Origin of the sequence: Solibacillus sp. (genome assembly GCF_040273735.1) — a bacterium.
Lineage (GTDB): Bacteria > Bacillota > Bacilli > Bacillales_A > Planococcaceae > Solibacillus.
Map to the genome: position 1 here is coordinate 57672 of NZ_JBELZM010000008.1, position 57671 is coordinate 115342.

The 57671-nt window shown below is 37.1% G+C and carries 55 protein-coding genes and 2 pseudogenes (2 of these 57 cut by a window edge); 28 read left to right on the top strand and 29 right to left on the bottom strand.

The features are described 5' to 3' along the window. The 5 genes from ABS917_RS09715 to ABS917_RS09735 form a co-directional block, all read right to left on the bottom strand. A protein-coding gene (locus tag ABS917_RS09715) for an ABC transporter ATP-binding protein (RefSeq protein ID WP_350478781.1) crosses the window boundary here: on the bottom strand, positions 1-178 show its beginning. It extends 905 nt beyond the left edge of the window; the window shows 178 of its 1083 coding nt (coding positions 1-178); the start codon lies at positions 176-178; its stop codon lies off the left edge, out of view. Positions 179-253: 75 nt separating this feature from the next. Then, the gene (locus tag ABS917_RS09720) at positions 254-1105 is read right to left on the bottom strand and encodes a PucR family transcriptional regulator (protein WP_350478782.1); all 852 of its coding nucleotides are present in this window, start codon (positions 1103-1105) and stop codon (positions 254-256) included. Between the two features lie 80 nt (positions 1106-1185). Continuing rightward, positions 1186-2670 carry a sodium/proline symporter PutP gene (gene putP, locus ABS917_RS09725; protein ID WP_350478783.1) on the bottom strand — a complete coding sequence of 495 codons (1485 nt, stop codon included), beginning with the start codon at positions 2668-2670 and terminating at the stop codon, positions 1186-1188. An 89-nt stretch (positions 2671-2759) separates the two neighbouring features. Continuing rightward, positions 2760-3734 (bottom strand): proline dehydrogenase family protein, encoded by a 975-nt coding sequence (locus ABS917_RS09730; RefSeq protein WP_350478784.1) that lies wholly within the window; start codon positions 3732-3734, stop codon positions 2760-2762. 301 nt (positions 3735-4035) lie between these two features. After that, a complete protein-coding gene (locus tag ABS917_RS09735) occupies positions 4036-5331 on the bottom strand; it encodes an AAA-type ATPase lid domain-containing protein (protein WP_350478785.1) in 1296 nt (431 codons plus the stop codon). Between the two features lie 168 nt (positions 5332-5499). Between ABS917_RS09735 and pruA the strand changes: the two genes are divergently transcribed. Further along, positions 5500-7044, top strand: coding sequence for an L-glutamate gamma-semialdehyde dehydrogenase (gene pruA / locus ABS917_RS09740; RefSeq protein ID WP_350478786.1), 1545 nt, complete (start codon positions 5500-5502; stop codon positions 7042-7044). An 88-nt stretch (positions 7045-7132) separates the two neighbouring features. On the opposite strand, the gene ABS917_RS09745 is transcribed toward pruA, so the two are convergent. The 5 genes from ABS917_RS09745 to ABS917_RS09765 form a co-directional block, all read right to left on the bottom strand. Next, positions 7133-8041: an ABC transporter ATP-binding protein gene (locus tag ABS917_RS09745; RefSeq protein WP_350478787.1), complete on the bottom strand. Its 909-nt coding sequence runs from the start codon at positions 8039-8041 to the stop codon at positions 7133-7135. A gap of 2 nt (positions 8042-8043) precedes the next feature. Continuing rightward, positions 8044-9090 carry an ABC transporter ATP-binding protein gene (locus tag ABS917_RS09750; RefSeq protein WP_350478788.1) on the bottom strand — a complete coding sequence of 349 codons (1047 nt, stop codon included), beginning with the start codon at positions 9088-9090 and terminating at the stop codon, positions 8044-8046. A gap of 14 nt (positions 9091-9104) precedes the next feature. Next, positions 9105-10037 (bottom strand): ABC transporter permease, encoded by a 933-nt coding sequence (locus ABS917_RS09755; RefSeq protein WP_350478789.1) that lies wholly within the window; start codon positions 10035-10037, stop codon positions 9105-9107. Further along, positions 10037-10966, bottom strand: a complete 930-nt coding sequence (locus ABS917_RS09760; RefSeq protein WP_350478790.1) for an ABC transporter permease — start codon at positions 10964-10966, stop codon at positions 10037-10039. Before ABS917_RS09760 ends, ABS917_RS09755 begins: the two co-directional genes overlap by 1 nt. A 147-nt stretch (positions 10967-11113) precedes the next feature. Further along, positions 11114-12730, bottom strand: a complete 1617-nt coding sequence (locus ABS917_RS09765; RefSeq protein WP_350478791.1) for a peptide ABC transporter substrate-binding protein — start codon at positions 12728-12730, stop codon at positions 11114-11116. Positions 12731-13084: 354 nt separating this feature from the next. Here ABS917_RS09765 and ABS917_RS09770 point away from each other — a divergent pair, with 354 nt between their 5' ends. After that, positions 13085-13642 carry a thioredoxin family protein gene (locus tag ABS917_RS09770; RefSeq protein ID WP_350478792.1) on the top strand — a complete coding sequence of 186 codons (558 nt, stop codon included), beginning with the start codon at positions 13085-13087 and terminating at the stop codon, positions 13640-13642. A 175-nt stretch (positions 13643-13817) separates the two neighbouring features. Beyond that, positions 13818-14744: a diacylglycerol kinase gene (locus ABS917_RS09775; protein ID WP_350478793.1), complete on the top strand. Its 927-nt coding sequence runs from the start codon at positions 13818-13820 to the stop codon at positions 14742-14744. Between the two features lie 440 nt (positions 14745-15184). Here ABS917_RS09775 and ABS917_RS09780 read toward each other — a convergent pair whose 3' ends face one another. Then, a complete protein-coding gene (locus ABS917_RS09780) occupies positions 15185-16870 on the bottom strand; it encodes a methyl-accepting chemotaxis protein (protein WP_350478794.1) in 1686 nt (561 codons plus the stop codon). Positions 16871-17059: 189 nt separating this feature from the next. On the opposite strand from ABS917_RS09780, the gene rlmD reads away from it, so the two are divergent. Then, complete coding sequence (gene rlmD, locus ABS917_RS09785; RefSeq protein WP_350478795.1) at positions 17060-18424, top strand: 23S rRNA (uracil(1939)-C(5))-methyltransferase RlmD; 1365 nt, start codon at positions 17060-17062, stop codon at positions 18422-18424. 149 nt (positions 18425-18573) lie between these two features. Here rlmD and ABS917_RS09790 read toward each other — a convergent pair whose 3' ends face one another. After that, the gene (locus ABS917_RS09790) at positions 18574-19176 is read right to left on the bottom strand and encodes a TetR/AcrR family transcriptional regulator (protein WP_350478796.1); all 603 of its coding nucleotides are present in this window, start codon (positions 19174-19176) and stop codon (positions 18574-18576) included. A 139-nt stretch (positions 19177-19315) separates the two neighbouring features. Here ABS917_RS09790 and ABS917_RS09795 point away from each other — a divergent pair, with 139 nt between their 5' ends. Next, the gene (locus ABS917_RS09795) at positions 19316-20086 is read left to right on the top strand and encodes an SDR family NAD(P)-dependent oxidoreductase (protein ID WP_350478797.1); all 771 of its coding nucleotides are present in this window, start codon (positions 19316-19318) and stop codon (positions 20084-20086) included. A gap of 60 nt (positions 20087-20146) precedes the next feature. Next, positions 20147-20929 carry a glucose 1-dehydrogenase gene (locus tag ABS917_RS09800; protein ID WP_350478798.1) on the top strand — a complete coding sequence of 261 codons (783 nt, stop codon included), beginning with the start codon at positions 20147-20149 and terminating at the stop codon, positions 20927-20929. A 266-nt stretch (positions 20930-21195) separates the two neighbouring features. Here ABS917_RS09800 and ABS917_RS09805 read toward each other — a convergent pair whose 3' ends face one another. The 4 genes from ABS917_RS09805 to ABS917_RS09820 form a co-directional block, all read right to left on the bottom strand. Then, positions 21196-21912, bottom strand: coding sequence for a dihydropteridine reductase (locus ABS917_RS09805; RefSeq protein ID WP_350478799.1), 717 nt, complete (start codon positions 21910-21912; stop codon positions 21196-21198). Between the two features lie 209 nt (positions 21913-22121). Continuing rightward, entirely contained in the window at positions 22122-22550 is a 429-nt protein-coding gene (locus ABS917_RS09810) for a MarR family winged helix-turn-helix transcriptional regulator (protein WP_350478800.1), read from the bottom strand. Between the two features lie 140 nt (positions 22551-22690). Then, on the bottom strand, positions 22691-23320 hold the full coding sequence (locus ABS917_RS09815; protein ID WP_350478801.1) for a nitroreductase family protein: 630 nt from the start codon (positions 23318-23320) through the stop codon (positions 22691-22693). An 816-nt stretch (positions 23321-24136) separates the two neighbouring features. After that, the gene (locus ABS917_RS09820) at positions 24137-24673 is read right to left on the bottom strand and encodes a hypothetical protein (protein WP_350478802.1); all 537 of its coding nucleotides are present in this window, start codon (positions 24671-24673) and stop codon (positions 24137-24139) included. Positions 24674-25110: 437 nt separating this feature from the next. Between ABS917_RS09820 and ABS917_RS09825 the strand changes: the two genes are divergently transcribed. Both ABS917_RS09825 and ABS917_RS09830 read left to right on the top strand, forming a co-directional pair. Further along, positions 25111-25419: an SRPBCC family protein gene (locus ABS917_RS09825; RefSeq protein WP_350478803.1), complete on the top strand. Its 309-nt coding sequence runs from the start codon at positions 25111-25113 to the stop codon at positions 25417-25419. 54 nt (positions 25420-25473) lie between these two features. After that, a complete protein-coding gene (locus ABS917_RS09830) occupies positions 25474-25659 on the top strand; it encodes a hypothetical protein (RefSeq protein WP_350478804.1) in 186 nt (61 codons plus the stop codon). 505 nt (positions 25660-26164) lie between these two features. Here the strand turns inward: ABS917_RS09830 and ABS917_RS09835 are convergent. Together ABS917_RS09835 and ABS917_RS09840 are read right to left on the bottom strand one after the other, a co-directional pair. Further along, a complete protein-coding gene (locus ABS917_RS09835; protein WP_350478805.1) occupies positions 26165-28210 on the bottom strand; it encodes a methyl-accepting chemotaxis protein in 2046 nt (681 codons plus the stop codon). 443 nt (positions 28211-28653) lie between these two features. Then, positions 28654-29661, bottom strand: coding sequence for a coiled-coil domain-containing protein (locus ABS917_RS09840; RefSeq protein ID WP_350478806.1), 1008 nt, complete (start codon positions 29659-29661; stop codon positions 28654-28656). A gap of 522 nt (positions 29662-30183) precedes the next feature. On the opposite strand from ABS917_RS09840, the gene ABS917_RS09845 reads away from it, so the two are divergent. The 3 genes from ABS917_RS09845 to ABS917_RS09855 all read left to right on the top strand — a co-directional run bounded on the left by ABS917_RS09845 (position 30184) and on the right by ABS917_RS09855 (position 32452). Next, positions 30184-31083 (top strand): NAD(P)/FAD-dependent oxidoreductase, encoded by a 900-nt coding sequence (locus tag ABS917_RS09845; RefSeq protein ID WP_350478807.1) that lies wholly within the window; start codon positions 30184-30186, stop codon positions 31081-31083. Positions 31084-31272: 189 nt separating this feature from the next. After that, positions 31273-32124 (top strand): DegV family protein, encoded by an 852-nt coding sequence (locus ABS917_RS09850; protein WP_350478808.1) that lies wholly within the window; start codon positions 31273-31275, stop codon positions 32122-32124. 46 nt (positions 32125-32170) lie between these two features. Continuing rightward, entirely contained in the window at positions 32171-32452 is a 282-nt protein-coding gene (locus ABS917_RS09855; RefSeq protein ID WP_350478809.1) for a potassium transporter Kef, read from the top strand. A gap of 63 nt (positions 32453-32515) precedes the next feature. On the opposite strand, the gene ABS917_RS09860 is transcribed toward ABS917_RS09855, so the two are convergent. After that, positions 32516-33250 (bottom strand): YqcI/YcgG family protein, encoded by a 735-nt coding sequence (locus ABS917_RS09860; RefSeq protein ID WP_350478810.1) that lies wholly within the window; start codon positions 33248-33250, stop codon positions 32516-32518. Between the two features lie 167 nt (positions 33251-33417). Here ABS917_RS09860 and ABS917_RS09865 point away from each other — a divergent pair, with 167 nt between their 5' ends. The 6 genes from ABS917_RS09865 (at position 33418) to ABS917_RS09890 (ending at position 37920) form a co-directional block, all read left to right on the top strand. Continuing rightward, the gene (locus tag ABS917_RS09865; RefSeq protein ID WP_350478811.1) at positions 33418-34272 is read left to right on the top strand and encodes a dimethylarginine dimethylaminohydrolase family protein; all 855 of its coding nucleotides are present in this window, start codon (positions 33418-33420) and stop codon (positions 34270-34272) included. 179 nt (positions 34273-34451) lie between these two features. Further along, positions 34452-35303 carry a DegV family protein gene (locus tag ABS917_RS09870; protein WP_350478812.1) on the top strand — a complete coding sequence of 284 codons (852 nt, stop codon included), beginning with the start codon at positions 34452-34454 and terminating at the stop codon, positions 35301-35303. A 712-nt stretch (positions 35304-36015) separates the two neighbouring features. Continuing rightward, positions 36016-36159: a hypothetical protein gene (locus ABS917_RS09875; RefSeq protein WP_014822645.1), complete on the top strand. Its 144-nt coding sequence runs from the start codon at positions 36016-36018 to the stop codon at positions 36157-36159. A 105-nt stretch (positions 36160-36264) separates the two neighbouring features. Beyond that, positions 36265-36486: a DUF2829 domain-containing protein gene (locus tag ABS917_RS09880; protein ID WP_350478813.1), complete on the top strand. Its 222-nt coding sequence runs from the start codon at positions 36265-36267 to the stop codon at positions 36484-36486. Between the two features lie 56 nt (positions 36487-36542). Further along, positions 36543-37265 carry a 3-oxoacyl-ACP reductase gene (locus ABS917_RS09885; protein WP_350478814.1) on the top strand — a complete coding sequence of 241 codons (723 nt, stop codon included), beginning with the start codon at positions 36543-36545 and terminating at the stop codon, positions 37263-37265. Between the two features lie 151 nt (positions 37266-37416). Further along, a complete protein-coding gene (locus tag ABS917_RS09890; RefSeq protein ID WP_350478815.1) occupies positions 37417-37920 on the top strand; it encodes a QueT transporter family protein in 504 nt (167 codons plus the stop codon). A 76-nt stretch (positions 37921-37996) separates the two neighbouring features. Here the strand turns inward: ABS917_RS09890 and splB are convergent, their stop codons facing one another. The 4 genes from splB to ABS917_RS09910 form a co-directional block, all read right to left on the bottom strand. After that, positions 37997-39025 carry a spore photoproduct lyase gene (gene splB / locus ABS917_RS09895; protein WP_350478816.1) on the bottom strand — a complete coding sequence of 343 codons (1029 nt, stop codon included), beginning with the start codon at positions 39023-39025 and terminating at the stop codon, positions 37997-37999. 218 nt (positions 39026-39243) lie between these two features. Further along, on the bottom strand, positions 39244-40308 hold the full coding sequence (locus ABS917_RS09900) for a polysaccharide pyruvyl transferase family protein (RefSeq protein WP_350478817.1): 1065 nt from the start codon (positions 40306-40308) through the stop codon (positions 39244-39246). Next, on the bottom strand, positions 40305-41447 hold the full coding sequence (locus tag ABS917_RS09905) for a glycosyltransferase (RefSeq protein ID WP_350478818.1): 1143 nt from the start codon (positions 41445-41447) through the stop codon (positions 40305-40307). Before ABS917_RS09905 ends, ABS917_RS09900 begins: the two co-directional genes overlap by 4 nt. Further along, complete coding sequence (locus ABS917_RS09910; protein ID WP_350478819.1) at positions 41440-42138, bottom strand: glycosyltransferase family 2 protein; 699 nt, start codon at positions 42136-42138, stop codon at positions 41440-41442. The genes ABS917_RS09905 and ABS917_RS09910 overlap by 8 nt, the downstream gene beginning before the upstream one ends. A 156-nt stretch (positions 42139-42294) precedes the next feature. Here ABS917_RS09910 and ABS917_RS09915 point away from each other — a divergent pair, with 156 nt between their 5' ends. After that, positions 42295-42471 carry a DUF2642 domain-containing protein gene (locus tag ABS917_RS09915; protein WP_350478820.1) on the top strand — a complete coding sequence of 59 codons (177 nt, stop codon included), beginning with the start codon at positions 42295-42297 and terminating at the stop codon, positions 42469-42471. A 17-nt stretch (positions 42472-42488) separates the two neighbouring features. Beyond that, positions 42489-42701 (top strand): hypothetical protein, encoded by a 213-nt coding sequence (locus ABS917_RS09920; RefSeq protein ID WP_350478821.1) that lies wholly within the window; start codon positions 42489-42491, stop codon positions 42699-42701. Between the two features lie 195 nt (positions 42702-42896). Here the strand turns inward: ABS917_RS09920 and ABS917_RS09925 are convergent, their stop codons facing one another. Continuing rightward, positions 42897-43034 (bottom strand): hypothetical protein, encoded by a 138-nt coding sequence (locus ABS917_RS09925; protein WP_350478822.1) that lies wholly within the window; start codon positions 43032-43034, stop codon positions 42897-42899. An 89-nt stretch (positions 43035-43123) separates the two neighbouring features. Continuing rightward, a complete protein-coding gene (hpaB, locus tag ABS917_RS09930; RefSeq protein ID WP_350478823.1) occupies positions 43124-44569 on the bottom strand; it encodes a 4-hydroxyphenylacetate 3-monooxygenase, oxygenase component in 1446 nt (481 codons plus the stop codon). 553 nt (positions 44570-45122) lie between these two features. Between hpaB and ABS917_RS09935 the strand changes: the two genes are divergently transcribed. Next, positions 45123-45977 carry a malate synthase gene (locus ABS917_RS09935; protein WP_350478824.1) on the top strand — a complete coding sequence of 285 codons (855 nt, stop codon included), beginning with the start codon at positions 45123-45125 and terminating at the stop codon, positions 45975-45977. A gap of 82 nt (positions 45978-46059) precedes the next feature. On the opposite strand, the gene ABS917_RS09940 is transcribed toward ABS917_RS09935, so the two are convergent. Next, positions 46060-46500 carry a YtoQ family protein gene (locus ABS917_RS09940; protein ID WP_350478825.1) on the bottom strand — a complete coding sequence of 147 codons (441 nt, stop codon included), beginning with the start codon at positions 46498-46500 and terminating at the stop codon, positions 46060-46062. Between the two features lie 164 nt (positions 46501-46664). On the opposite strand from ABS917_RS09940, the gene nadX reads away from it, so the two are divergent. Then, complete coding sequence (gene nadX / locus ABS917_RS09945) at positions 46665-47441, top strand: aspartate dehydrogenase (RefSeq protein ID WP_350478826.1); 777 nt, start codon at positions 46665-46667, stop codon at positions 47439-47441. A gap of 146 nt (positions 47442-47587) precedes the next feature. Then, positions 47588-48556 carry a tRNA dihydrouridine synthase gene (locus tag ABS917_RS09950; protein ID WP_350478827.1) on the top strand — a complete coding sequence of 323 codons (969 nt, stop codon included), beginning with the start codon at positions 47588-47590 and terminating at the stop codon, positions 48554-48556. Between the two features lie 110 nt (positions 48557-48666). Here the strand turns inward: ABS917_RS09950 and ABS917_RS09955 are convergent, their stop codons facing one another. Beyond that, complete coding sequence (locus ABS917_RS09955) at positions 48667-49425, bottom strand: SDR family oxidoreductase (protein ID WP_350478828.1); 759 nt, start codon at positions 49423-49425, stop codon at positions 48667-48669. Between the two features lie 85 nt (positions 49426-49510). Beyond that, positions 49511-50818, bottom strand: a complete 1308-nt coding sequence (locus tag ABS917_RS09960) for a GntP family permease (protein ID WP_350478829.1) — start codon at positions 50816-50818, stop codon at positions 49511-49513. 192 nt (positions 50819-51010) lie between these two features. Between ABS917_RS09960 and ABS917_RS09965 the strand changes: the two genes are divergently transcribed. The 3 genes and pseudogenes from ABS917_RS09965 to ABS917_RS09975 all read left to right on the top strand — a co-directional run bounded on the left by ABS917_RS09965 (position 51011) and on the right by ABS917_RS09975 (position 54024). Continuing rightward, the gene (locus ABS917_RS09965) at positions 51011-51925 is read left to right on the top strand and encodes a LysR family transcriptional regulator (RefSeq protein WP_350478830.1); all 915 of its coding nucleotides are present in this window, start codon (positions 51011-51013) and stop codon (positions 51923-51925) included. Positions 51926-52092: 167 nt separating this feature from the next. Next, positions 52093-52334, top strand: a pseudogene (locus ABS917_RS09970) (anion transporter); the annotation flags it as partial. A gap of 121 nt (positions 52335-52455) precedes the next feature. Beyond that, complete coding sequence (locus tag ABS917_RS09975) at positions 52456-54024, top strand: alkaline phosphatase family protein (RefSeq protein WP_350478831.1); 1569 nt, start codon at positions 52456-52458, stop codon at positions 54022-54024. Positions 54025-54056: 32 nt separating this feature from the next. Here ABS917_RS09975 and ABS917_RS09980 read toward each other — a convergent pair whose 3' ends face one another. Beyond that, on the bottom strand, positions 54057-54941 hold the full coding sequence (locus ABS917_RS09980) for a patatin-like phospholipase family protein (RefSeq protein ID WP_350478832.1): 885 nt from the start codon (positions 54939-54941) through the stop codon (positions 54057-54059). Positions 54942-55192: 251 nt separating this feature from the next. Between ABS917_RS09980 and ABS917_RS09985 the strand changes: the two are divergent. The 3 genes and pseudogenes from ABS917_RS09985 to ABS917_RS09995 all read left to right on the top strand — a co-directional run. Next, positions 55193-55507: pseudogene (locus ABS917_RS09985) on the top strand (SDR family NAD(P)-dependent oxidoreductase); the annotation flags it as partial. Continuing rightward, the gene (locus ABS917_RS09990) at positions 55467-56375 is read left to right on the top strand and encodes a GntT/GntP/DsdX family permease (RefSeq protein ID WP_350478833.1); all 909 of its coding nucleotides are present in this window, start codon (positions 55467-55469) and stop codon (positions 56373-56375) included. The pseudogene ABS917_RS09985 and the gene ABS917_RS09990, both read left to right, overlap by 41 nt. Positions 56376-56795: 420 nt before the next feature. Next, positions 56796-57671: the 5' portion of a hypothetical protein gene (locus ABS917_RS09995; RefSeq protein ID WP_350478834.1), read on the top strand. Its footprint extends 522 nt past the window's final position; 876 of the gene's 1398 nt are visible here — the first part of the coding sequence; the start codon lies at positions 56796-56798; the stop codon falls past the right edge of the window.

The following is a 57671-nucleotide window of genomic DNA, read 5'->3' on the forward strand; positions in this document are numbered from 1 at the left end:
GTAGTTCTCCTTCGGAAATCGATTCAAGTCCTGCCACCATACGCAATGTCGTAGATTTCCCGCATCCTGAAGGACCAACAAGTACAAGGAATTCACCAGGTTCAACCTTTAAATGGAAATTTTCAACAGCTACATAGCCATCGGGATAACGTTTTACAAGATGATCAAAATCTAACATAAAAAACCAGTCCCCCTTTTTTCATATTATAAAAGATTAAGAGGGAGATGCCTTTGTGCAATATGCTTAAAATTTTCAGGGATATTTTGTAAGTTTTTTCATTTGGGCTGCTAAATAGGCTAATAACAGGTTGTCACTGCGCTTTAAATCTAAAGAAGTCTCTTCAAAATACCGTTGTGTACGATACAACAACGTGTTGCGGTGAATATGTAATTCTTTTGCAGCTGAGGACATATTTCCATTATGGGAAAAAAGCGTTGTAATGGTAGTGATCATTTCATCATTTAAATTATAGAACAGTGTATGCTGCAAGTATTGTTGTAACGGCAGACTTAAATACAAAGGCAATAAAGTCAGGAAGCATTCAGAAAATGTATAAATCGTTTGATGTTGCCGTTCTAAAATGGCCTGAAACATTTTTTGCTCAGATGAGAAAGATTGGTGGAGCATTTCAGAAACCGGCAGTATTTGACCTATGAAAAGTTGTCCGTGCAAATAGAAGTCATTTTCCAGTATTGCAATAAAACCTTCCAGTTCTTCCCGTGAATAATTTTTAAACAAAATAATCCAGAAAGTAGTAGGAGAAATTTCAAGAAGATAAGCATCATGCATAAAGAAAAGTTCAATAGCATACTTTAATTGCTCGGAATCATTATTAATATGATATTGTAATATTCGAATAGAAGAATAAGTAGCCAGCTTTGGAACAACACCTTGTGTCAATAATAGTAACCAAGGATCCGTTTGCTCACTACATTCATGATAAAAATGCTTTAAAAGTAGAGCATCTCGTTCTGTTATTTCATTTTTGGCAATTTCATACCAGCATGCATTAGGTGAATCATAAAAGATCATAGTTGCAGAATTATGGGCTGTAGGGTATGTATTATGTTGCTTAAGGGAAGGGAATAGTTGTGCAAGTTGCATAAAATAACCTCCATCAAAAGTTTTTCTGGATATTGAAAAAACGGTATATCTTATAAAAGATCATACCGTTTTTATTGTTACTATTGCTCTTCTTTTAAAATACGCTGAGTTTCATTGAACTCTTCTTCGATTTCCGCATTTGGTTTATACGTCAACATACTTACTACGACTGCAACGACTAAACACGCGATGAAGCCAGGTACAATCTCATAAAGCATGCTTGTTAGACTTTCCGTACGTCCCCATACAAATGCAACTGCCGCACCGGCAACCATTCCGGCAAGTGCTCCGTAGTTAGTAAGCTTGCGCCAGAACAGGGAAAGTAAAATGATTGGACCGAATGCTGCACCGAAGCCGGCCCATGCGAATGCTACCAGTCCTAAAATTGTGCTTTCAGGATTCCATGCAACAATTGCCGCAATGATAGATACGAAAAGTACAGCGACACGACCTAAAAATACATAATGTTTATCTGTCGCAGTTTTATTGAATAAAGCTTTATAAATATCTTCAATAAGTGCTGAAGAAGTAACGATTAATTGTGATGAAATTGTACTCATAACTGCTGCCAAAATTGCTGCTAGTACAATTCCTGCGATGAACGGGTGGAATAAAATCTGTCCTAATACGATAAATACCGTTTCCGGATCTTTTAATTCCGTACCTTGCTGCTGGAAGTATGCAACACCGACCAACGCTGTTGCAAGGGCACCTAGTAAACTGAAAATCATCCAGCCAATACCGATACGGCGCGCACTTTTCGTTTCTTTTACAGATGAAATCGCCATAAAGCGCACGATTATATGTGGCTGACCAAAGTAGCCAAGCCCCCATGCAAGAGAAGAAATAATAGCCGCGGCTGTCACAGTAGACGGAAGAAGGCTGAACATTTCCGGATCTACCGCTTTAATAGAATCGACTGTTTCCCCAATACCGCCTGTTAGGAAAATTCCGAAAACAGGAACAGCAATTAATGTAATAAGCATAATAAGACCTTGAATTACATCCGTATAACTAACAGCCAGGAAACCGCCAAATAAAGTGTAGGCGACAACTACAGCAGATACGAATAAAAGACCTGTATGATAATCCATTCCAAATGAGCTTTCGAAAAACTTACCGCCGGATACCATTCCGGAAGATACATAGAATGTAAAGAATACTAAAATGATAATTCCTGATGCGATACGTAATAGTTTTGTGTTATCACGTAAACGGTTATCCAAATAACTGGGAATTGTAATTGAATCCTTTGTTACTTGTGTGTAAACACGTAAACGAGGTGCTACAAGTAACCAGTTTAAATAAGCACCGACTGTTAATCCAATTGCAATCCATGCTTCCACAAGTCCTGATAAATAGATAGCACCTGGAAGTCCCATTAACAGCCATCCCGACATATCCGCTGCACCGGCACTTAATGCTGTTACAGCTGCACCAAGACCGCGCCCGCCTAACATATAGTCTGTCAGGTTGCTAGTTTTTCGGAAGGCATACCAACCGATACCGAGCATCGCAATCATGTAAAGAATAATGGCCAACAACTGATAGCTATAATCCGACATAAAGACAACTCCTTTATTGATAATTTTTGACTAGTTTAACATGCTTCGATAGATGGTCGTCAACGCAATAAAATATGGCGCATCTGTACTTATCTATACTTTTTAGACATACGTCCAGCTAAAAATGCACCTGCTGCAACAGCTAAAATTGTATTTGTTTTTTTCGTAAATACTTGTTTTGTGACAAGAGTCAGGTTTTGCGGGCGTTCAGCTAAACGACGCATAAAGTAGCCATACCAATCATTACCAAACGGTACATAAGTACAGAAGTTAAATCCTTCTTTTGCAAGACTCAACTGCATTTCTTTACGGAAACCATAAAGCATTTGAAACTCAAATTTATCATTCGGAATATTATGCTTTTCGACAAATTGTTTTACATGATTAATTACATTGTGGTCATGTGTTGCAATCGAAGTGAATTTGCCATGTAGTAAATGATATTCAATTTGCTCGATAAACTTGCGGTCAATATCGGCTTTATTTTGATAAGCGACAGATTCTTCTTCTTTGTAAGCACCTTTTACAAGACGTAAACGGTAATCTTTAAAACGTTCGACATTTTCATCTGACTCGAAAAAGTATGCTTGAATTACTGTACCAACATTATCGTATTCAGCATGGATCTTTTCCAATAGCTCAAATGAAGGATGTAGACGAGCATAGTTTTCCATATCAAAATTAACAAAAATCTTATATTCATTTGCCAATGCAACGATCTCTTTCAAATTTTCATAGCTAAATTCGAAGTCAATATCCAATCCTAACTGAGAAGGTTTTAAAGAAATATGTGCATCAAGGTTTTCACTGTGAATACGTTCGATTACTGCCAAAATTTGCTCTTTTGCAGCAAGCGCAGCAGACTTCTCAAACACAAATTCCCCTAGATTATCGACAGTGCAAGAAATACCTTGTGCATTTAAATGCTTGATGCTTTCTATAACTTCATCGATATTTGTACCTGCAACGACACTTTGCGCCCCTAGCTTAAATCCGTATTTTTGGGCTGCAGAATTTAATGTTTGATTCTCTGAAAGTGCGATAAAAAAATCTTTTAATGACATTTTAATCAATCCCCCTGCGATTAAAAAAGTATTTTATTGTTATTGAGGTGAGTATAAAACAAAAAATTCAAAAAAGGAAACAAATTTTGAGAGGTTTAGTGTTTACTAGTAGGAAAAGCGAGAAATAGCAACGGTTTTTGCTGTAAAAAAATTTTGCTGAAATACTTTATTAAAACGTTTACATGCTCTAAAAAACATCATTTATAAAACATGCATTATAATAATGCACTTTGTAAAATGAAAAACAGACCCACATAGAGAGGGTCTGTTAAATGGTAATTAATAGAATATATTTCCAATTTCACTTGCGTTTTAACCGGTATTGTAAACCTTGACGGTGGATGCCTAGTGCTTTAGCTGTTTGTGAAATATTTCCGTCATTCAGCTGTAAGGCATGTGAAATATAATAATCTTCAACTTTACGCATATATTCATCAAGAGGCTGCAATGTTTGTCCGGAGAAGTCAAATAATTTTTGTTGCTCTGAAGTAGTTGGCTCGGCTTGCTGGAGCTTCCACTTGAAATATGCTGGAATATGTATAAGTTCCACATATTCTTCTGTTGTAAGTAGTGCACTAATATCATCGAGTAGTACTTCAAGTTCTTTTAAATTTCCTGGCCAGTCATAATTCAGAAATATTTCTTCGATTTCTGGTGCTAGACCTTTTACCGGGCTGCCATATGCAATACGTCGACGAGCAAAATAATCGTCCACGAAAGGTTTAATATCTTCTCGGCGCTCACGCAATGCCGGTACTTGAATTGTTAAGTTAGAAAATAAGTAATACAGATTTTTGGAAAGGTGACCTTTCTGGATTAAGTCAATCGGATCTTCACCAATACTTGCAATAAATACATGGTTACGTTCGGAATGTTTCTCCAGAAGCTCCACGATACGGTTCTGTGCTTCATCTGATAAAAATTCAATCCGCTCGGCAAAAAACGTATAGTTTTTTTCCTCGGCAATATATTTTTCAATCTGAGCGAGTAATGTTTCTTCATTGCGGCGGCAAATAAGTGTAATAAAGCGTTCGTTTTTTTCTGCCAGCTCATGGTGAATACCTTCCGCAATCATATCTTTCCCTGTCCCTGATTCACCGACTAGCATGACCGGAATACGACCTAGCGCTGCAATTTTGGCTTGCTGGATAACTTGCTTCATCAATTTTGAGACAGCGGTAATAATATCAAAAGTTAATGGAGCACCGTAACGACTTAAAGGACGGTCCATCAAAAACTCCTGCTGTGTAATATCGCGGGAAAATTGAATAGCGATTTTCGTACCGTCATTTAGGGTATATGGATAATAGTCATTCATCATTGTCACTTCTTCGCCACGGGCATTCCAGAACGTTTGCTTAATATGTTTGAAACTTTGACCCGAGGCTAAAACTTTTTGCAGCATATTTTGCTCCAAATTAAAGTCGAGTGACTGTGATAAAAAGCGCTGCGTAATTTGTTCAAGTGATTCACCAGTAAGTTCGCGCATTTTTTTGTTGTAAACGATGACTCGTCCATTTTCGTCAATAGCGCAAAGACCGGTTTCTATTTTTTCAATCATAAATTCAAAAACACTAGAGAGATCTAGTTGATTCATGCGGTGTAACCCCCTCCATTTTATTTTAGCATGGGAATGTCAAAATGAGATAATTTGCGTAATTTAGAAAAAATAATTGATTTAAGCATTATTATATTGCATAATTCAAATTAAGAAACATAATATGATGCAAAAAAATATTGCACTTAATATCGGAGGTAATGATAAATGATTAACTATAAACATGAACCATTTACAGATTTCTCGGTAGAAGAAAACAAGCAAGCTTATTTGGAAGCGCTTAAAAAAGTAGAATCACAGCTTGGTGCCGACTATCCTCTAATTATCGGTGGCGAACGTATTACGACAGAAGAAAAAATTGTATCATATAACCCGGCAAAGAAAACAGAAGTGATCGGGTCTGTATCAAAAGCTTCAAAAGACTTGGCTGAAAAAGCGATGCAAGAAGCAGATAAAGCATTCAAATCATGGAAAAAGGTTAAACCTGAAATCCGTGCAGACGTATTATTCAAAGCAGCGACAATTATCCGTCGCCGTAAGCATGAGTTTTCTGCATGGTTAACGAAAGAAGCAGGTAAGCCATGGAATGAGGCGGATGCCGATACTGCAGAAGCGATCGACTTTTTAGAATATTATGGCCGTCAAATGCTGGAAATGAAAGATGGACGTAAAGTAGAAAGCCGTCCAAATGAATACAACCGTTATGATTATATTCCACTAGGGATCGGGATTGTTATTTCACCTTGGAACTTCCCGTTCGCTATTATGGCAGGTACAACTGTAGCTGCTGTTGTTACTGGCAACACAGTTTTATTAAAACCAGCATCAACAACACCGGTTGTCGCTTATAAGTTTATTGAAGTACTTGAAGAAGCAGGTTTACCTAAAGGCGTAGTAAACTTCGTACCTGGTAGTGGGGCAGAAGTAGGGGACTACTTAGTAGACCACCCGAAAACACGCTTCATCAGTTTTACAGGTTCTCGTGATGTCGGCTTACGTATTAACGAACGTGCATCAAAATTAAGTCCAGGTCAAATTTGGATTAAACGTGTCATCGCTGAAATGGGCGGTAAAGATACAATCGTTGTTGATAAGGATGCAGATTTAGAGTTAGCTGCACAGTCCATTGTAAAATCAGCTTTCGGTTTCTCAGGACAAAAGTGTTCAGCATGTTCACGTGTAGTAATCGTAAAAGATGTATATGATCAAGTTGTAAACCGTGTGGAAGAGTTAACGAAATCATTAACAATCGGTGACCCTGCTGACAATAACAACTTTATGGCGACAGTAATCGATTCAGCAGCTTTCAAAAAAATCAGCGAATATATTGAAATCGGTAAAACAGAAGGCCGTCTAGTTGCTGGTGGTACTGCAGATGATTCTGTTGGTTACTTCGTACACCCGACAGTATTTGCCGATGTAGATCCGGAAGCGCGTATTATGAAAGAAGAAATCTTCGGTCCGGTTGTAGCGATTACAAAAGCAGATTCATTCGAAGACGCGATTGATATCGCAAACAATACTGAATACGGATTAACAGGTGCTGTTATTACAAACGACCGTATGAACATAGAGTATGCTCGCGAAGAGTTCCATGTCGGAAACCTTTATTTCAACCGCGGCTGTACAGGTGCAATCGTTGGTTACCAACCATTTGGCGGCTTCAATATGTCAGGTACTGACTCTAAAGCGGGCGGGCCAGATTATTTGACATTGCATATGCAAGCGAAAACAACATCAGAAGCATTTTAATCATAAAGTAAAAGTCATTGGAAATTCCTTATTATAATAGAAAGAACTCCTTCACATTGCCTCGTGAAGGAGTTTTTATTTTGTTCTTTTATTTAGCCCAGTCTTTTACTTGTGCATCTGTGCCAAAGACGAAATGGCCAGGGCGGGCTTCGATAACTTTAGCTGCCGGATCATGTTCAACATGTTTGTACGGGATACGTGTACGGTTTCGTTCGTAAGCCGGATCTGGCTGAGGAACTGCAGATAATAGAGACTTCGTATAAGGGTGGATTGGGTTGTTGTAAATCTCATCCGCACTTCCAAGTTCTAATATTTTACCGCGATACATAACCGCAATTCGGTCAGATATATACTTTACCATTGATAAATCATGGGCGATGAATAAATAAGTTAATCCGCGTTCTTTTTGAAGTTGCTTTAGTAAGTTTACTACCTGTGCCTGGATAGAAACATCAAGCGCAGAAATCGGCTCATCTGCAATAATAAAGCTTGGATCTAAACTAAGTGCACGGGCAATACCGATACGTTGACGCTGACCACCAGAAAACTCGTGGGCATAACGGTTAGCATGCTCGCTTGTCAGTCCAACAGCTTCCAGCAACTCTCCGATACGAGCTTGGCGTTCTTTTTTATTTTTATACAGGCCATGGATGTCAAAGCCTTCTGCAATTAATTCACCGGCCGTCATACGAGGATTTAAACTCGCATAAGGGTCCTGGAAAATCATTTGCATTTCACGGTTGAATTGCATCAATTCTTTTCTAGACTTCATCTCTGATATGTTTTTGCCTTTAAAGGTAATTTGACCTTCTGTAATATCGTAAAGGCGGATAATCGAGCGACCAGTTGTAGATTTACCGCAGCCTGACTCCCCGACTAAACCTAATGTTTCACCTTCATACACATCAAAGGAGATGCCATCAATCGCTTTAATCGGCTGTTTAGCAGTGCCAAAATACTGTTTTAAGCCTTGTACTTCTAATATTTTATTTGCCATAATTACATGCCCTCCTGTTGATAGCCTTTAATACGGCGTGCTACCGCATCAGGAACAGGCATTTTTGGTGCATCAGGATGCAGTAGCCAAGTTTTTGCGTAGTGTGTATCCGATACTTTAAACATTGGCGGTTCCATTTCAAAATCGATTTTCATTGCAAACTCATTACGAGGGGCAAATGCATCGCCTTTAGGTGGATCGATCAGGTTTGGCGGTGAACCCGGAATCGCCATTAACAGCTCATCTGTAGAGTTGTTTAAGTCCGGCATAGAGCCAAGCAGTCCCCAAGTATACGGGTGCTGCGGATTGTAGAAAATATCTTCCACAGTACCGTACTCAACGATTTGACCGGCGTACATTACCGCAACTCGGTCCGCAACATTTGCTACAACACCTAAATCATGTGTAATGAAAATAATTGACGTATTTGATTTTTTCTGAAGTTCTTTCATCAGCTCTAAAATTTGGGCCTGAATTGTTACATCAAGTGCTGTTGTTGGCTCATCGGCAATTAAAAGCTTCGGATCTGCTGCAAGTGCGATGGCGATAACAACACGTTGGCGCATCCCGCCTGATAGTTCATGAGGATAAGCTTTATAACGTTTTTCAGGGAAAGGGATACCTACTTGATCAAGCAACTCAATCGCACGTTTTTTTGCTTCATCCTTACTCGTTACTTTTTTATGCTTTAGAAGCACTTCGGTAATTTGCGTACCGATACGCATTGTTGGGTTTAATGCAGTCATTGGATCTTGGAAAATCATTGAAATATCATTTCCGCGAACTTGCATCATTTCTTTTTCAGACAAAGGAATAATATTGCGACCATTGAAGTTAATCTCACCACCGGCATAAATACCAGGGGGCTGTGGAATTAACTTCATCAGTGCGTTACTCGTTACTGATTTGCCGGAACCGGATTCACCAACGATTGCTAATGTTTCGCCTTCGTATAATTCAAAGCTTACTCCGCGTACGGCTTGTACGACACCAGCGTACGTTTTGAAATTAATACGTAAGTCGTTTACTTCTAATACTTTTTTCTTCATTGCGTACACTCTCCTTATTTACGTAATTTCGGATCAAGTGCGTCACGTAAGCCGTCTCCAACTGCGTTAAATGCGAAAATTGTAATCGAGATTAAAGCTGCAGGGAACAATAATCGCCATGGTGCAGATTGAAGTGCTTTGAAACCTTCAGAGGCCATCGTACCCCAGCTGGCTAAAGGAGCCTGAACCCCTAAACCTAAGTAGCTTAAGAAACTCTCTGTGAAAATTGCACTTGGAATAGTCATTGTCATTGTTACTAAAATAGCACCCATTGCATTTGGGATTAAGTGACGTTTAATGATGTGCCATTGATTTGCGCCTAATGTACGAGCAGCAAGTACGTATTCCTGATTTTTAATTTTCAGTACTTCACTTCGTACAATTCGCGCCATGTTTACCCAACCTGTAATGGAAAGGGCGATAATCATAGGAACTAAACCAGGCTCCATAATTACCAATAAAATAATTACTACTAATAAATAAGGGATTGCCGTTAATACGTCTGCGATACGCATCATAATGTTATCGACACGACCACCTGCCAAACCTGCAATACTTCCCCATAAAACACCGATAATTAAATCTATTACAGCGGCAGTGATACCGATGAATAATGAAATTCGAGCGCCTTCCCATGCACGGACGAAAATATCACGCGCAAGGTCATCCGTACCGAACCAATGTGTTGCAGAAGGAGCGGTATTGTAAAAACCAACATTCTGTTCATACGTATAAGAAGAGAACACCGGTGCGAAAATCGCAAATCCAGCAATTATAATAAGAAGGATTAACCCGACTACAGCTAACTTGTTATGAGAGAAGCGATAAAATACTTCTTTCCAATAAGATACTTGCTTTTTAGAAAGGGCATCTGTATTTTCTGAACGACCGACAACATCGAACATGTCAGCTGATACTTTTGGTATTTGCTGTTCGTTTTGAGTCATTATTTTTTCGCTCCTTTCAATTTAATACGTGGATCGATGACACTGTATAAAATGTCTACGATTAATACAGCAAGTAATAAAATTAATGAATAGAACACAGTCGTACCCATAATTACCGTATAGTCACGGTTTGTAATACTTGTTACGAAATGGCGGCCAAGTCCTGGTACAGCAAATATCTGTTCAATGACGAACGAACCAGTAATAACACCGGCAAATAATGGACCTAAATACGTTACAACCGGCAATAATGCATTACGTAAAGAGTGCTTGAACACAATTGTCCATTTTCCTAGACCTTTTGCACGAGCAAGCTTTACATACTCACTATTGTTTTGCTCCAACATACTAGAACGAGTAAGTTTAGCGATAAATCCGGCATGGGTAACGGCGATTGCCAGCGATGGTAAAAGCGTATAGGTGAATCCTTTCCAGCCACTTACCGGGAACCAGCCAGCTTCAAATGCCAGGTAATACTGCAAGAGTCCGGCTAAAATGAATGAAGGAACTGAAATCCCTAATATTGCAAAAATTGTTGCGGCATAATCTCCAAAGCGATTATGATACAGTGCAGAAACAACACCGAGTAAAACACCGAGGCCGATAGCTAAAACCATTGCCTGAAGACCTAAAGCAAGGGATACAGGGAAACTTTCTGCGATAATGTCATTCGTGGAGCGGCCTTTGTATTTCATCGACTCCCCAAAATCAAATGTCATCGTGTCTACTAAATAGTCTTTATATTGGATATACCAAGGATTATCCAACCCGTATTTCGCGTTTAACTGTTCTTCGATAGCAGGCGGCAATTCACGTTCGCTCGTAAAAGGGCTACCGGGAGCAAGCTGCATTAAGAAGAACGTCGCTGTAATAATTAAGTACATTGCAAGTACGATGTAGAGTAATCGTTTAATAATAAAGTTAAGCAATGTCCGTACCTCCTTTTTATACTATTTTGAAAATTCAATAAAACTATGAAAGGGAGTGCCCGAAACATAATTTCGAGGCACTCCCTATTTACGATGATTTTTGAAATTATATCGACCATCGTAGGAGTAAATACTAACTAGTTAAAATTACTTCACTTTAACGTATTTAAGGTTAATGTTACCTAAAGCATCTGGTACCATATTTTCTACTTCATCAGATACAACGTTTAAGTTAGTGTTGTAGTAAATAGGTGCTACTGGCATTTCTTCCATAATTACCGCTTCTGCAGCCAATAATTTTTCCGTACGTTTTGCCGGATCTGTTTCAGAGATTGACTCATTTAATAATGCAGTGTACTCATCGTTTGACCAACCGGTTTGGTTATTGCCGTTTTCGGCAGAGTTATACATTTCCAGGAATGTATACGCATCATTGTAGTCAGCGCCCCAACCTAGTCGCCCAATTTGGTAATCGCCATTTCCGATTTTATCTAAGTATACTTGCCACTCTGAGTTATCAAGTTTAACAGTGATACCTAAATTCGATGACCAGCCTTGTTGAATGAATTGTGCGATTGAAGAGTGTGCTTCAGAAGTGTTGTATGAAACTTTTACTTCTAAATCTTTAGCGTTAGCTAAGCCTAATTCTTTCAGACCAGCCTCTAAATATTTCTTCGCTTCTTCGAAATCAGCATCTTTGAAGTATCCTTCATCATCGCCGAAGCCTTCTACAGAGTTTGGCACAATACCTAAAGCAGGTTCTTGTTCACCTTTTACTACATTACTGATTAAGCCTTCACGATCGATTGCCAATGCTAATGCTTTACGAATGTTTTCGTTTTGCATTACTGGATCTTCTGTATTGAACTTATACCAGTAAATAGATGACATATCAGAAACGTTTAATTTATCTTCTGATTTTAAACGGTCGATTGCATCAAGAGAAATTGTCCCGTAAGGAGCTCCTAGGAAATCGACTTCACCAGCGTCGAACATAGTCATTTGAGTTGTTTCAGACTCAACCATTGCAATGTTTACAGTATCGATATCTACGTTTTCAGTATCCCAGTAAGTATCGCTTTTCTCTAAAACGATATCGCCTGAATGGTTCCAAGTAGTTAAGTTGAATGCACCGTTCGATACATATGTATCTGCTTCTGTGTACCATTTTGGATCCGCTTCAGCTGTTGCTTTATGAATTGGGTAGAACGTTTTGAATGCTGTTAATTCCAAGAAATATGGAGTTGGAGCGTTTAACGTAACTTCTAATGTTTTTTCATCAATTACGTTAATTCCCACATCTTCAACAGTACCTTCACCGTTATTGTATGCCTCTGCTCCTTTAATAGGGTAAAGGATTGTAGAATATTCAGACGCATTTTCCGGGTTTAATGCCCATTTCCAAGCGTATGCAAAGTCTTCAGCCGTTACCTTTTCACCATTTGACCATTGTGCGTCACGTAAAGTGAAAGTGTAAGTTAATAGATCATCTGATACTTTATAGTCTTCAGCGGCAGCTAAAACCGGTTCGCCTTCAACCATTGTTGTTAAACCTTCAAAAGTACTTTCCAAAATTGCACCAGAAGTTGTATCTGAAGCTAATTGTGGATGTAATGAAGGCGGCTCAGAAGTGATTAGTAAATCTAATTCTTTCTCACCGTCTCCAGATGATGTTGATTTTGTGTCTTCTGCCCCACATGCTGCAAGTAATGCGGATAATGAAAGTGCTGTAGCAGTCAATGCGACCTTTTTATTGCGTTTCATAAATAACCCCTCCTAGAAAATCATGTAAATTAAATTTTCTGATAATTTTTTGATGCGTTATTTTAATATATCAGAATATTTATGAGAAATATATACTACGTTTAAAATTTTTTGTAGATACTAATAAGTAAAACAATTAAGAAGATTTTTAATTATCGTACTATAAGATAATATTATTTGAATAAAATATTAATACGTTTTTATATTCTAGGAAATGATAACTATTTGCTGTTTTATGTAACTCGTTTTGAAAATTTGGAATTGTGTTATTGTGTAACAATTTTGACACATAAAACTTTCTTTTTTTCTTTAAAACGTGCAAAATAGAAGAGAGAAATGAAAGGTGGTATATATATGAAAACTGAACAACAATATTTTGAAGAGAGCACATCAATGAAGGCATATATGGACGCAATGTCTCAATTGAAAGAACAAAGCTTTGCGATTTATGAGCACTTTGAACTTCCTGAAGATTCGGCTTTTCTTGAAAAACTGAAAAATGCCAATATCCATATTTTAGCGATTACGGAAGACTGGTGCGGTGATGCGATGATTAACAACCCAATCATCCGTAAAGTAGCGGAAGCGGCAGATGTGGAAATTCGTACGGCTTTACGTGATGCGGATACAGAGTTGATCGACCGTTATTTAACAAATGGCGGACGAGCTATTCCAATGTATTTAATTTTAAATGAAGCAGGGGAAGTAATTACAACTTGGGGACCACGTGCACCGCAATTACAGCAGCTTGTAACTGATTTACGTGCAACATTACCGGATAAGGAAGATCCTTCTTTTGAAGAAGCACAAAAAGCTGTTTACGAAAATATGCGCGGACAATATGTAAACGATTCAAAGCTGTGGAGCTACGTATATGAAGATTTTAAAAATAAAGTAAGCGCAGCGATATAATTTTACTTTACCTGTTACTTTTATGAGTTCTTACTATATAATATAGTAGGAACTTTTTTCTATTTTAAACGTATTATTGAAGAGAATATTCTTGATACTATTGTTGCTTTTCTAAAACAGACAGCAGTATACTTTGGACAGGATGAAAAATATAATTAATCAGGATGAGATCAAAATGAAAAGAGCGAGAATTATATATAACCCAACTTCGGGTCGTGAAGCATTTAAGAGGCATCTTCCGGAAGTATTAGAGAAACTCGAAATAGCCGGATATGAAACTTCATGCCATGCAACGACAGGCGAAGGTGATGCAACAAAAGCTGCTATCGAAGCCGTGAGACGCGAATTTGATGTTGTAATTGCGGTAGGCGGTGACGGTACATTAAATGAGGTAGTCGCAGGTGTTAGTCAATGCGAAAAACGTCCAAAGCTTGGTTTGATTCCAATGGGGACGACAAATGACTTTGCACGGGCAGTTCGTATTCCACGAAATGTCGAGGAAGCGCTGAACATTATTCTTGCTGGGGACACAATACCTGTGGATGTCGGTATTTTGAATGAAGACCGCTACTTCATTAACATTGCTGCAGGCGGGCGAATCACCGAGCTGACATACGAAGTCCCGAGCAGAATGAAAACGGTACTTGGTCAAATGGCGTATTATTTGAAGGCGATTGAAATGATTCCTTCCATTAAAGCGACACATATGAGAATCCAAATGGATGACGAAGAGTTTGATGGTAAAGCGATGATGTTTTTATGTGGCTTAACAAATTCAGTAGGCGGTTTCGAAAAAATTGCACCCGATGCATCGATCAATGACGGGCTGTTTACCGTTATGATTTTAAAGGAATGCAATATTGCGGATTTCATACGTATTGCTTCACTTGCATTACGTGGTGAGCATTTATCCGACGAGCGTGTTATTTACCGAAAAGCAAGCCGTGTTGTCGTAACATCCGATCAGGAAGTTCATTTAAACCTGGATGGAGAGTATGGCGGCGATGCACCGGCAGTTTTCCAAAATTTAAAACGACATATTGAAATATTTGTGCCAATCGATAAAATTCGCGAAATTGAAACGGATGAAGAAGTAATTTAACTCAAACTTGCAAGGGTAGTGGAATGCCCTTGTGAGTTTTTTTGTTTTTGGGAGAGGAATCGGGGGTGGGGGAACGAGCTTAGCAGATTTCTAATATATCGCTTAATTGTTCTAATAAAATAAATTAAGTTCTAATAAAAGGCGGAAGTTCTAATATATCGGCTTGTTCTTCTAATATCGGGCCTAGATGTTCAAATAAACGGACCTAATTTTCTAATATCCTTTTAACATTTTCTAAAGCACCCAATTGTTCTAATATCCGTATACTCTCATTAGAAAGATCACCTTAAACAACCTGTAGAAAGCCTCTTTTATAATTTCTCCCTCAACTTTTCTAATAAACGGAAAATTGCTCTAATATCCCACAAGAAACGTCTAAAAAACCTCCACTTTAACAAGTAAAAACCGTTAAAGTGAAGGTGATTTAGAATCAATTCATTCTACAATGTAAATTTATCTATGCTTTGTTGGAGCTGTTTTGCCTGATTAGCTAAACGTTTAGATAGTTCTTCCATTTCAATGACAATTTCAGATTGAAGTTGAGTTGCATTGGCTACTTGATCTACATCCACCATCGTTTTTTCTGTACCGTGCGAAATTTCGATGACTGATGCGGCAACTTCTTCAGAGCTTGCTGAAATTTGCTGTGATGTAGCAGAAATATGTTCTACACGCTCCGTTATACTGTAAATATTGTCGGTAATCGTATGGAATGACTGACCGGCACGATCGATGACAACAACGCCATCATTTGCATACTTGAGACTGCTTTCCACCGCTTCGCCAACATTTTGGGAATTGTGCTGAATTGTTTCGGTTAAATGCACAATTTCATTTGCCGACTTTTTGGATTGCTCCGCGAGTTTGCGGACTTCATCTGCTACAACAGCAAAGCCTTTCCCATGTTCACCAGCTCTAGCTGCTTCAATGGCAGCATTCAAGGCAAGCAGATTAGTCTGATCCGCGATATCGGTAATAGCTTTCGTAATTGTACTGATTTGTCCAGACTGTTCGATTAAGACACTTGAAAGGTTGGAAATCGATTGAGTCGATGCATGTACTGTTTCCATTTGATGCATCGCTTCATCAATAATTTTTACCCCATCATTAGCAAACTGCGTTAACGTGAGAGCACCACTATGCAGGTCCTGTGTTGAACGTGCAATCGAATTAATCCCCTGTGCCGTCTCATCTACAGCAAGCGCGCTTTCATTTGCTCCAATTGTCATCGATGAGGCTGTCTGTGCAGTATGCTCGATCAGTTCTTTAATATGAGCTGTTTCCGAGGAAATCGTCCCACTATTTTTCATAAGAGCATCCGCCGAATTACTAAGCTGATTTGCATTTTGCTGAATACTTATTAATAAATCCTCAAAATTCCGCTGTAATGAAATGAATGCATTCGACAGCATACCGAATTCATCATTTGTGTGAACTGGTTTATGTAAAACTTTAATGTTTCCATCTGCGATTTGTTCCAGATCATTTGTAATGGATTGGAGTCGCAATGTAATGCCGTATTTCGTATAGATCATATAAAAGCCTATGAGAATAAGCGTAATAATAATGAATATAATCGACAAAATCGTAGAAAGTGAGATCATGTCTTTCGTATTGTTTACCACTTTATCAAGCTCTTTGTTTTCGATTTGTTCCACTTTTTCCGCGAGTTCGCTCGTGAATACGCTCGTATATGTATAATCGCCATTCACCATTGAAAGAGCGGATGAAATATCACGTGCCTGTACAGATGAGATGACCTTATCCATTTGCTCCGCGATTATTTCTGACTGATCCTTTAAATTAGTAATAACCGGTGTAGCTTCTGCTAAAATATTTTCAACTTGTACATCCTCAATTAATTGAACGAGGCTTGTTGTATGGCTGTTTAGTAAATCCAAGTTGTTTTGAGAAGGGTCTACCGCATAAGCACGTGCATAAATCCCTTGCGATAATATGTGCTGCTGAATATCATTAATACGCGTAACCTGTGCCATCTGTACATCAACGGCTTTGGAAACTTCATCGCCAATACGGAAAAACTGAACGGTTGCAAATCCGATTGAAAGTAGAAGAATCGTCCCGATTAAAATAAAGCCAATATTAAGTTTTTTGCGAACTGACATGTTTTTTCTTCTCCTTGAAATTAATAGAATTATTAGAGCTATAAGGTAAATTATATAGGCAATACTTACTGAATACTAGAACAAAAGTAATAATTGGAATTAATCAGAACATTGGTAGAAAGTATAATAAGTGCAAAATATATGGAGCGTGGTACAATAAAGTGATTGAAATGAGAGGAAGAAATGAACATGTCTGCACCAATTAAAAAAAATGATCGTCAAACAGTTTATATAGAAGATTTAACACATGATGGCAATGGCGTCGCGAAAATTGATGGCTATCCATTATTTATACAAGGGGCACTTCCTGGAGAAACTGCCGAGATTCATGTTATGAAAACATTAAAGAATTACGGCTTTGCAAAAGTAATAAATATACTGGAAAAGTCGCCTGATCGTGTAGAAGCGCCATGTGTCTATTTCGCGCAATGCGGCGGATGCCAATTACAGCATCTTTCGTATGAGGGACAATTAAAATGGAAGCAAAATATGGTTGCAAATGTGATGAAGCGTCTTGGTAAAATCGATGCACCTGTCCTTCCGGTAAAAGGGATGGAAGAGCCTTGGCATTATCGCAACAAATCACAAATACCTTTCGCGCAAAACGAGGCGGGGCAGATGGTGTCAGGCTTCTATAAAACGAAGTCACACTCAATCGTTGATATGGAACGTTGTTTGATTCAAACAGGGGAAGCCGATGTTGTCATGGCAGATTTGAAACGTGAATTAGAGATTTTAGGTGTGCGTCCATATGATGAAAAATCCCATCAAGGCATGCTGCGTCATGTTGTCGTTCGTAAAGGGCGTGCAACAGGCGAAGTGATGGTCGTGCTTGTAACAAAGTCTAAGAAATTCCCGCAGGCCAGTGCGGCAATCGAAAAAATCCGAGCGCTTATTCCTAATGTCACTTCCATTGTGCAAAATGTTAATGGCGAGAAAACAAATGTAATTTTCGGCAATGATACATTCACGCTTTGGGGCAAGGATACAATTGAAGATGCAATCGGCAATGTCCGCTTTGAAATTTCGGCACGCTCGTTTTATCAAGTCAACCCTGTTCAAACAGAAGTGCTTTATAAACAAGCACTCGATTATGCACAGCTGACAGGCAATGAGCGCGTAATCGACGCATACTGCGGCATCGGATCCATTTCACTGTTTTTAGCCCAAAAGGCTGGTCATGTAATGGGCGTTGAAATTGTCGAGCAGGCAATCGAAGACGCAAAACGCAATGCCGCACTAAATGGCTTTACAAACACATATTTCGAAGCAGGTCCGGCAGAGGAAGTCATTCCCCGCTGGTACAAAGAAGGTAAAGAAGCAGATGTATTAGTAGTCGATCCACCGCGTAAAGGCTGTGATGAAGCGTTACTGAATACGATTATCGAACAAAAACCGAAGCGTGTAGTATACGTATCATGCAACCCTGCAACACTTGCCCGTGATCTCCGCATTTTAGAAGATGGCGGCTATAAAACGCAGGAAGTACAGCCGGTCGATATGTTCCCGCACACGACACATTGTGAAGCGGTAGCCTGGCTTGAACTAACCTAATGTGTGTTATTTAAAATCTAAAAAGCAGAAAGTTTAAAAATGCGATAACGCGCTTTTAAACCTTCTGCTTTTACTTTTATCTGCACTAATAAAGTGTCACTAGTTGTTGCATTGGCTGTTAATGAAAAAATATTTATAGAAAGGATTACTTATAGTTTATCTCTTTCTACATCATTTATGATAAACCCCTTAGCCATCGTTTTTAAAATACTGATAAGACGTTGTGTCATTTCACCAGGAGTTGCGTCAAAATCTTGTGCAATCCAGTCTGTTATTAGGCCTGCTGTTCCGTAAGCCATATAGCGCTTTTGAGAATAATCATCTACAGATGGTATGCCGTACAGTATTTCAAATTTCGATGTTAGCAAACTAAATATCGCTTCTGGAAGTTGCTGATGCATATATGGTAGCGTGTCTTCTAAAAGTAGTAAAGTAAAGTAATTACGGTGATCATATATATAATAAAGTAGGTCAAAAGAGTTTGTCGTTAATGTTTTTACGTCTACATGGCTTTTACTTTCGTATTTTGACATACTGTAATGCTGTATGTCTTCAAATTTTTCTTCCAATAATTCTTCAACAAGTTCGTATATATTTTTATAGTATAAATAAAAGGTAGTTCTATTATATTGGGCATAATCAACAACGTCTGTTACTGTGACTGAACTAAAACCTTTTTTATGTACCATTTCGATAAACGCATTTTTTAAGAAGCTTTTTGTTCTTAAAGCTTGAGGTGAATTGGATTTCATATTAACTTTCTCCTACTCTTCAACAGATTGAATAAAAATGTTGATTTCTTCGACATTATAACAAATATTAAGGATGGAATACAAAACTGTAGCTTAGTACACTAAAACTGTTAGTAAACATAGTTTGGGAGGCAATCATATGAGATTTGAAAACAAAGCAATCATTATTACTGGTGCAGCAGGCGGCATCGGGAGAGAAATCGCACGTAAACTTGCAGGCGAGGGCGCAAAGTTAACTTTAGTTGATTTAAATGAAGCAGCTGTGAAAGCGGTTGCAGAAGAGTTAGTATTAGCTGAAGATCGCGTTCTAACGTTAAAAGCGGATGTATCTAAAGAAGCAGACGTAAAAAATTATGTGGATCAAACAGTAGAGAAATTCGGTCGTATTGATGGATTTGTGAATAATGCAGGTGTAGAAGGTCCAGCAAAAGCTATCGAAGATATCACAGAATTAGATTTTGATTTCGTATATGGCATTAACGTAAAAGGTGCATTTTATGGCTTAAAATACGTACTACCAGTTATGAAAAAGCAAGAAACAGGTTCGATTGTAAACATGGCTTCGGTAGCCGGTTTAATCGGTGCTCCACAAATGATGCTTTATAACTCATCAAAACATGCATTAATGGGGATCAATAAAGTAGCTGCTTTAGAAGCTGCACCATTTAATGTACGAGTAAATACAGTAAATCCAGGTGTAATCAATACTAAAATGATGCGCCAAATCGAGTCGAAAGTTGCTCCAGGTGCTGCAGATGCCGCTCAATCAGCATACGCAGAAGCAGTTCCAATGAAGCGCTACGGTGAGGCTCATGAGGTAGCAAACTTAACGGCATTCTTATTATCTGATGAAGCATCTTATATTAACTCTTCATCATACACAATTGATGGTGCATTATATAACGTATAATCAGAAGCATTATTCACGAATGAATGTGTAAAATAACAAGCACTCTTGGAGGAGAAAAGTATGAAACGTTTTGAAGATAAAGTAGTAATCATTACAGGTGCAGGTTCAGGTCTTGGACAATCGGCAACACTTCAATTGGCAGAAGAAGGAGCTAAGCTTGTATTAGTAGACCTTAATGGAGCAGGCTTAAAAGAAACTGAAGAAAAAGTTTTGGCAATTGCTCCTCAAGCGGAAACATTATTAATTACAGCTAACGTAGCAGACGAAAATGCTGTAAAAAGTTTTGTGGATGCAACGGTTAAGAAGTTTGGGAAAATCGATGGATTCTTCAACAATGCAGGAATCGAAGGAAAGCAAAACTTAACAGAAGACTTCGATATAGATGAATTCCAAAAGGTTGTTTCGATTAACTTAAATGGCGTATTTTATGGCATGAAATACGTATTAAAAGTGATGAAAGAGCAAGGCTATGGGTCAATCGTTAATACGGCTTCTGTTGGAGGAATTCGTGGTGTTGGTAATCAATCAGGTTATGCTGCATCGAAGCACGGCGTTGTCGGTTTAACACGCAACTCAGCAATTGAATATGGTCAATATGGCGTTTCTATTAAAGCAATTGCACCAGGTGCAATCATGACACCAATGGTTGAGGGCTCACTTCGTCAGATGGGTGGCGAAAATTGGGAAGAAGTAGGGAAAGAATTTGTTAAACCAAACCCAATGCGCCGCTTCGGTAAACCAGAAGAAGTTGGCTACTTAGTTGCATTCTTGCTTTCAAACCATGCAGACTTCATCAATGGTGTTATAGTACCGATTGATGGCGGTCAATCATATAAATATTAATTGTAAATTTACAGGTATCAAATATTCAATAAAAGGATGGAATTGAGTTTATTCAATTCCATCCTTTTTAGTTTGAAATGCGGTGGATTAGCGTGGTGGCTATTCACAGTACACAGGGTATTGGAGAAACACTTTAATACCTGATGGCGGTTTTCTTTGCGGAATATTTAAAGTAAACTATAAAAGATAAGGTCTATAGAATATTAAAAACGGGGCTATCCGAAAAGCATAATACTTTTTCGGATAGCCCCGTTCCATGTAATCATTTAAATTGTAGATTCAACCGGGAAGAAATTAGGTAATTGTCGTTCACGTTTATCAAGGACAATTTGTTCCGGTTTGATTCCTTGCTCACGCAACACGTCAATGTTTTGCATAATAAACTCGTCGCTGCCGACAACATAAAATAGTCCGTCCTGATCTGCAGCAAGTTTTTTCGCTTCTTCATAGTAATCTTTTCGATTATCAACATACTGTGATGTGAAATTTTTATCAGGTGCAGATTCAAAAACATCAGTAAATAAGAAGTTTTTTGTTGAATCAATATTAAGAGAATGAATGCGATTGATGTTATCAGGGCGTTCCAAATAAGTAAGTACAAGCGGTCTGAACGTTGCAAGACCTACACCGGAAGATAATAAATAAATATTTTTATCTTCTCTTTTCAGCGGCACATTTGAATGAATTTTAAATAGTGCAACTTTATCGCCGACTTTTAGATTTCTTAAAATCGATTTAAATTCAGAGCACAGTTCTCTTATGCGAGTTGTAATCCCGACAGTCTGCTCATTTGGTAATGTGGAGATGGACATATGGCGAACTAAGCTTTTATTAGGTTGATCACCAGCATTGAAACCTTCTAACGCAAGGTGTGTATGTGCACCTTCTTCCCATGTAAAGCCTTCAGGGAGATCCAGTAAAAACGTTTTAACTTCTGATGTTTCTTCAATAATTTTATTTATTTTCGTCCAGTATATTTGCATAATGCATTCTCCTTAAGTAATGATTATTTTCTTTATAGTTATAGTATATCACAGGTGATAAACATTCTCATTTAAAAGTGTCCGTAATAGATTAAACTGTTTAAGTGTTAGATGCTCTAAGATCGTTCTCATAGTGTAAAGCAATAAAAAAGAAGAACAATTTCCCGGATCGAGGAAATCGTTCTTCTTTCGTTCTTATTATGCAACGATTAAAGATTCTCTACATTATGATTTAAGCGTGTAAGAAATTGCTTAAGCTGCTGTAATTCACTATCCGAAAAATCCTGATAGAGATCATTCAGAAACTGATCTTTAAACATTGTGCAACCTTCAAGTAATGCTCGTCCTTGATCGGAAATGTTTACAAGTACTTCTCGGTTGTTCTTTTCATTGCGTTTACGTTCGACAAATTGCTGTTCTTCAAGCAGCTTTAAATGGCGTGTAATTGCCGCTTGGTCGATAGCTAAGGATTGTTGCAGGACCTTTTGTGTAACGTTTCCATTTTTAATTAAAGAAACTAAAATTTCGTATCTCGTCAAACTGATATCTGTTCTTTTTTCAAAAATTTGCGTTACATGACGGTCTAATCTTTTTAACATCATGATCATCTGTTTTTTATCGTCCAAACAAACTTCCATACTAACCCTCCTTACATTGATTGCTCTTCGTTCTAGGTATCCCTATATGGTAGCATTTCCGTTCATTCGGATAAAGTATAAAAAATTTCACACAATATGATCTGAATTACACCTGTCAGGTAAAGGAACCTATAATACCATTAGCTAGAGAAACGAATAATTTGTTCGAATGGTAAGCGTGATGAATTACGTGCTGGCATAGCAGCCTTTCCGATTGCAATTAAAATCATCGGCTGCTCATTTGCAGGCAGTTCATATCTTTTAGCGAATGCAGCTTTATCAAAGCCGCCCATTATTACTGTATCATAGCCCATATCCTTCGCTAAAAGTACTATTTGCATAGAAATCAAACCTGAATCTAAATGGGCGATATTACTGCGTTCAGCATCAGAAAAGCTGTTGTACGCCGTTTCAGAATTGGAAATCATCATATCAGCAATCTCTCGTGGCATATAGCCCAATTCAACATTTAAATCGTTAATTTGCTTAGCGTTTTTATACATTTCAATATCGCCGATTACCGCAATAATTGCTGATGATGTTTCAATTTGCTCCTGATTAAATCCGGCAATGCGCAACTCTTTCTTCTGCTCAGCATCGTCAATAACAAGGAAGCGCCAAGGCTGCAGGTTACTTGATGAAGGCGCTGATGTTGCCTGCTGTAGAATATGTTGAATTGTCTTGCGAGGAATCGCAATACCGGGTTCATATTTACGAACCGATTTACGTTCTTCCATTAATTTTTCTAAAGCTGATTTTTGTTGTAACATTTTTTTCACCCTTCTTTATAGAAATTGGAATAGGTTTTCATTTTAGTTGATTAGTCAACGATTGACAAGTCATATGTATTATTCGTAAATTTTGATAGGGGTAAGATATAAAATAAATTAGCTCGCAGCAAGAGAAGACCGAGTATATAAAATCATACAAGCGGTGTCTTCTATAGTATTTCAATTAATGAGTAACGTAAGGGGGAAGGAATCTCTCATAGCATCGCTTCATTTAAGATAACTAAAATGAATTGCATATAAAATTAGCGAATTCCTGCGAGGAGCTATGTGGTTTTTGGTTTATAGAGGTTAGAGAAATAAAATCATCAGAAAAGGCAGAGGAATAATTTCCCCTGCCTAAAGAATTCCTAATCTTGATATCCCTTATAGTGTTCGGATAATTGATTGTTCAAGCTTTCTAATTGAGTGTTTTGTGAATGGGGAAATCCATCTATTTTCGTCTTTTGAGAACACATCCAACATGAACAGTGAATTTTCCCTTTTGCAAAAAATCCGGTAAAGCGAGAATGCCATCCAATTTGTTTCGCAATTTTAAGTTTCCGTTGAATGACTCTTTTTCGATGATGTCGAAAATAGGCTCGATTTCGATTTTTGGTATGTGGTTTCATTACCATCAACTCCTTGGGTTAGGGCTCAGCCTGTAAAAGTCCCCCAAAGATTAAATTGGACCGTTACAGGCTGAGTATGAGGGCAATAAATATATTGTTAAGGTTCAAATCAGTCACTCCTGTTTAAATATTTTTCTTTAATTATACATTAAATTACGATTCTGATAGGCATTGCGTTTAGCGTTTATTAATAAAAATTGTATGGACATATAAATCGGTAAAAAAATTGCATTACAATTGCTGATGCGATCATATCGGACATAGCCAATGCCTCAGCTTCAATTTTATCAAACACTTCAATATCCGTTTGATAGTCTTTTTGGATCATTGTCACGGCTTCTTTTTTAGTTAACTCTAAATGTTTATAGAACATTTCCTTCAGTGCATCTTTAGATAAGTATGGATTTAGATTGCTTAAAAATAAAACAATATCATCCGCATTTTTATACCATTCTTTTTCTTTAGTATTCACTGTATTTGTATCTCCTTTGACAGCTGCTGTTACAAGTTCCGCAGCAATGACTAGGTGATCTTGAATAAGCTTAGCGTAGTAATCTGCAATTTGGTCACCATAAAATGGGCGCAGACAATTGCCTAAGTCAGTTGCGTTTTGCAGGAGGCGCTTTTGTACAAATGGTAAATCAGGTAATTGGAACACGATGCTAGTAATTGTCATCCGAGTCCAGTTAACATGTTCCATCCAAAGTAATCGATTCATTGCCATATAATCGGCCTCTGTTTTACTTATACAACGCTGATCAAGAATGCTCTGTTGCCGAGTTAAAAAATGCCGAAGTGGTGCAGTATATTGGGAAAAGGGTTGCGCGTAGGAAGCGCTAAGCGGATAGGTAAAACCATTTGTATAATAAGGATACATTCATACCATTCCTCTCTACTTTTCATTCAATAGTAAAATGAAATTGGGCTCTTTTCTTAGCATACTCATACGCATCGAAGTTTGTGAAAGTGTTCGACAGGAGTTCATGTTAGATTCATTTTTGGGCTATAAAATATTTAGTACAATAAAGGGTATAAATAATATAAGAGTAGGGCCGCTATATTTTAAATCTGAACGTTTTTTCATTCCGGAAGATGTTTTCTCTATTTTAACTAGTCCTAAACAGTTTATGCAGTGGTATCCTTTCGCAACAGGGGAAATGGATGTCAGGTCAGATTGCTTTAGTTGATGGTAAAGACAACATATACAGCAACCATTACAGACTGGAAAAGCCATATTTGTTTAGTTTTCTTGAAGTTGATGATTCGATAAATATTTCGTTGGAAGAAGATAATCGAGGATGTAAAATAAAATTTATCCATATTTTAGGTGATGTTTCATTGGCGGTGAATACCGCGGCAGGATGGCATCAATGTCTCGATGTTTTCAGCCAAATCGTTAATGGGGAAGCGAAGAATTGGCAAAATAATACTGCAGAATTGCGTGGAATTTACAGCAAAGCTTTTAGTTAAACAATGGGATAGAAATTTGCTTTCCACACAGACTGTTAGTGGAGGTGAGTTGGAATGGGTAACAATAAACATAAAAATAATAAAACTCAGGATAACAAAAAACAGCAAAACCAAAATCAAAATGCTAACAGACCCCGAGCAAACAGAGAAGAATTTGCTCAGGAAGTAAACTTTAATCAAAATCAGAACCAAAACCAAAATCGTAATAAAAACCAAAAACAGAATAATAAAGACTGTTAAGATATTTCTCTTATGCCCAGCCCCAATATATTGGGGTTTGGTTTTTTTTATGTCTGCTGGAATCGGTTTACTTAGTTGAGTTGTTTTGAAATGAAGAGGGTATTCTAGAATTGAATTGAATATTGGGAGGCGATTTAGTGAAAGGCTGGTTATTTTCAGGTACTATGGGGCATGAGTTTGCCGGGGTAGTGATTGAAGTAAATTAAGCTTCTAGGAAGCAATGGCGGATCAGTTGAAGACTTACAAGGCGTTTATGATTGTTTTGCTACTAAAAAAATGAGTCCGAACCTGATCACCAATTCCATTTGATGAAGTCGACAAAGGTATCGAGAAACTGAAAAATCATGAAGTAAAAGGCCGTTTAGTAGCTGTATTTGAATAGTAGATCTAACATCATCGGGGATATTTAAACCGTTCAGATATTAAAAAACAGTTCAAATTTTATAGAATAAAATTTGAACTGTTTTTTTGTACGGGTTATCCAGTATTTTCTTATAGTTGCTTACTATAGCTTAAATTTCGAAACAGATTCAGTTAACTTATCAACTTGTTTATTTAAATGTGTAGCATGAATCGTTACTTCAGAAGTAGCAGATGTTTGTTCTTCGATTGAACTCGCAATTTCTTGCGTCTCTGCTGTAACCTCTGTTGTCATCTCATTAACAACTGCTATTGAAGATACAACGACATTTTTTTGCTGTTGCATAGTTGATACATTTTCCATCGTGTTTGAAATCGACACTTTCATATTTTCTAATGTATCGGAAAGCTGTTTAATGGCATTATCTACAGTATTAACTGCTAACTTCTGATCTTCGCTAATCTCATTTGTCTGCTTCATCACTTGAACGAGTTGCTGAGTATCCTCTAAAATACTTAGAATGATTTGCTGAATATTAGTTGTTGCCGCTTTTGAACTTTCTGCTAAGCTCCTTACCTCATCTGCTACAACTGCAAATCCTTTCCCGTGTTCACCTGCTCGAGCAGCTTCAATCGAAGCATTAAGTGCAAGTAAATTTGTTTGTTCAGTAATTTGGGCAATTACATCTGTTACTTTCGAAATGGATTTCGTTTTTCCATCTAACTGTCCGGTTACGACTTTTACTTCATTGAACGCCCGCTCTAAATTTGCATAGGATGTTTCCAATTTTTGAACTTTATCAATACTTGTATGCACTTCTACCAATGCTTCGTCAGCATCATTTACCATTTGCTGAGTTTTTAATTCTATAGATTCTATTCCATCGGCCAATACATGAATAGCCGTAGAACCATCATGCATTTTTTCTGCTTGTGTGCTCGTATTCATTGCAATTTCTTCGATGCTGTTTGAAACATTATTTAACGCTTGCTCATTTTCCTTGGCGATAAGAGCTAAACTGTTAGAAGAATGCTGGATTTCCATTGAGTTTTCATTTACTTGGCTTATTAAATTGCGAACCTCATCAAGCATTTTGTTATAGTGATCTGCTAAGTCTGCAATTTCATCTTTTGACTTTGTTTCAAAACGTGAAATAAAGTCTCCACTTGCTGTTTTTTCAAATACTTCTTTAAAGCTATTTAAAATATCCACTAATTTTCGTGCCATGAAATAGGCGAATAAACATCCTATTATTAGACCAATCGCTAATGATATCCAACCTGCAATCGTTAATTTTTTTAACTGTTGTGCATAACTATCGTCATCTACTAATGAGACAATTTTCCAGTTATTTTTCTCGATTATTTGAATTTCACCTGTATAATTCACTTCATTCCATTCAAAATGTTCGATTTTATTGCTTCCATCTTTAGCATCTGAGAGCCATTTAAACTCCGCTTCTAATTCAGCAGTATCTAATAAATCCGTAACCCCTGCAATCTTGCCGGAATTATCAGCAATGATATTCTTCCCGTCCGCATCTTCGATAAAGGAAGATACAATCAATCCATTTGGATCGACAATCATTAATTTTGATGATGATTTTGCTTCAATGCCTTCACGAATCATACCAATTGTTGAGAAATCAATATCATAGCCGACCGCACCGACAAGTTCGTCATCTTTAAATACCGGGGCAATAACAGAAGTCATTAACTTATTAATACCAGTATCCAAATAGACGTCCATCCATTGCATGTTGGGGTTTGCACTCAATTTTGCGAATGTTTGAGAATCACGTACATCCCACTCATAATCTATTCCTGGTGTGGCATGAAGTTTACCAGTATTAAAATCCATGAAGTAGACGGATAAATAATTTTCATTGTTTTCTTTTAATGTACTGGTAATTTTATCGATATGTAAATAATCAACTTGTTCCTTTTGTAAAATAGTTTCGATTACCTGACCGAATTGTAGAAGATTTGTTTCATAATTCTCCAAGCCTAATGACACTTGATCAACAGCATTTTTAGCATTATTAGAAGAAGTATGTTCATTTTCTTCCGTTAAAATATTTCGTACTGTCCATTGACTAAATAACACAGTAATGACGACTGCTGCAATGATTGCAAGTGAAATCAACATTATCCATTTAGTTTTTATCTTTAAATTTTTGAGTATATTCATTTTCATCTACCTTTTACCTATATATTGACTTTCATTCCCAAAATGAGGGTTTTAAAGACGAATATTAGGATATAGTATTATGGGACTTTTGTCCATCTATATTTAGGGGAATTACGATATATATTAAAAAGTTATTGAAAAAAGGAGAGATTTTTACGCACTCGAAAGAAAAAAATTTAATTCTTTACTTTTTTTATTGTTATTACTAGAATTACATATTATAGGTTCAATACTAAAATTTGGTTTTATGCTTATGCGTATTTTATAAACATAAAAAGGGTAACTTACAAGGAGTACGAATCCCTGTAAGTTACCAATATGTTTAAATATTAATTCGCTAACCAAAATAAGTTTTGGTAGTAGTTGAAGCTATAACAGATGAGCTAGTCAAGTGTGGTGTTCTTGTCATTATGTGAGAGTATATACAAGAACAATACAAACGTTTAGTCAGTTACTACTTCATCAAGAGTTGCGCCTAATTCAGAAGAGATGTCAGAAGCTTTAGGGTTACTACTGATTTCTGCTTCTACTTCTGATGCAAACTCATTCACATGGTCATTCGCTTTTGTGATTTCAGCATTTGCTTTTTCTATTAACTCATCCAAACGTTTGATCTCTCCATTACCTTTAGAAATTTCACCATCACCTTTAGTGACTTCGCCATTAGCAGTATCGATCTCGCCATTTGCCTTAACTAATTCGTTGTAGTTATACTCAGCTTCTTCGTTAGCAGCTGCAAGATCGCCTTCTAACTGAAGAATGTATTCGTCATCTAATTCTTTTTGGCTTTCTGCGTCAGCAATTACTTTTTCTAATTTCTTAATATCTTCATTCGCTTTTGCTAAATCAGCTTTTGCTGTGCCTAGCTCATTTATAGTTTTGTTCAACTCAGCTGTTTTTGCGTCAAGTTGTGCTTGCAATTCTTTCTTTTCCTCGATAGCAATTTTCAGCTTAAGGCTGATAGCCGCATACTCATTGTTAACTCGTATCAGTTCAGCTTTAGCAGCTTCCAGTTCCTTAACTGTAGAACTATTAGAAGCTTCGAGTTTAGCGTATCGCTCTTCTAGGGCCTTCATGTTGTTTCCTACTTCAGCAAGGGACTTATTCAGACCTTCGATTTCCTTGTCTCTTTTAGCAACTGTATCTTTAAGGTCAGTAATTGTACCTTCAAGATCTTTAACCTTTGTTTCTAATCCAGAAATCTTACCTTTTTGTTCTTGTATAAATGCATTTGCTTGGCCAATCTTACTGTTGGCATCAGCAACTAAGTTATTGACTTTGCCTTTTAACGCTTCTTCATTCTGTTTGAACTGTAGAATGCTCGCGCTTTGCTCGCCGATTTTTCCTTTGATTCCGTCCAGCGCACTACCGTCATAAGCTGCGATGCCTGTTGCGCCTCCTAAAATAATTGTACCTGCTAATAAAATTGCTTTGCCTGAAATAATACCCATTAAAAAACTCCTCCGATTTTAATATTTATACTACAACTAATATTAGTAGTAATAATAGTAATATACTCTTTGATGTTATGTTTTATTCCTATTTTTTGGTAAAAATTAACTATGGTTATTTATACTATTTAATAATATAGATATTTTAAGACTATTAGCATGTAAGAGATTAATTATAATTATTAAATTTACAATGTTTATTTTAAATTCATGATATCCCTATAAAAATTAAATATATATCACGTCCAATTTATGTGAGATTTAAATATAGGGAAAGCTTAGTGCTATGTGACAGAATTTATTGATTCTGAATGATAAAAATTAAGTATGGTTAATGTTCATAAGATTTGACTTATCATTTTTTAATAGGCGTTAAATATTTTTGCAATCTTTTTTATAAAGGATACTTCTGGATTTTTGGTTCAAAATATCCAAGATGGGGCATAAAGGATTATGGATGTTTTTTCTATATAAATACTGGGAATTTAAAAAAATTAGAAACAAAATGAGTAGGTGATAAAAATGGACGTATTGGATTGTATTGTAATCGGCGGAGGACCGGCTGGATTAAGTGCCAGTTTAGTTTTAGGCAGGGCTAGGAGAGAGGTTATATTATTCGATGATAAAACGAATCGCAATCGCGTGACACATGAGGCCCGTGGATTTATTACACGGGATCGGACCAATCCCCAGGAGTTTAGAGAAATAGGATTGAAAGAACTGGAGAACTATCCATCAGTATCCTACGTAAACGCAACAGTTACTGAAATAACCAAGGATAAAGAAAGGTATATTGTCAAAGCATCTAATGAGAAAGAGTATATGACGGCAAAAGTTATATTGGCTACAGGTATTCAGGAGGTTTTTTTTATACCGGGCATAAGAAACTATTACGGCAAAAGTTTATTTAGCTGTCCATACTGCGATGGTTGGGAACAGCGGGATAAGCCTTTAGTGGTCATCGCGGAAAAAGAAGAGCATGTTATGCATTTGACTAAATTAATATATAACTGGTCACAGGATTTAGTTGTTTTAACAAATGGTCTTGAACTTTCGAAAGAGGCGGTTTCACAGTTAGAAAAACGGAATATCGAAATAATAGAGGACCGGATAAAAACCTTAATTGGTAATGCCGGTTTTTTAGAAAAAATAGAATTTGAATCAGGTGAAGTGCTTCAACGATCTTTTGGTTTTGTAGCGCCAACCTATTATCGTCCGAATAAGCTTGTGGAAATGTTAGGTTGTGAAGTACATGAAAATGGAAAAGTCATAACGGACGGGGTTGGCAGAACTTCTGAGAAAAATGTCTATATCGCAGGAGAAACAGAAACAGCCCGACCGTCTTCGTTAATGATCTCGGCTGCCAGAGGAAATAAAGCCGCAGTTTCTGTAAATGTAGATCTTACTGAGGAACGTTTTTAAAATAGAAAGAAAAAATTAAGAGCAGTAAATTTACAAAACGGATTTTTGAAAAAGAATTCGTTTTTTTCTATTGAGCCTATTTAAACAGGTTATGCCAATCTAACTCCTACATATAAATATAGTAGAAGTTCATTTAATCGAAAATAATAAGTACGCAGTAATGGCTGCGTTAATTGGAAGGTGTATACGATGAGAAAGATTATTTTATCAACTGACAGTGGGGCGGATTTACCGATAGAACTGGTTGAAAAATATCAAATTCAAGTAGCTCCAATGCATATCATTATGGATGGGATAGATTATCTGGACGGGGAACTCTCTGTTGAAGAAGTTTTTGATTATTATAGTCGTAATAAGAAAATCCCCTCTACTGCAGCTACGAATGTACATGAATATCATGATTTATTTTCAAAAATAAGATCTGATTTTCCGGATAGTATTATTATTCATATTGGGTGTACATCAAAAGCATCTGTCACTTTTCAAAGCGCGGTCATTGCAGCAAAAGAATTTGACGATCTTTTCCTTATTGACTCATTAAATATAACAGGGGGGTTAGCTGCAATCGTCATGTATGCAGCCGATTTGCTTGGAAATGAACCTTCCATTGACCATATACGTTTAATAGAGAAAATAGAATCATTTGTTCCGAAAACACGGCTTGCGATTCTTCCAGGTAGTCTCGATTTTTTGAAAGCGGGTGGAAGAGTAAGCAATCTTGTTTATCTTGGGGGAGCATTGTTGAAAATAAAGCCTTGCATCGAATTAAAGGAAGGGAACCTTGTTTCAACAAGAAACTATCGCGGGAAGATGAGTATTGTAGCAGAAAAGTTTATGTGTGAATTTTTAAATGAATATAATATTGATAGAAAACTGCTATTTTTGATCTACACAATCGGTCTTGATGAAAGTATTAAAACTCGGATGGTTGAAATTGCAAGGGGCAAAGGATTTGAAAATGTGAAATGGATGCAAGCGGGAGCTGGAATATCTACACATGCTGGTCCAGGAGGAATTGGTATTGCCGGATTAGAATGTTAGCTGGCAAACGGTTGAAACGTTTCGATAATTGAGGGGTAGATACAGTATGGATAAAATTGTATGGATATCGGCACTAACTTTTGTTGTATTAATTGCATTATTAATTTATATCTATTATGTAAGCAAAGGGCTATCCAGAATGATCATGAGCCTCATAGGTATTGCAGCACTGGCATTATTAACATGGACATTGATCGATAATAAAATAATGGATTATCAGGACGCGAATATCGGGTTAGGATTGGTATTTTATTTTGTATGGATTGTTACTTTTTTTCTGTTTTTATTTGCCCTTATTATGACATTTCGTTCGAAAAGAGAGCGTTAAGCAAATAGATAAAAGAACGAATCTCACAGTGGATTCGTTCTTTTATTTATTGGAAATATAAACTCATAGCAATGATTTATGCTGGAAAGGGCATTTTCCTTGAATAGGTATAATATCGTCTCCGATAAAAGATTGTTTCCATTCGTTATGTGTCGGATCTCCAAAGTGGCCGATATCAGGATGCTTCGGAAGCTGATCCCAAACTTCCACACGTTTCCGCACTTTTTCCCTGGACATAATACCGCCTTTTTCGGTTCCCTCTAAACCTTGGAATATTTTACGCGGCTGAAAACCGAGTACCATCGCATTTCCTAAATGGCGGGTTTTGCGCTTCTTATATGCAGGAGCATTTCCAAATACAAAGATAGGCTCACCAGCGAAATGAAAATCCCACAAATAATGATCCGGGTCACGAGGACTGTTTTCCGGCCATTCTACTTTATCGACTGAATGTAAGTACTGGAGGATATCCCAAAACTGTTTACGGTAATCATCAAGTGCCCCTTCTTGTTCAAAAGGTTCAACAAATACAAAGAGACCATGCCTTTTATAATTGGGCTGTTTAAATAAATCTAAAAAACCTTCTACTGCGTGAGGTAAGTTACTCCAGTCGTCCTTTGTAACGTACGCATAGCGAAGTTCGCCTTTTAGTTCGCCGCTCATCCCAAAAAAGCAAGGGAATGTTTTATCCGTTACTGTGTTATGAAAAGTTTCATATTCTTTATAGAGCCAACTTGGCAAGTCCGTTCGATTGTGGAAATCTTCTTTTTTTAATAGTGCCTGCCCTTTCGTAATCATACAATCTCCTCCGTTAATGTTCTTCGCCTAATTCTTATTGCAAGTACATACCCCAACGAAAATTTCTTGAAACAACAGTATTCACCTTTTAATGGTCACAAATAGTTTATGAAATCGCAAAAATAGGGAATGGTATAAAGGTGAATCAAGAACTTGGAGGATGACTTATGGTAAAAACTTTTTCAAAGCAATCCCAAATAGTATGTCAAAGTGAATATGGAACTTTAAAAAAGGTTGTGTTATGCGAACCTAAATATATGGAAATTAAAGAAGTGATTAATGATGTTCAAAAAAAATATATGCAAGATAATATTGATCAAGATCTTGCGATAGCCCAGCATCGAAAGTTTGAACAAACGCTGCGTAATGCTGGTGTGGAAGTAATAAAATTACCGCCTAGTAAAGACCAACCGGAACAAGTGTTTACAAGAGATATTGGTTTTACCATTGGAAATCAGTTGTTTGTTTCAGAGATGGCAAATCCTATCCGTCAAGGTGAAGAGGAAGTACTGGCACAATGGCTGATCGACAATAAAATTCCTTATCATAATCTTTCTGTACACTCTATTGAAGGTGGCGACGTGATTATTGATGGCAAACGGGTCTTTGTCGGAATCAGTGATCGCACATGCAAAAAGGCAATTCAAAATTTACAAAAAGAACTGCCCGATTTTGAAATTCTACCAATACCGTTTAATCCGAAATATTTACATTTAGACTGTGTATTCAATATACTTTCATCAAAAGATGCGCTTATTTTTCCGGATGCATTCGCACCAAAAGTAGTCAAACTTTTGTCGAGTATGTATCACTTAATCGAAGTAAGCGAAGACGAGCAGTTTTCAATGGGGACAAATGTGCTTTCTATTGGACAGAATCGTGTGCTGAGCTTGCCGGTTAACCGTGATGTCAATTATCAAATGAGACAGCATGGCTATGAAGTGCTGGAAGTCGACTTTTCGGAAATTATTAAATCGGGCGGCTCGTTCAGATGCTGTTCGATGCCAATTGTACGCCAGTAAAATTCGTTGTCTTACTATTATCGATGCAAATTCATAATTCGTATTCGATTTTACTATATGTATTTTATACAACGCTCATTCTAAAAGTTGTGCTTCCCGCATTTCCTTTTTAGTGTATATTTAAGGTGAATACGCAAAAAAGATTGCAGCAGTGACTGCATTTTTGAAAGGAAGGTACAATGAAAAGAATTATTTTATCGACTGAGAGTGGTGCGGATTTACCGAAGGACCTGGTTGAAAAACATCAAATTCAAGTAGTACCGATGCACGTTATTATGGATGGGAAAGATTATTTGGATGGTGAGCTTTCAGTAGAAGACGTTTTTGATTTTTATGATCGAACGAAAACAATACCGTCTACAGCTGCGACGAATGTCCATGAATATCAAGATTTGTTTACAAATATTCGATTAAAGTTTCCTGAAAGCATCATCATTCACATTGGCTATACGTCAAAAGCATCTGCTTCCTTTCAAAGTGCGGTAATTGCTGCAGAAGATTTTGACAATCTCTTTCTGATTGATGCATTAAATGTAACGGGTGGATTAGGTGCAGTGGTGATGTATGCAGCTAATTTACTTGAAGAAGAGCCTGAAATTAGCCAGGAGCACTTAATTGCAAAGGTTGAATCAATCGTCCCTAAAACAAGGCTAGCCTTCCTTCCCGGAAGTTTAGACTTTTTAAAAGCAGGGGGACGGGTGAGTAATATCGCATATATCGGTGGTGCATTGCTTAAAATAAAGCCTTGCATTGAGTTAAAAGAGGGAAAGCTTGTTTCTACTAGAAAATACCGGGGCAAAATGGAAATTGTTGCAGAAAAACTTATGAGGGATTATTTAAATGAATACAATATTGACCGGAAGCAATTGTATTTAATCTACTCGATAGGACTTGATGAACAGATTAAGAAGCGTTTAGAAGAAGTCGCGAAAGAATCAGGTTTCGAAAATGTAAGGTGGATACAGGCCGGCGCGATGATTTCAACTCATGCGGGCCCAGGAGGATTTGGTATTGCAGGGATAGAATCATAAAAAAACATAAGAAAAAACCTGGAGTTTTTAATTCCAGGTTCTTTTTTGATTATCACTTTTGCTCCTCCATGACACACTGCCTCGCTTTCAGATTAAATTTTAGATTACTCCAAAAATATTCTGTTTAAGCTCATTCAGTTTTCGTTGGTCCTTTTGAGATTGATCTTTCGCACTCATCGGGTTAACCCTCCAGTCATTTTGATTTGAAGTGAAATCTTTAATAGTATAGGCAGTATTTTATTTTTTAAACGTTAATTAAGAAAAAATTTTGAAAAGTATGATGTGTTCAAGTGTACCAACCGAAGATGTCAAAAAAAAGAAAGAACCTGGAGTTTTTAATTCCAGGTTCTTTTTTGATTACCACTTGTGATCCTCCATGACACACTGCCTCGCTTTCAGATTAATTTTAGATTGCTCCAAAAATACTCTGTGTAAGCTTATTCAGTTTTTGTTGGTCCTTTTGAGATTGATCATTCGCACTCATCGGGTTAACCCTCCAGTCACTTTGATTTGAAGTGAAATCTTTAATAGTATAGGTCTTTTATTGTTTTTTATACAAAAGTTTTAAAATTTTTCCGGAAAGTAATCTGGATTCCAAGCGTTAAAAATTGTCTTGATATAAATAAATTGGTGTTCAGTTGATTACAGCATATATTCATTAATATTACGCAAAATAGATAAGAATCCAATTCATTTTCGGAGGTGAAATAAGTTGGCGAAAAAAAGTAAAACAAGCTTCACAAAGAACAAAAAGGAAAAAAAGGATACGAATCGCAGAGAAGAGTATTCAAAGGAGTTTAATCAAGTAATTCATAATAACCCGCCGCAAGAAGTTACAAAGCATAGAGGGACATAAGGATGCCATGCACCGGGATATCATTGTGATACTCGGTGCATGTGATTTCAGCAACTTATTGTTATAATATATGTAAGAAATATGAATACATAAAGGAAGATGAATATGACATTTGAAGAAATTTTGCCTCGTTTAAAAATTGGAGAGAAAATAATCCGTAAAGGCTGGGGCGGTGCTGAACTATATGTAAAATATGTGCCTGCGACTATATTGGATGGCTTGGACATGAACCCGTATTTTGTTATTAATGTAACAGGTGAAGGGTATACGATGTTTACACCGACAGTTTGTGATATTTTAGCGGATGATTGGGAAATCGTTCTATAAGTAATTTATGCTGGCTTGTTTTTATGCAAGTCAGTTCTTTTTTTGGAGGGAATACAGTGGGAAAGCATTTTGAAAATAAAGTCGCCGTCATAACGGGTGCCGCATCGGGAATCGGACGAGCACAAGCTGCTGCCTTTTTAAATGAAGGGGCTACTGTTATTGGAATAGATATTCAGAAAGCAGATTTAACGGACGACAAGTATCATCACTATGTAGGAAGTGTAACAGATCAACGGTTTATTGAGGAAACGATTGGGAAATTGGAATCAATCGATATTTTATGTAATACTGCCGGTATCCTTGATGGTTATGTACCGTCGCTTGAAACAGAAGAAGTGCTATGGGACAAAATCTTTAATGTGAATGTAAAAGGGATGTTCTTTGTAACGAATGCAGTATTAAAGAGAATGCTTAACCAAAAGCGCGGTGTTATTGTAAATATGGCATCGATTGCTGGAATGATTGCAGGTGGAGGGGGGGCAGCATATACCGCTTCCAAACATGCTGTAATCGGTTATACAAAGCAGCTTTCCTATGATTATTGTAAGAAAGGTATACGTGTTAATGGAATTGCACCGGGTGCGATTGAAACACCAATGAATGCGGCCGATTTTGAAGGTGCAGGAGAAATGGCGAAGTTAGTTGCAGAGCAAACACCTGCTGGCAGATGGGCGAAACCAGAAGAGGTTGCAAATGTTACGTTATTTTTAGCGAGCGAAGCAAGCGATTATATGCATGCAACAATTTTACCGGTCGATGGTGGATGGATGAACAAATAAGTATTGCCATTATTTAATATTTACTCCATAATGAATGGGTGCAAAATCACACTATGGCACTTTGGCAGGGTACTAGCACCCATGCTCCTTTGGTCATAGTTATCAGTAAAATAGCAACTTCAAGCTATTTTATAAAGGAGGAAATTAAATAATGGAAAATTCTGTTCCATCATCACGTGTCAACGTGCATGAAACAGCTAAAGTTGCGATCGTTGCTTCTCTTTATGTAGCAGTGACGCTTGTTTTGGCTGTCATTAGTTTCGGAGCCGTACAATTAAGGCTGTCGGAAATGTTTAACTATTTGGTGCTATTCCATAAACGTTACATAGTAGCAGTAACATTGGGTGTAGTCATTGCGAACCTCTTTTCACCGATGTGGTGGATTGATGTACCGGTAGGCGGGATTGCTACACTGATTGTATTGGTTATTTGCCGTATCGTTACAAAAAACATGAAAAATTTAGTATTAAAAATTGTTGTAACCGGTATTATTTTTACGGCATCCATGTTTACAGTTGCAGCCCAGCTGATGATCGTTTTTGATCTGCCATTTTGGCCAACGTACGGAATGGTAGCAGTGGGAGAAGCCTTTTCAATGCTAGTAGGCGGCGTCACAATTTATTTACTGCAAAAGAAAATTGATTTTACTAAATAAAAATTAAAAATCCGTTAAATATAAGAAGCAGACAGTTCAAAATTGAACTTGTCTGCTTTTAATTTTATTCGTTTGCTTACGTAAAATACTCAAGTTTGGCATTTGGAAAGAACTTTTCCATATAGCTGTAGAGCTTTTCTTTCATTTCATCTTCTTCGTTTTTTTGATAAATATACTTACTGATTCCGTATTTTCCCCACTTCACACGTCTTACAGATTCGTCCAATTTTAGCTTTGTTTTCGGATAGTTTTTATTAATCACATTTTTAGCAGCCTTTGTAAAGCGGTGCTGAATAAATTCAAATGTAATATCTTTCCGAACGTCTTGGGGGAGTTCTGCGTCAAGTCGTTCAAACATATGATAATAGCCATCCTGCCATCCTTCATGAAGGTAAATCGGTGCTACGATAAACCCAAGAGGATAACCCGCTCTCGCTACTTTGCCGGCAGCTTCAATACGCTGGGCGAGCGAGGAAGTGCCCGGTTCGAAATTTTTTATGACATAGTCCGCATTAATACTAAAACGAAATCTTGTATGACCATTATGTTTTGCATCGAGTAAATGATCAACATGATGAAATTTTGTGACAAATCGTAACCTGCCCAACTCAGTTTGACCAAAATGCTCTATCGCTTTCTTTAATGAATGTGTTAAGTGATCCAAACCTACAATATCTGAAGTGCAGGCAGCTTCAAACCTTGTGATTTCAGGGGCACGTTCTTCAATATATTGATCCGCTGCTTCAAATATTTCCTCGACATTCACATATGTGCGAATGTACGGTTTGCTTCCCATTGTTGTTTGCAAATAACAATAATGACAGTGACCCATACACCCTGTAGCAAGCGGAATAGCATATTCAGCGGATGGCTTGGACGTATCGAACTTCAAAGTTTTGCGAATACCAACGACAAGTGTAGATTTTGCGATTCGATACTTTTGCAATTCATTGTCTCCGGGGAAGTTTCGTATTTGGTTATGCGAGGTTGTATAACGTATCTCAATGCCTAACGCTTCAAATTTTTCTTTTAGTTCTTTGCCGAGCGGATAGTCCAATGCTTTCGGTTCAAAATAAACAAGCTGCGGCATGAAAGGTTTATTCATGTTTTTGCACAACACCTTCCTTTTATATTTGCTTTAGTTTGTCTTAAGGAAGAAGCATTTATAAGGTGGTAATTATTGCAGTATCAAGCTTATTTAATTACTTTCATATGTAATTTTCTCAAAAAAAAAGACTCCTTAAAGTTTGCTAATCAGCCTTGAACCAACCAGTATCCTAAATCAGAGTTGTAGGAAAGAGGAGTCTTGTTAAATGTGTAAAGTTAAAAGTGATGATTGGTGAATGGCGATTCTAAAAGTGGTGTGCATGTTTGTTGGATTGTATTGTATTGCTTAACTGGCATTAACTCATTTTTCTCAATCATCACTATACGATCTAACAGGTCATCCGTTAATTGCTTTGAACTTGTAGAAACGACTAAATTCAGTAGCCCGAGCAGTGCTGCAAAATCAAAAACTTTGAAGCGGTAGCCTAGCGGAATCGCAGGTATACCTGCAGACATAGACAGTAAATTGGCATGGAGTTTAAAGTTTATCGTTGCTGTACAAGTTGATAATTTATTAATCATTTGCTGCTCAGTATAAAGGTTTTTGTCTAACTGTACATTTTCTCTGTCACCGATTTTGTTATAAAGTCTTTCGCAATGAGATATATCATCTGACCACATCGTGTAAATCAGTATTTTATAACCCTTGTCAATTAGCTTTTTCACTGCCACTACTAATTGGTCTTCTACTGAACTTTCATTTGCCCCGTATAAACGATTAAATGTTGTTCCCCAGTTGATCCCTATTATTTTTTCTTGAATATGAGGCTTTATTTCATCTTTATTTTGTAATAATAAAGCAGGATCGCCAATTATTTTAACCTTTTCCGATTTTTCTTTCCCAACCATAATTTCGATCGCTTTTTTTGTTAAAGGACCTCGGACACCTACAAAAAGCGCATGCTCCAAAACTTCTTCCAGTACAGCAATATCTTTTTGCTTAAAGTTTTGATCTAAAGAAGTCAGTTGATCATTTATTAATGAATTTAGATTTGGCTCTTCAATCCAATCTAACCCGGATCCCCATATGAGGACTGATTTTCCTTTATGAATAGCATTTTGAAGAATTTGAAGGTAGCCCGGCAATAATAATGAGCCTCCACCTAATACAACTGTATCAAACTCGTCAAGATTTTTTAAATCAGTTCCGGGCATTGACGGTTTAACAATGAATTTATCTTTATCCAAGTATTTGGTACATGTGTCTCTGAAAATATGCCATAACAGTTCATCACCCAAATTATTAAATCCGATCCAGCCTATATATAAAATTTTTTTCACTTTTTCATCCCACCTTTTATCGTATCGGAATATACTTTCAATGTTTCTTTTACTACATTATTGATGTTAAACAGTTCTTCGGCTTTTTCTCTTGCTGTAATCCCGTTTAGCTTCAAACGATTTTGATCCATCATGATTTTCTTCAAATCGTCCCGTAATAAATGTCTGCTGCAAGTTGCTTTTGATCCGTGATCTCCAAAGTAATGACTCCATGCATCTTCGAAATTGTCCATATCTACAATCCCGAAATAACCATGGTTGCCGACTGCAACAACTTGCCTTTCTGAAGCCATGGCCTCTAAAGCTACACGGCCTGTGCCTACAACACAATCTGCTGCTGAATAATAGGGGGGCATATTTTTTTGCTCTCCTACTATGTGGATAAAAGCCTCGGCACACATTTCTTCAATCATGCGAGCTAATGATTTTATCTCGCTCAATTTATTACCGTCACCTACAATAATGACATGAAGATTAGGGATAGTATTTAATTTGAGATCTTTGCAAGCTCTTAAAAAAATAGAACAAACTTGTGCTTTTGCCCATGTGATTCTGCTGGCATAGAGAAGAACGGGAGCATCTTTAGGTATTTTCAGTTCATTTCTGATATCTTTTACAGGGGAATTTCCTGGATAATCCTCCAAGTTGATTCCGTTTGGTATTAAATAGGGGTGTTCTATAGAAAATGTGTTTATATAATTGCATAAAGGAGGGCTTACACAGATGACCGCATCGGATAATTTAAGGAGTTCTTGTATTTCATGATTAGGATAATATGTTCCGTGTATTGTGATGATGGTAGGGATATTTCTATTTTCGGCCGCTTTTCCAGCTATATATCCGGAAGGTGTCTGATGAATATGAACATGGGTAATATTTTCGTTTTCGATGATTTTCTCAATTTCTTTTACTAACGCCATTTCATGACTTTTTTCCAAAGAGATTGTTTTTGGAAACTCGATTGAATAAATAGGACAATTCAATGCTTCAAATGCATCAACTAAACTACCGGTTTTATTTGCTGCAATCGCCACAAAAACATTATTTTTAATCAGTTCTTTTGCCAAGCCTAATACATGGGTTTCGGTTCCCCCTATATATAAAGCATCAACTACTAGTAAAATCCTTTCGTCAGCCACTCTTATCACCTCCATAAAAAGTTTTGGAACGTTGTTGATCATGTTTCCGATAGTAATATAGAATATCCTTCAGATTCTCTATTTTTAATTTTCCATTCAAAAATTTTACGATGAATTCATAATCTTCTGCTCCGACAATTCTTCGAGTCGGGCCACCAAGCAGATCAAAAACCTTTCCGCGAAATAAAATTGTTCCATGACAGACACAGTGACCGCCTGCTTCGTAACATTTCCGTATAGACTCGCCATATTTCAACCAGTCGGCCGTTTTACCGAGCACTTCCAAGTTTCCATCATGAAATACTTGGTAATTTGATCCGACTAAATCGTAATCTGGATTGTTTAACAAAAAATCTACTTGTTTTTCAAAACGCAGAGGGTGCGAAATATCATCTGCATCATTAACTGCAATATACTCGCCGGAACTCATAAAGTAGCCGATTGTTAGGGCCCCGGCAAAGCCTGTATTTACAGGTAGATTACATACAATAACCGAAAAATCAGGTTTTGTATTTTCCAACCAGTCTTCAACTATTTTGGTTGTATTGTCAGTTGAGGCATCATTAATTAGAATGACCTCCATTTTATTGTATTTTTGTGACTTAAGACCGTCTAGGCAATCTACTATAAATGGCGCGGCATTATAGCATGGAATAACTACACTAACTAATCCTTCTTGTCTTTCCTTCATAGCACTCACCTCAGTATTATAATATGAATCTTATTTCACAAAAATTGTGCGGCATACTTATTTTTTTTTGTGAATCTTGAAAAATAGAATTTTTACCCAAACAAGTTTCTCCGGAAAACATATCCTTTTAACATAACATCATAAAGGGGGGTAAATATGTGGCAATTACGTAATATTCTCGTACCTTTAAAAGGGTCGAGGCTCACAGTTGCAACGGAATATGCAAAAGTCACGGGTACTTTATTAGAAGTAAACTTTGACTATATAACAATTACTTCTAACTCTAACTTACTGTATATACCGTTAACGGGCATTAAAAATATAGCTTACTAAAAAAGGAGGGGATTAGATTGAATGGCTTATTGTATATTCAGCTTTTGAGGTTATTAAACCAGGAAATAACAGTTGCAGTTGGTGAGGAACTTATTACCGGAACACTGGAATCGGTAAATCAAGAGTTCTTGACTTTAACAGAATCTACAGATACGTACGAACGAGAAAGTACAACAAGAATTATCGTTTTAGAGCAAATCAGTTATATACAAGTACCGATGTTTGGATAAGCGCGTAAATTCTGAGGTAATGGATAAAGTAAACGATGAAGGAAAATACAATCAAAATTAGGACAAGCACCCTAAAAGGGATGGCTTTAAAACACAAAAAATATCACTTTTTTCCTTAGAGAAAAGTGATATTTTTTATAATAAATTGTATTTACATTGGGAAGCAATCATTTTATTAACAGTTAGGTGAATTATTCAAAGAGATCTGCCGCCTTCATTTTCCCAGCGGTTCATATCGCTGCTTTCATCGATAGCATTGGGATTGATATCTTCGTCAAATGGATGGGGATTTGTACATGCTACAATAGAGCTTACCCTTTTCAGCAATGTCATTTTAATATCATCCTTTTTGATTATCGTTCTACTCTAGTATATGCGGGAATGAAAGATTTAGTTCGATAATTTGTGAGTCGTCAACCTCCTTACTTTTCCCGATTGAGGAAAGTATGGATGGATTCCACAAATTCTTTTTTAGGATAAGTGAAATATAATTCGCTCGCTAACCGAACTGTATCACCGAAGAAGAAACGTTCATATTGTGTTTGCCTCGTACCAAATGAACTCATCGTTAAATCCCAAGCTAACCTGAATATTTCCACTCGTTCTTCAGCAGGTTTAGTTGCGGCTTGAAGATATTGATCTAAATCGCCTCTTATTGAAGAGTGAAATGCCTTTTCTGTTGGTAGTGTAATCATTCCGCTTGCACCAATAAGCTGAATGATTTCAGTGAGCCGTGGATAAATTTTCGAAAATGTATAACCGGCAACTTTCAATGGGAAAATTGCAGGCCGTAAATAGCCAAATTCATCAAGTGCGGCATCATTCTCCGATTTATCCAACAGTGCTTTCATTGTTTCCAGTCCCACAATAATTTCCGACATCTTTTCATGGATGTGCTGATATTCATAAACTTTGATCGTTTCGATGAGGAGTTCGGCAATTCCTAAAATAAATTCCGTTTTCACAATTTGTCTAATTAGAACTTGAGACTTGGCAAAATGATTAAAAGCACTCTTAATAAGGAATTTTTCTGCTACCTCGACATTGTTGTGAAAAAATACACGTTCCCATGGTACTAACACATTGTCAAAAACGACGATGGAATCCATTTCTTCATATTTTGAGCTTAAAGGATGATCAAATGAAGAATCTCCGCCTATAAAGGAATCTCTGCAAATAAATTTTAATCCTTTCGTATTCGATGGGACAGCAAAAGAAAAAGTTTCATCTTCACCGAATACAAGTTTACCGACATTAAATACAAACACTTCATCGGTTAAACCGCCTTGTGTCGCTAAAAGACGTGCGCCCTTTATAATGAGACCATCTTCAGTCTCTGCGATAACCTTTGCAGAAATAGGTTCATTCGTATTTTCAATATAACTTTGAGAACGATTAACTTGAGGAGTAATAAATGTATGTGTAAGTGATAAATCATTTTCTCTCACCAATTCAAAAAATGCCCGGAGATTGTCTGGGTAACAGTTTTCTTGGCCTTCAAGCAGTGCTGCAGATGAGGTGAAACCCATTAAAACGGAATTCAAATAGTCGGGACTTCTTCCTAGAATTCCATGCGTATGTTTAGCCCAATGCTCCATCATTTTTCGCCTTTTTATTAAACCCTCTTTCGTTTTAGGCATCAAATATGAAAGGCCTACACGTTTTCCTGAAAGGGGGGATACAAAAGTCATTTCATCTATTCTTTTAGGATCATGCTGTAAATCATAGAGGGAAGCTTTTGTCTGAATAAGCCCTTTAAATACGGGATGTTCAGATAACAGCCCTTCCACTTTTTCTCCGTCCAGCCATATTTCATTATTTAACGCATTTAATCGGTTAATATAACTTTCACCATTAATTGCACCCATTCATCCACTCCTTAAGTTTCATAATCGACGTCCAGCTATTTACTTACTTATATGCAAATATAGGCTTGAACTAAAACAAGGCATGTTTATATATACGCAACATATGTAAAGACCGGCAGTAAAGTGCTTCATAACGTGTAAATTTCTGAAAGGAAGCTTAAAATTACTGCCATACTAATTTCATGGAGAAGTGAAAAAGCATCCGCTTCAGACGTGTATTTACACGCCTAAAACGGATGCCTACTATAATTTTAAGGGATAAATATTTTAGTTGACTTAGAGCAAAATTTCATTTTACCTAACGCAAAATAAATTGTCAATAAAATTTTTGTAATTTCTATAAAAAAATGTTATAATAGTCTTACAATTGTTTTCGGTGCGTATTATGTATTCTTTGTACTTTTTTATTCACTATTAAAGGATACGTTTATATGTACTTTTTTTATTCACGAGAGCAAAAATTTTAACAGTTGTCTAAGCTCTAAACGGAGTTAATTGTTGACTGGAGATTGAACGTAACTGTGTTTTTTATTTTACAAGGAGGATTTAAATAATGAATCTAATCAATAAAAAGGTTACACATAAGCATTTCGGAATGGGTAGTATCGTTAAACAGAATGAATCAAGTATTGAAATACATTTTGCATCGGAAAGTAAAAAATTCGTTTTCCCTGATGTATTTGGAAAGCACTTAGTTCTTCACGATAAAGATGATGTTCAAACATTAGAAAAAATCATTCAGAAAAAAGAACTTGAGCGAAGAGAAGAAGAGTGGCAAAAAGAAGAGAAATTAAAACTCCAGCGTAAAAATCAGGAACTTCGATTAATACATGAAAAACATATGAAAAACTTCAAACTTCACCCTGAATCACAATTAGTTTTTTGGTGTGACACTGAAGAACAGAAAACAGCTTTTTCAGATTGGAAGGTTTTTTCAGGATTAACGAAAAGCGGTGTAAATAAAGGGAAGCCTGTTAAACCAATCCGCCTTCACTTAAACAGTGCTGTCTTGTTAACGGCCGTAGATGAGAATTCGTCTGAAAAAGACCGACGCATTTTAGGTATGTATATGGTAGAGGAGAATTTTATCGGGAAACTGAGTGAAGATGGATATATTCCGGCGCATTCAAAATACCGAATTGAACTGACAGAACAGGAAGCAGAGCAAATGCTGTTCTGGAACTATTATGTAAACGAAAAGTTCACTCACAAAATGACATGGAATACGGGTAAACATCGCTACTTTGACAATGTATGGATGGCTCAAATTTTACGTGATATTATCACCCTGAAAACGGACCCGCAGGAAAAAGAGCTGGCTCAGCAATTCTTTACACATTTCTGTAAAATGAATGAAATCACGGCGCAAGAATTACCACAGCCAAATGGTGCTTTGAAGCGTATTTAATTGTATAAATATTTATAAAAAAGAACGAATTCCAAGGAATCCGTTCTTTTTTGCCGTATCAACAACTGCTGCATAGGATGCTTTAATCAAATATATAGCGGATTACTTCAATTGCCTGATCTACAGTCTCCACTGTTACATTTGCTTTATTGGATAGCTCTTTTAAAGGATGAATTAATGATTCGGGACGGATAATGATCGTCGGTTTATTCATTGCAATCGCTGTACTTACATCCATTGCAGTATTCCATTGTTTATACTTTTCACCGAATAATGCAATGACGATATCCGCTTTCTGCATTAATACCTGTGTCCGGAAATTATTAATATCAGAAGCAGCATTGTCCTTATAATATGCTGATGGCTGGATGCCTAAAATTTCCTCGCCAATATTGTCTGAACGGTCATGGTCTGTCTGTGGTGATACAAAGTGTAAGGGAAGATTTTTTTCTTTCGCCTTATGTGCAACTTCTTTCCGCCAACTATCATGAATTTGACCTGCTAAATAAACTGTTAGTTCCATACGAATGCCTCCTTTAATTTTTGCTTTATATCCATACTAACGAACTCACCTATATAATTGAAGTAAATCCTCTGATGAAGAATGGGAGAATGCATTGCTGAAATTATGATATGGTTGTAGAAGAGTGCAGTAGAAAATAATGAACGATTTATAGGAGGTATACAATGAAAGTCGGTTTAATAGGCGCGGGTGCAATTGCTCATTTTCTTTTGGAAGAAATAAATGAAAAGCAGCAAGAAAACTTGCGCATTACAAGCGTCTTTGTGAGGGATAGGGAAAAGCATCAAATGCTAGAATCCAATTATGGTGTAAAGTTGTACACGGAAATAGATGCATTTTTAGATTCAGAAATTGATATAGTTGTGGAGGCCGCAAATATTGAAGCGGTTCATACATTGCTACCTTCAGCAATCAGGAAAAAGGATGTTGTCGTGATTAGTATTGGTGCATTAGTGGATGAAGAGCTGTTGACAGAGCTGAATCACTTGGCGAATGCATACAACAGGAGACTTTACTTGCCATCAGGTGCAGTCGGTGGATTGGATTTACTGCAAAATGCACATGCGCTTGGTACAGTTACATCCGTTAGCCTAACGACACGCAAACCGGCAAGCTCGTTAGTTGAGGAAACAATCGAAGAAGCGAAAGTAATATTTGAAGGGAATGCGACAGAAGCAATTAGCAGTTACCCGAAAAATATGAATGTGTCGATTGTACTGGCATTGGCGAGTATTGGGTTTGACGAAACAAAAGTAACATTAGTGGCCGACCCGAAAATTGATAAAAATATTCACCAAATTGAAGTGACGGGGGATTTTGGAGAGGCAACATTTACTATTATCAATAATCCGCTTCCGGCAAATCCGAAAACGAGTTATTTAGCAGCGATGAGTATTTTAGGAACGCTAAAAAGGATTAACAGGAAGCTGCTTATCGGTTAATGGAACAAAAAATTATTCTATTTATTAAAAGACATCTTTTTAAATCATCTGCTTTTACTTTTCTGCACAATTTACGCTAATATTGTTAGAGGAAATTTAATAGCAAAAAGCTGATTGTTTGTAATGAGAGGAATTGAACTTAACATATGAAAGAGAATTTTTGGCAGGAGCTACCGAAACCATTTTTTGTACTCGCGCCGATGGAAGATGTAACTGATTTAGTATTTCGGCATGTAGTGGCTGAAGCAGGAAGACCCGATGTATTTTTTACGGAATTTACTAACTCAGAAAGTTACTGTCATCCTGATGGGATCAAAAGTGTCCGTGGTCGTTTAGCATTTACAGAAGATGAACAGCCGATTGTTGCACATATTTGGGGAGACAATCCCGAGAACTTCCGCAAGATGAGCATTGGTATGGCGGAATTGGGCTTTAAGGGAATTGATATTAATATGGGGTGCCCGGTACCGAATGTTGCAGGCCGAGGAAAAGGCAGCGGTCTGATTTTACGTCCGGAAGTAGCAGCAGAGTTAATCGAAGCTGCTAAAGCAGGCGGTTTGCCAGTCAGCGTGAAAACACGACTTGGTTATAAAGAAATAGACGAGTGGAAAGAGTGGCTTACTCATATTTTAAAACAGGATATTGCAAACCTTTCCATACATTTACGTACACGAAAAGAAATGAGTGCTGTCGATGCACATTGGGAGCTAATCCCGGAAATTAAAGCGTTGCGTGATGAAATCGCTCCAAATACACTATTAACAATTAACGGTGATATTCCAGACCGTCAAGTTGGTTTAGAGCTTGCAGAAAAGTACGGAATAGACGGAGTAATGATTGGACGCGGTATTTTCAAAAATCCGTTCGCTTTTGAAAAGGAGCCAAAGGAGCACAGTCCTGAGGAATATCTTGACCTTCTGAAACTACAGCTTGATCTGCAGGATAAATATGCCGAAGAACTTCCTCGTTCAATGTCAGGACTTCACCGCTTTTTCAAAATTTATGTAAAAGGGTTCCGAGGTGCCGGTGAACTGAGAAACCAGTTAATGAATACAAAATCTACCGACGAAGTACGTGCATTGCTTAATAGCTTTAATTTAAATAAAGAAGAATAAAAATAGGCATAATTCCGATAAATGGAATTATGCCTTTTTGTATTAATAAGGGATTTTGAATGGCAGGAAAAAGGTATGTTTGATGTTTGTTATTTAAAGCTTAGATGGGCTTACATACCACCAGTTACTGGGATAGATTCACCAGTAATTGCTCCGGCACCTTCAGAAGCAAGGAAAACTGCCGTTTTACCGATTTCTGATGGCTCAAGTAAACGTTTGATCCATTGTTTACCTAAGATGTGGTGTGCTACTGCTTCTTCTTCAGTAGTGCCGTCTTTCTCAGCTAAAATTGGAATTTGTTTTTCGATTAATTCAGTGCGAACTGGACCTGGCTCGATACAGTTAACAGTAATTCCGTTTGTAGCGTTTTCTAATGCTACTACTTTTGAGAAACCAGTTTGTCCTGCTTTAGCAGCACAGTAAGCTGATTTGTATGCATCAGGAATACGTCCGTGAGCAGATACGATGTTAATGATACGACCGAAGTTTTGAGCTTGCATTGATTTTAATGAGTGTTTTGTCATTAAGAATGTACCTTTTAAAATAACATCATTTAAGAGATCCCATTTTTCTACAGGGAAATCTTCTGTTTTACAGATGAATTGTAAACCAGCGTTGTTTACAACGACATCTACTGATCCGCGCTCGGCAATTACAGCGTCAATACCAGTTTTAACTGAAGTTTCATCGGCAACATTTACTTTGTACCCTTTTGCATTTCCTAATTTTTCAGCAGCGGCAACTGCGGCTGCTTCATTTAAATCGAAAATAGCTACATAGTCACCGTTTGCGATGAATTCTTCCGCGATTGCATAGCCGATACCTTGAGCGGCACCTGTAATAACTACTGTACGATTTGTTGTTTTCATTATATAGACCTCCAAAAGTGATTGATTAAAGTGATTGATTATTGGAGAAGGACTCTCATCTCCTCCAATGTCTTCAACTTCTTGATTAATACATGAAAATACCGATTAAAACTGCAGCAATTAATGCTAAAAGGTTTGGTACTGTCATGGTGATGAACGAGTATTTGAAAGCTTGTTCATGTGTTAGCTTCGTTAATGCAAATGTTGATAAAATAGCTCCTGAGTGAGGTAGGCCGGTGAATACAGCCGAACTGATTGCAGAAACACGGTGCATGGCATCCGGGTTTATTCCCATTTCCAAATAAGGGTTTGCAAATGCTTCCATTGTAATCCCTAAACCGCCTGAAGCTGAACCTGTAATCGCACCTAATGCAGCTGATGCAATTGTTAAACTGATCAACGGATCACCAGGAATGTTCAAAATGAAATCCGAAATTGCCTGGAAACCTGGTGCTAGTGTAATGACTACACCAAAACCTACTGATGCTGAAGTAAAGAAGATTGGTGTAATCGCACCGTTAGCACCTAGGCTGACTGCTTGCTTATGTGATGGCATATATCGATGAAAAGCGATTGCTGAAACGATGACGCCGCTAGCTAAGCCGATAAGTACAATATTTGGCACATTCAGCGCACTACCTGCAAAGATAATTACGATTAAAACTAAAATAGGTAGAATACTTAGGAAGAATGAAGGGATATCTCCTTTAAGTGCCAGTTCTTGAGCATCTTCTTCTGCTACGAATTTTTCGTTTTTAGCTAAACTTTTGTTTAGTGCATAACGCATATAGAAAATACCTGTGACAATTGCAATGATTGTAGCGATCACACCCATTAAAGGAGCCGCTGTAACCGTGGTCCCTAAATAATTTGTAGGTACAACGTTCTGAATTGATGGTGTACCTGGCAACATTGTCATTGTGAAAGTCCCGATCCCTAAAAATACTGGAATGACGATTAAGTTCCATGCAATATTTAACTGTTTAAATAATGGTTTTGCCAATGGAACAATTACGAATAATACTACGAATAAACTAATACCCCCGAAAGTTAAAATAGCGCTAATTAAGAAAATTGCTACTAAAACTGGGAATGGTTTATCTGTACCTGTGATTGATAAAACTTTTTGTGCAATTGCTTGTGCTGCACCACTTTTTTCGATGTACTGAGCTAAAATTGATCCAAGTAAAAAGATGGCAAAGAAATTAACGATAAATCCTGTAAGCCCTGTCATAAATGATGCTTCAGTACCGACAAGCGACGGGAAGAAATCCATGCCGTTTGTAAGGATTACGATAATCGAAGCAATTGGCGCTATAAATACAATGCTGAAACCTTTCATTGCTAAAAAGACAATGAATATGATTGCAACAATAATTCCGAAAGTACCCATGAAATATGTCCTCCTAAGTTGTGTTGGGGTAATGTCAAGTGAATAATTTGAAACATTAACTATATTATGTCTGGAATTTGTCGGGGTTTGAAATACTATTATTCTTATCGCATGTATAACCAATTTGTTATTAAGCAAATTTCAAGTGCTATAATCGGTTTATAGATGGTTGAAATTGAGGAGCGGATTTATATGAAAGAAGATTTATCGTTGGAGTATTTAAAGGCCATAAAGGAACATGGAAATATTTCTCATGCAGCGAATGCCCTATTTGTATCGCAACCTTATTTAAGTACGTTCATAAAAAGTTTAGAAACCAAGCTGGGCGTAGAACTTGTCAATCGACAAGTAACACCGCTTACGCTTACATATGCAGGAGAGTTGTATATTTCATATATGGCGGATATACAAACAATCTATGAACGAATGGAACGCGATTTAGAAGCAATAACAGAATTGAAAAAAGGAAGGCTGACGATTGGGGTGAACCCTATTTTGGCAGCGCACACATTGTACGATTTCCTGCCGCAGTTTATGAAGAAATACCCCGGCATTGAAATTCATCTCGAAGAAGGTACAGCAAATGAAATGGAAACATTGATGCTTCAAAATAAAATTGATATAAGCATTAATATGTTACCGATTAAAAATGCAGGGCTAATTTATGAGAAATTATATGAGGAAGACTTTTATTTAGTAATTCCAAAAGGGCATATTTACTACGAGGAAAATTACAAAGAAGTAAGGCATATACCATTCCATCCTTCTAAATTAAACCACGAAAAGTTTATTTTATTAAAGTCTGGTTTAGGATTACGTCGTTTGACGGATCAGATTTTTGAAGAGTATAAAATCAAACCGATCATCGTACTTGAAACAAATAATATTGAAAATGCCTTTCGCCTTGCTAATGAAGGGGTTGGTATGACAATTATTCCTGAATGCGTTATTACGAGAGACCAGCTGCATGTCGATTCGAATTTGTATACAATGGGCAACCCAACCTATAAAAATCAGATTGTAATCAGCTATAAAAAGGATACAGAGTTATCTCCGGTTGCTTCAGCATTTTTACAGTTTACAAAAAAGAGATATATGCAATTTTAACTTATATAAGTGATTTTTATTTAAGACCTTTGAATTCATTTAAGAATACATTGGTTTTCATTCGAATTTATTATGGATTTAAGAACGGAATTCCTATAACGGGAACCCGTTCTTTTTACATGATTAATATAAAATGAATGCTAATTTTCTATTTCTGATAAAAATTACTTGCTGTAGCATTAGGGGTTCATCCTTATGCATTAATGATTGCTGCTGGTGTAGCTGCATCATGTGCTTTCATGCTTCCGGATCAGGCTATATTAAGATTACGGATATGATGAAAGCTGGATTTGCGCTGAATGTTTTCGGTGTTGTTTTCATAACAATGTCCATTTATTTCCTGCTTCCAATTATGTGGGATATCGATTTAAACTCAGTACCGGAAATGTTTAAAGTAATGAATAAGTAGTATGAAGAAGGTGGAATCGTTAAAAACGATTTCATCTTTTTTTGTGGCCCATAATGTTTCTACATACATTCATCCAATTCAAACCATACTGATATTAAATAATTAGGTTGCAGGTGACACGATGAAACGAAAAGTAATAGTTGCGGTGATTTTAATTGTTGTTATCTGTGCTAGTTTCTTATTAGCGCTTTCAATTTCCCCATTAAAAAAACTGGAAGGTCGAATAATGAATAACACGAAGAAACCTGTAGTACTCATTGTCGTAGATTCATTAATGAATGAACCATTGCAAAAAGTGATAAAAGAAGGCGATGCACCAGCTTTAGCATATTTAATGAACAACGGACAGCTTCATCAGGAAATGATTAGCTCATATCCGACCATGTCTGTCACGATTGATAGTACGTTACTAACCGGTACATATCCAAATCAGCATAAAGTACCGGGATTGATTTGGTTTAAAGAAGATGAAAATCGAATAATTAGTTATGGGAGCGGAATCAGTGAAATATGGAATAACGGAATTAAAAATGTCGCTCTTGATAGCGTTGTCCATCTAAATGACAGCCATTTAAGTAAAGAAGTGAAAACACTACACGAAGAGCTTGCTAATCGGAATCTTTCTTCCGCTTCGATAAATGGTCTATTATATCGAGGAAGTTTTCAACATCGCCTTAATGTCCCTGGACTAATTACTATGGCGGATCTTTTACCGAAGGATATTCATATTAATGGACCTACAATTTTTTCGCTTGGAACATTAGCCCAATATAATCCGGAAAATAATCATCATAATTTTATATGGCAACGTTTAGGTGTCAATAATCAGTTTACAGTAAATGAGCTGAAATACTTAATCAGACAAAAGCGATTACCGTCTTTTACACTTGCTTATTTACCCGATGCGGATGCATCCATACACAAAAACGGACCCGAACATATAAAGGGTATAAGAAAAGTGGATCGGTCTATACAAAACATTTTAAATAGTTTTCCATCTTGGGAAGCTGCTATTCAAGAAGTAACATGGATTATAATGGGCGATAGTGGTCAATCATACGTACTTGATGATAAAGAAACATCGTTAATTGACTTGAATCAAGTACTGAAAAACTATACTTTTTGGGAAAGGAAAAATCCGGATGCCCAACTCGCTATTGCTGTTAACGAGCGAATGGCATACATTTATGCAATTGATCAGCAAGTTGAGCTATCCGAAATCGTGAATGTTTTAAAAGAGGATGAGCGAATTGGCTTTATCGCATGGAAGAGTGGACAAACAAACTATGTTGTTAGCCCACATAGTGATGGAGAGTTAGAATTTTCACCAGAAGGTAAGTACGTTGATGATTATAGTCAGTCATGGAGGATTGCTGGAGATGCCTCAATTCTGGATTTAAAATTGACGAAAGACCAGCATATTGTATACCAGGATTATCCAGATGCACTTGCAAGGCTGCATGGAGCGCTTCATTCACAGGAAGGGCGTGTTATTATTGTGGATGCCAAACCATCCTATGAGTTTATTGAAAAGCATAGCCATGACCATGCGGGTGGTGGCGCACATGGCTCACTTCATAAAGTAGATTCTGTTGTTCCGATTATTGTGACTGGGGCAAGCGAATTACCTGAATCTAATCGATTAGTTGATTTAAAAAAATGGATACTTCAATTACTGGGTGATTCATAACCGAAAGCATCCAGTTTTTTTATTGATGATTTTTACCATACCGGAGACCAGGTTTTTAAAAATTGAACTGTCCGCTCTTTTCCGATGCCCATCAATTTATTTTTAGTCGCCTCATCTAAATCAAATTGGGTTGCACTATATTCTTCAACCGGTATAAAGATAATATTTTTCTCGTGTCTTCGGGAAATATAACGATTGTCATGTGCATTTTGCATTGTACTAAATAACGCTTCAAAAAGTTGAATCCCATTATTAATATCATGAGGCTTCATATCTTCGCTTGAACTACTGAGTTTCATACCAAGAACGGGCCGCTCTCTATTTCCATTATCGTAAATCCACATTGGAAAGTTACTCAAAACGCCACCATCTACAATTACAGACTCCCTTTTCCCGTTTTTTAGATAGACAGGCTCAAAGAAAAATGGAAGACCGCAACTCATACGTAATGCGCGGGAGACCGGAAAATTATTTGGATCGATATTATATTGTTGCAAATCATCGGGGAGAACAATAATCTTGCCGTTCGTTAAATCAGAAGCTACTAGTTTTAATTTACCTTTTGGTAAATCTCCGAATGTGTAGATGCCTTTTGTCGCCAGTTTTTCGAGAAACCAGTTTTCCAGGGATTTACCGCGGTACAAACCCATCCTTTTATATAAATTAAGCCATTTTAAAAATGGAAGCTCGATTATGAATTTCGGAGGATCGAGTAAAACCTTTAAATTCAGTTCATCAAAAATCTCCTCAAGTTCTTTAGTGTTAAAACCTGCAGCGATAAAAGTGGCTAATATGGCACCGGCACTCGTACCGGCTACACGCTCGAATTTGACGCCTTTTACCTCGAGCGCCTGAATAGCCCCTACATATGCAAAACCTTTAATACCTCCGCCTGAAAAAACCCCGTCTACAATCATTCGTTCTCTCCTTTCTTTATTTATAAGTCCATTAAATGCAATTGACAGGTAGAATTTGAAGGTTTAGCACACTAAAACGATATTTAAATTTGTCATCGTAACAGTATATGTTAGTAAAAACAAAATGGGTTTATTAATGATATGAATAAAGTAAGGAGATTTTGAGTCACTACCCCGAAAATTTGTTTCTTAGAAAATAAAAAATAAAATTAAAACCTAAAAAAGCGTATTAACACCTTTCAGTTAGTGAAGAAATCGTTGCAGCAGGTAGTACAGCTGTGGCAATCACTGCTGATGTACTTAACAAAGATTCTTTACTTGTAGCAAAAGAGCAAATTCTTAAGCATTTTGGACGTATTGATTTTTTAATTAACGATGCAGGCGGTAATCACCCGGATGCGATTACAGAAAAAGAGTATTATGAGGAAAATTCTACAGGACTTTCATTTTTTGACCTTCAGGAAAATGGTTTTTCTGATGTATTTTCTTTAAATTTCACAGGGACATTCCTTGCGTGTCAAGTGTTTGGAGAGGTACTTTTACAAGCTGAAAATCCAGCTATCATCGGCAATTATTGCAGCGGGGATTATTCTTTCGCGTGTTTTAAAGAATCTGGATTTGCCAATACCTCCCTTATTGAAAAAATCTGAAGAAGTAAATCTGGATGATGCACCGGGGTTTGAAATTAGTTTATTAATTCCGTTATTACCGGCGATTATTATTACAGGTGCCACGATTTACAATATGATTTTCGATAAAGACTCGGCTATTGGTCAATGTATTAACTTTTTAGGTAGTGGTGAAATTAGTATGATTTTGGCAGTACTAATTGCGATTTATGTATTCGGTATCCGCCTTGGCCGTACTATGAAGGAAGTAATGAATTCTTTCTCGGGTGCGATAGAAGGTATTGCGATGATTATCTTTATTGTCGGTTCTGGTGGTGCATTTAAACAGATCATTTTAGATACAGGCATCGGTGATCTCATTGCAGGTGTGATGCAAAACACGTCCATTAACCCATTAATTATGGCATGGTTGATTACAGCGGTTATCCGTATTGCTACGGGTACAGGAGTTGTGTCGGCGATTACAGCTGCAGGTATTGTAGGACCGTTAATCCATACATTTGATGTCAATCCGGTGCTGATGGTTTTGGCAACAGCGGCGGGCAGTAATACAATTACGCATGTTAACGATGCATCGTTCTGGCTATTTAAAGAGTACTTTAACTTATCGATCAAAGATACATTTAAAACATGGGGTCTTCTACTATTCACGACATCGATTGTCGGTCTTGGTGTAGTTTTAATTTTGGATATATTTATTGATGATTCTGATTACGGCATGTCCGAAACTTTATTTCGGACATGTTTTTTACTGTTCCTGTATAAACAGGACCTGCTCAAAGCTGCACTCTTTGCAAACAAGTAAATGCGGACAAATCTCATCTTTAGCGGTATTAGGGTAGCCATCTCCAAGCTTAACGGTATTTTCATCATTATAATGTCCATATGGATCCGAATAATCGGCTACCTTTCCTCCATCCTGCAGGGGACTGTTGCAAGAAGGGCAATCTTTGCTGACTTTTTCTAATGCATTGCACAACGGACAAATCGCCATAAACACACCTCTATTTTTATCGTATGTAATCAATATGTCTCTTTTCCACCATTAATTAAACACAATTGCCCGATGAAGTTACTTTTTAAAAATGCCTTACTAGCATTGCCTCCCGTTTTATAGAATCTAGGCGAATACCATGAAAGGTTAAAATATATATATTGGTACTAGGCGCTCACAACCTTTCTTTTTTCTCCATATGCTAAGTAAAAAAGGAAAAGAGGTTAGAGTATGGGTATTGAGATAACAGTTCTCCACTGGATCTATGTTGTTTTTATCATGCTGATCATTATCTTTATGGTGAGGCGCCTGGATACAACATTAATTAGTATTGTGGGGATTTTTGTTATTGCTCTTGTCGCAACAGGGGATTTTGTAGCGTCGATAGGCGGTGTATTTAATAGCTTTATTTATGCAATTACCGAACTTTTATCTACTATTTTAATTATCTCAATTATCGTTGCTATGAGTCGGGTACTAACTAAAACGGGAATCAATGAAGTAATGATTGCACCTTTTACAAAAATCATTAAAAATCCGACACTAGGATTTTGGACAATCGGGATATTAATGATGATTATTTCCTGGTTTTTCTGGCCATCTCCTGCAGTAGCGCTTCTCGGAGCTGTTTTATTGCCTGTAGCAATACGGGCGGGGTTGCCGGCATTAGGTGTTGCTATGGCGATGAACTTATTCGGTCACGGGATTGCGTTATCCAGTGATTTTATTATTCAAGGTGCACCGAAATTAACGGCTGATGCTGCCGGACTTCCAGTAGGAGATGTTGTGACGGCAAGTATCCCTCTTGTCATAACGATGGGGGTTGTGACAACAGTTGTAGCATTTTACTTTTTGAAACGAGATATGAAGCGCGGCACTATTCCTTTAGTGGGCACCTATGATAATAGTACGGAGCAAGAACTGGAGCAAACGGAAAATCTATTATCGATGACCCAGAAAAAATTCTTCGCTCTATTAATTCCGGTTGCCTTTGTACTGGATGTTGTTGCAATGGCTATTTTTGATCTTCAGGGGGGAGACGCAACAGCGCTGATAGGTGGGACTTCTGTATTTATACTGTTGATACTTTGTGTTATTGCTTATAAG

What these genes read in the sequence shown, in the direction of transcription:
- ABS917_RS09810 (WP_350478800.1), bottom strand. Translation starts at nt 22,550, where the DNA reads ATGGAAGTTTGTTTGGACGATAAAAAACAGATGATCATGATGTTAAAA.
- nadX (WP_350478826.1), top strand. Translation starts at nt 46,665, where the DNA reads ATGAAAGTCGGTTTAATAGGCGCGGGTGCAATTGCTCATTTTCTTTTG.
- ABS917_RS09720 (WP_350478782.1), bottom strand. Translation starts at nt 1,105, where the DNA reads ATGCAACTTGCACAACTATTCCCTTCCCTTAAGCAACATAATACATAC.
- hpaB (WP_350478823.1), bottom strand. Translation starts at nt 44,569, where the DNA reads ATGGGTGCAATTAATGGTGAAAGTTATATTAACCGATTAAATGCGTTA.
- ABS917_RS09870 (WP_350478812.1), top strand. Translation starts at nt 34,452, where the DNA reads ATGAAAAGAATTATTTTATCGACTGAGAGTGGTGCGGATTTACCGAAG.
- ABS917_RS09830 (WP_350478804.1), top strand. Translation starts at nt 25,474, where the DNA reads ATGGGTAACAATAAACATAAAAATAATAAAACTCAGGATAACAAAAAA.
- ABS917_RS09815 (WP_350478801.1), bottom strand. Translation starts at nt 23,320, where the DNA reads ATGTTACAACAAAAATCAGCTTTAGAAAAATTAATGGAAGAACGTAAA.
- ABS917_RS09790 (WP_350478796.1), bottom strand. Translation starts at nt 19,176, where the DNA reads ATGAAATCCAATTCACCTCAAGCTTTAAGAACAAAAAGCTTCTTAAAA.
- ABS917_RS09910 (WP_350478819.1), bottom strand. Translation starts at nt 42,138, where the DNA reads ATGAAGGAAAGACAAGAAGGATTAGTTAGTGTAGTTATTCCATGCTAT.
- ABS917_RS09965 (WP_350478830.1), top strand. Translation starts at nt 51,011, where the DNA reads ATGAAAGAAGATTTATCGTTGGAGTATTTAAAGGCCATAAAGGAACAT.
- ABS917_RS09940 (WP_350478825.1), bottom strand. Translation starts at nt 46,500, where the DNA reads ATGGAACTAACAGTTTATTTAGCAGGTCAAATTCATGATAGTTGGCGG.
- ABS917_RS09980 (WP_350478832.1), bottom strand. Translation starts at nt 54,941, where the DNA reads ATGATTGTAGACGGGGTTTTTTCAGGCGGAGGTATTAAAGGTTTTGCA.
- ABS917_RS09825 (WP_350478803.1), top strand. Translation starts at nt 25,111, where the DNA reads ATGTCAGGTCAGATTGCTTTAGTTGATGGTAAAGACAACATATACAGC.
- ABS917_RS09730 (WP_350478784.1), bottom strand. Translation starts at nt 3,734, where the DNA reads ATGTCATTAAAAGATTTTTTTATCGCACTTTCAGAGAATCAAACATTA.
- ABS917_RS09820 (WP_350478802.1), bottom strand. Translation starts at nt 24,673, where the DNA reads ATGGCAATGAATCGATTACTTTGGATGGAACATGTTAACTGGACTCGG.
- ABS917_RS09935 (WP_350478824.1), top strand. Translation starts at nt 45,123, where the DNA reads ATGAATCTAATCAATAAAAAGGTTACACATAAGCATTTCGGAATGGGT.
- ABS917_RS09840 (WP_350478806.1), bottom strand. Translation starts at nt 29,661, where the DNA reads ATGGGTATTATTTCAGGCAAAGCAATTTTATTAGCAGGTACAATTATT.
- ABS917_RS09805 (WP_350478799.1), bottom strand. Translation starts at nt 21,912, where the DNA reads ATGCAAATATACTGGACGAAAATAAATAAAATTATTGAAGAAACATCA.
- ABS917_RS09960 (WP_350478829.1), bottom strand. Translation starts at nt 50,818, where the DNA reads ATGGGTACTTTCGGAATTATTGTTGCAATCATATTCATTGTCTTTTTA.
- ABS917_RS09850 (WP_350478808.1), top strand. Translation starts at nt 31,273, where the DNA reads ATGAGAAAGATTATTTTATCAACTGACAGTGGGGCGGATTTACCGATA.
- ABS917_RS09780 (WP_350478794.1), bottom strand. Translation starts at nt 16,870, where the DNA reads ATGTCAGTTCGCAAAAAACTTAATATTGGCTTTATTTTAATCGGGACG.
- ABS917_RS09890 (WP_350478815.1), top strand. Translation starts at nt 37,417, where the DNA reads ATGGAAAATTCTGTTCCATCATCACGTGTCAACGTGCATGAAACAGCT.
- ABS917_RS09975 (WP_350478831.1), top strand. Translation starts at nt 52,456, where the DNA reads ATGAAACGAAAAGTAATAGTTGCGGTGATTTTAATTGTTGTTATCTGT.
- pruA (WP_350478786.1), top strand. Translation starts at nt 5,500, where the DNA reads ATGATTAACTATAAACATGAACCATTTACAGATTTCTCGGTAGAAGAA.
- ABS917_RS09845 (WP_350478807.1), top strand. Translation starts at nt 30,184, where the DNA reads ATGGACGTATTGGATTGTATTGTAATCGGCGGAGGACCGGCTGGATTA.
- ABS917_RS09865 (WP_350478811.1), top strand. Translation starts at nt 33,418, where the DNA reads ATGGTAAAAACTTTTTCAAAGCAATCCCAAATAGTATGTCAAAGTGAA.
- putP (WP_350478783.1), bottom strand. Translation starts at nt 2,670, where the DNA reads ATGTCGGATTATAGCTATCAGTTGTTGGCCATTATTCTTTACATGATT.
- ABS917_RS09745 (WP_350478787.1), bottom strand. Translation starts at nt 8,041, where the DNA reads ATGGCAAATAAAATATTAGAAGTACAAGGCTTAAAACAGTATTTTGGC.
- ABS917_RS09855 (WP_350478809.1), top strand. Translation starts at nt 32,171, where the DNA reads ATGGATAAAATTGTATGGATATCGGCACTAACTTTTGTTGTATTAATT.
- ABS917_RS09950 (WP_350478827.1), top strand. Translation starts at nt 47,588, where the DNA reads ATGAAAGAGAATTTTTGGCAGGAGCTACCGAAACCATTTTTTGTACTC.
- ABS917_RS09765 (WP_350478791.1), bottom strand. Translation starts at nt 12,730, where the DNA reads ATGAAACGCAATAAAAAGGTCGCATTGACTGCTACAGCACTTTCATTA.
- ABS917_RS09755 (WP_350478789.1), bottom strand. Translation starts at nt 10,037, where the DNA reads ATGACTCAAAACGAACAGCAAATACCAAAAGTATCAGCTGACATGTTC.
- ABS917_RS09915 (WP_350478820.1), top strand. Translation starts at nt 42,295, where the DNA reads ATGTGGCAATTACGTAATATTCTCGTACCTTTAAAAGGGTCGAGGCTC.
- ABS917_RS09860 (WP_350478810.1), bottom strand. Translation starts at nt 33,250, where the DNA reads ATGATTACGAAAGGGCAGGCACTATTAAAAAAAGAAGATTTCCACAAT.
- ABS917_RS09735 (WP_350478785.1), bottom strand. Translation starts at nt 5,331, where the DNA reads ATGAATCAACTAGATCTCTCTAGTGTTTTTGAATTTATGATTGAAAAA.
- ABS917_RS09880 (WP_350478813.1), top strand. Translation starts at nt 36,265, where the DNA reads ATGACATTTGAAGAAATTTTGCCTCGTTTAAAAATTGGAGAGAAAATA.
- ABS917_RS09795 (WP_350478797.1), top strand. Translation starts at nt 19,316, where the DNA reads ATGAGATTTGAAAACAAAGCAATCATTATTACTGGTGCAGCAGGCGGC.
- ABS917_RS09775 (WP_350478793.1), top strand. Translation starts at nt 13,818, where the DNA reads ATGAAAAGAGCGAGAATTATATATAACCCAACTTCGGGTCGTGAAGCA.
- ABS917_RS09955 (WP_350478828.1), bottom strand. Translation starts at nt 49,425, where the DNA reads ATGAAAACAACAAATCGTACAGTAGTTATTACAGGTGCCGCTCAAGGT.
- ABS917_RS09770 (WP_350478792.1), top strand. Translation starts at nt 13,085, where the DNA reads ATGAAAACTGAACAACAATATTTTGAAGAGAGCACATCAATGAAGGCA.
- rlmD (WP_350478795.1), top strand. Translation starts at nt 17,060, where the DNA reads ATGTCTGCACCAATTAAAAAAAATGATCGTCAAACAGTTTATATAGAA.
- ABS917_RS09835 (WP_350478805.1), bottom strand. Translation starts at nt 28,210, where the DNA reads ATGAATATACTCAAAAATTTAAAGATAAAAACTAAATGGATAATGTTG.
- splB (WP_350478816.1), bottom strand. Translation starts at nt 39,025, where the DNA reads ATGAATAAACCTTTCATGCCGCAGCTTGTTTATTTTGAACCGAAAGCA.
- ABS917_RS09750 (WP_350478788.1), bottom strand. Translation starts at nt 9,090, where the DNA reads ATGAAGAAAAAAGTATTAGAAGTAAACGACTTACGTATTAATTTCAAA.
- ABS917_RS09925 (WP_350478822.1), bottom strand. Translation starts at nt 43,034, where the DNA reads ATGACATTGCTGAAAAGGGTAAGCTCTATTGTAGCATGTACAAATCCC.
- ABS917_RS09800 (WP_350478798.1), top strand. Translation starts at nt 20,147, where the DNA reads ATGAAACGTTTTGAAGATAAAGTAGTAATCATTACAGGTGCAGGTTCA.